Below are 57,671 nucleotides of genomic sequence, written 5' to 3' on the forward strand. Positions count from 1 at the left end.
GGCGGCGGTGGTGGTGGCGGAGAGGTCACGGTCGAACGCAAAAACCAGTCGTTGTCGTTATTGGAATTCGCCGTGACGCCACCGCGAAACAGTTGATATTCGAATACCCCTGCGCCGACCGGCGCGCCGAGCGTGAAGGCCCCGGACGTTGTTGTTGCGCCATTCACCGCATCGACGACCCTGATGCCGTCGGCGATCGTCGGAGCACCAGGACCGTTCACGTTAGTCACGTAGATGGACGTTAAACCGGACGCGGAGGGAGTTGCGATCGCCGATGAGTTCTTCTGGATGACAAGCTGGTCGGACTGGGAGTTGTCGGTGCCGAGATAGGTTTGCAGATTGAGCTTTCCGTTCTGGCCGACATAATCGCCATAGATAACGAACTGATCGGTGAGCGACGTCCCGGCGTTGGTCAGGTCAATGAGGCTTGCGTTATTGACGGTAGCAAGGGCGGTCGGATCATAGGGCCTTACCGTATGAGTACCATTTCCGGCCAGCACGGAGCTTCCGCTTTCGATTGAAAGCGTGCCGGTCCCGGTCCCGCTGTCGCCTAGCGTCAGTGTGCTGAAATTACTGAATGTGAGTTGTGAGCTGGCGGTAAGTCTGATGCTTTCCCAATTCCAGAGCTGCGATACCGAGGTGCCGTTCGCTCCGTTCTGCGAACGGCTGAAAACGAGTTGGTCATTGCCCTGACCGCCGTCGACCGGCAATCCGGGGGTCAGATTGGTTGAAGTGAGATTGGACAACAGTGCTGTGTCATTGCCAGCACCTAGGTTAAAACCGGTGACAATGTTTCCGCCGCCCCAGTAAAGGAAATCGTTTCCAGAGCCCGACTGGATATTCGAGCTGATCGTGCCTGCGAAAGTGAAGGCCTGGTTGGTGCCGTCACCGAGGTTGATCGTGCAGCAGACGGTGCCGCTGACCTGAGCGAAAACGTCATTGCCTCCACCGAAGGTGACGCCTCCGTTCACCGTCGCGCGATTGACGAAGGTGTTATAATTGCCTGCAAGGTTGGTGGGGCCGTTGATCGTTCCGGAGTTGTCGACGTTGTTGCTGGCGGTGCCGCTGCTGGTGATGCCGTTGATGACGCCGCCAGCCCGGTTGTCGATCGTGTTGTCGTAGTTGGGATTGCCGGTGGCGGTGGCGCTGTTGTTGAACTGGAGGCCCTGGTTGAGTACGCCACTGTTATCGATGACGTTTGTCGTCGCGGTGAGATTGAGCTGATTGATCGCCGCACCGGCGCGGTTGATGATTGTGTTTAAGCCCGAAGCTGGATCGGTGGCGGTCAGAGTGACGGTTTGGTTAAGAACGCCGAAATTATCGATCGTATTTTGGGCGCCCGTCATCGTCACGGTATTGATCGAGCGATTGGCCTGGACCGTCAGAGCGTTCGTTCCGGTGCTGGTGGTGGTCAGGTTTCCGCTCAGGATTCCATTCTGATTGAACGTGAAGCTTCCATTGGGCGTGATACCCCCAGCCGTGATATTGCCGCTGATATTGCCGTTATTGTTGAAGATGATCGAATTGAAGGCATCGAGCGTGAACGAGCCCGTCACGCTCGCGCCGTTAGTCACAGCGACGGTGGCGGTCGGTCCGGGTGGAGGAGGCGGAGATACGGTGAACGTACCCGGATCGGTGGGCGGTGTGCAGGTTACGGCACCAGGGTTAATCGCGCAGTCAGCCCAAGCTCTTCCTTGAATGATGAAGAGCACGATGATCGACGCAGCTGTTTCAAGCAAATAGCGTCGGAGGACGGTTTTGCGCCTCTCGTGCGCTGCGAGTTTTTGAAGGACGTGTAATCCCCGATCCCTTAGGGAGGGTGGGTTGAATTCTCGTAAAGCTGAAAGTGATTTCAGCTCAACTGTTATGTTGGCGCGCGACAGTCGCGTTGTCTTTGATGCAGCGCCGCAGCCAGCCGTCAAACGTGCCATGGGCAGCCCTCGCCCTTAGCCCCTCGACTCCCCCTTGCTAACGTGAACAACGCTAGAGGAGAGCGGTCATTCGTCAACTTCAAAAGATATGCGCGGCAAATGAAAACTGACGGTTGTGGATTTTGAGCACCACAAGTTCCCTGTCGCTCGGCACAAGTCAGGTTGGGCGTGGAACATTCCCGGATGCACGTCCAGCGGCGAACCGAAGTGATGCCGCATAACCAAAGCTTATCTCCAACGGGCTAAATTTTCTGAATGGCGCTGGACTGTCAGGATATGTCGCCGAGATGGCGGGTGCGTTCGTCTGCGCTTCACTTGGCATCGTGCCGACCGTGCGCCACGCCGACTATATTGGCTCTTGGCTGGAGGTGCTGCGTGAGGACAACCGCGCCGTCGTACGGGCGGCGAGCGCGGCGTCGAAGGCCGCCGATTTCCTGCTCGGCTTCCAGCAACGGCCGATCGCCTCTGTCGACGAGGGCGACGAGGAGGCCGCGTAGTGCGTCGGCCGGCCGTTTCGGCTTGCCTGCGGGCGGGGGCCTCAGAGAGTGAGAGGACGGGCGGTTGAATTCGTGACGGGTTTGAGGTCGAGAGAGAGTCTTTCGGCCGCCCGTCGCGGAGAATCCGACATGGCTAGCGCCGTTCAGAAGATCAAACTCAGTCCATCCCGAGACATTCCCTTCAACAAACTGGTCTTGAGCCAGTCCAATATTCGCCGGGTCAAGGCCGGCGTCTCGATCGAGCAATTGGCCGAGAGCATTGCGCAACGCACCTTGCTACAAAGCCTCAGCGTCCGTGCCGTCGTCGATGCCGACGGCACGGAGACTGGCATATTCGAGGTTCCTGCGGGCGGGCGGCGGTACCGCGCCCTTGAACTCTTGGTGAAGCAGAAGCGTATGGCGAAGACCCAAGCGGTCCCCTGTGTGGTCAGGGATGGCGGTGTCGCCGAGGACGACTCGCTTGCGGAAAACGACGAGCGCATCGGCCTGCATCCGCTCGATCAATTCCGCGCGTTCCAGATCCTCCGCGATGGCGGTATGAGCGAAGAGGAGATCGCCGCGCGGCATTTCGTGGCGCCGACGATCGTCAAGCAGCGCTTGCGCCTGGCGTCGGTCTCGCCAAAGCTGCACGACGTCTATGCCGATGACGGCATGACGCTGGAGCAGCTCATGGCGTTTGCCGTCACTGGCGATCATGCGCGTCAGGAGCAGGTTTGGGATAATGTGAGCCGCTCCCAGAACGACGAGCCGTACCAGATCCGCCGGATACTTACGGAACACACGGTCCGCGCCTCCGACCGCCGTGCCCAATTCGTCGGGCTCGATGCGTTTGAGCAGGCCGGCGGCATCGTGCTGCGCGACCTGTTTCAGCACGATGACGGCGGTTGGCTGCAGGACGTCGTGTTGCTCGAGCGCCTCGTGACGGAAAGGCTCAAAGCCGAAGCCGAGACGATTGCTGCTGAGGGCTGGAAGTGGATCTCGGTGGCTACGGATTTTCCCTACGGTCACACTCAAGGCCTGCGAGAAATCGAAGGCAAACCTGTCGATCTCTCGCCCGAGGAGCAGGCCACCATCGATGCTCTGAATGCCGAGCAGGCCAAGCTTGAATCCGACTACCAGGATGCCGACGAGTTGCCGGACGAGGTCGATCAACGTCTCGGCGAAATCGAGTCGGCGCTGGCGGCGTTCGAAGATCGGCCGATGCTCTACGGTCCGACCGAGATTGCCCGAGCTGGTGTCTTCATCAGCATCGATTCCGAAGGACGCCTTTCGGTGGACCGGGGCTACGTCCGTCCAGAGGACGAGGCGCCGGCAACTGATCGTGATGTCGGGCAGGGCGCCGATGCGTCGTCGACCGAAGGTCAAGAAGAGAGCCCTTCCGTCCAGCGCACGGTGATCGCCGTTGCGGGTAGTGCTCCTGATGCTGAAGAGGATGATGAGGACGCCGCCAGGCCTCTGCCGGATCGGCTGATCACCGAGTTGACAGCGCATCGCACGCTGGCATTGCGGGATGCGCTGGCAGAAAACCCCGCGATTGCGTTTCAGGCGGTGCTGCACAACTTCGTGCTGACGGCCTTTTACCGGTTCGCATCGTCCGGAAGCTGTCTCGAGATTGGTCTACGCACACCGACCTTTCCCGCTCAAGCTCCGGGGCTGAGGGAAAGCGCCTCCGCTAAGGCCGTCGAGGCGCGACATGAGGCCTGGAAGGCACGGTTGCCGAAGAGCGAGAACGATCTTTGGGATGCGCTGACGGCTCTCGATGGTGGTGCACAGGCATCGCTGTTCGCCCACTGTGCATCATTTGCGGTCAATGCCGTCTATGAGCCGGCCAACCGCTACAATCAGGGTCGCGTCTCAGCCCAGGGCGTCCGCACGCGTCTCGACCAGGCTGATGTGCTGGCGCGGGCGGTCGGGCTCGACATGATTCAGGCAGGGTGGAAGCCCTCCGTCGACAACTATCTCGGCCGGGTCACCAAGCCGCGCATTCTGGAGGCGGTGCGGGAAGCCAGGGGCGAGTCGTCGGCCCAACTGATCGACCACTTGAAGAAGGCCGACATGGCCAAGGAGGCCGAGCGTCTTCTGGATGGCTCGGGCTGGTTGCCGGAGCCGCTGCGTCTCGTCGATCCCGCTGCGGTGCCAGTGGGGCAGGAGGGCGAAGCGGGCCTGCCCGAATTTCTCGCCGACGAGGAGGATCAGGAGAACGTCGGCGACGAGGATGCACAACAGCTGGACGCGGCTGAGTGACGTCATCGTGCGGGATGGCTCCGGCTGTCCTGCGTTGGTCGGGGACCGGTGCACAGCGCCGGTCCCTATTTTTTTGTCGACGTCTGAGAGGGAGAGGCTGGCCGGGAAGGGTTTGAATCGCCGTGGTCCTAAACGAGAGCGCCCGGCGGTTCGACCCGTTCCTGCTCTCCGAAAGAAATCCTGCCATGACCGAATCTTTCCCAGGCGCCGCCGCCGCGCCCCTCTCGATGCGTGCCGCTGCAAGTCTCACCTCGGCCGCCGTCAGGGCCGCGCGACAGCTCTTGACCGATCTGGAACGCGGCCGTCGCATCGATGCCGCCGTCCTGCGTGGTGCCATGGAGGCTGCCTTCGGTGCCTCGGACGCGTCCGGCGCCTGGAACTGGAAGACCGCCTATGACGTCTGCGAAGCGGCAACGGTTCTATTCCTTCGCAAGTTCGGCCCGGCCATGCGCGCCAAGGTTGGCTCGACAGCTGCCATGCTGCCAATGCTGGCGAAAATCGCGAGCTGTCTGCCGACCCATACGCGGCGTTCCGAGAACGGTCAGGCGTTTCAGCAATTCTCGACGCCGATCCCGCTTGGGCTCGCCGCATGCACCGCAGCCGGCATTACGCCAGGCGACCGCGTTCTGGAGCCGTCTGCGGGGACCGGCTTGCTCGCTATCTTTGCCGAGCTCGCCGGTGGCGCTCTGATATTGAACGAGTTGGCCGAAGGCCGCGCAGCGCTGCTCGATCATTTGTTTGCCAACGTTGAAGTCACGCGGTTCGACGCCGCGCAGATCGATGATCGCCTCGCTGCGAGCGTCTTACCGAGCGTCGTCCTGATGAATCCGCCGTTCTCCGCGGTGGCGAATGTCGATCGACGGATGGCGGATGCCGCTTTCCGGCACATCGCTTCGGCGCTCGCGCGTCTTTGCGACGGTGGGCGCCTCGTCGCCATCGCTGGCGAGGGCCTTGCCCCGGAAAACCCGGCGTGGCTGGAGGCCTTTGTTCGTCTCCAGGAGCGCGGGCGGGTCGTGTTCTCTGCCGCGATCGACGGCGCCGTCTACGCCAAGCACGGCACTCAGACCGACGCGAGGCTGCTCGTAATCGACAAGTTGCCCGCTGCCGATCCGAAGGTTTTTGCTGCCTCGCAAGGCATGGCCGGCGATGTCGCCACCTTGCTCAATTGGATAACCCAGCATGTGCCTCCGAGGCTGCCAGTCGCCGCGACGGTCGTAGCCGACGTCAGTCGGCGCCCTGCAATATCCCGATCGGCCGGCACCGTTGTACCAAGCCCATCGTTCACTTCGAGGAGCGCGCCGGAAGGTGTGGAACTTACGTACGAGACCGTCGAATGGTCGCCGCCCGAGGGCGCGCGCCTCACCGATGCGCTCTATGAGGAGTACGGATTGCAGTCGATCCGTATACCAGGGGCGTGCGCGCATCCGACCAAGCTCGTGCAGTCGGCGGCGATGGCGTCCGTTGCGCCACCGAGGCCGTCCTACCGGCCGCACCTGCCTTCGCGTCTGATGGCAGATGGCAATCTGTCGGACGCCCAGCTCGAGAGCGTCATTTATGCCGGCGAAGCGCATTCTGATTTTCTCGGGGGCTCCTGGACGGTCGATGCGACCTTCGATGTTGTGGCCGCCGCGCGCGATGATGCGGAGAACGCCGTCCGCTTTCGTCGCGGCTGGTTCTTGGGTGATGGCACCGGCGCGGGCAAGGGACGGCAGGTCGCCGGCATCCTGCTCGACAACTGGCTCAAGGGCCGCCGCCGGGCGGTCTGGATCAGCAAGTCCGACAAGCTGATCGAGGACGCGCAGCGCGACTGGTCCGCGCTCGGCATGGAGCGGCTGCTCGTGACGCCTCTGTCCCGGTTTCGCCAGGGCACGCCGATCCGGCTTTCGGAAGGCATCCTTTTTGCCACCTACGCCACGCTACGCACCGACGAGCGTGGCGAGAAGCTTTCGCGTGTCCGGCAGATCGTTGAATGGTTGGGCTCCGACTTCGACGGAGTGATCGTCTTCGACGAGAGCCATGCGATGCAGAATGCGGTCGGGGGCAAGGGCGAGCGTGGCGACCAGGCGGCCTCTCAGCAGGGGCGCGCAGGGCTGAGGCTCCAGCACGCCTTGCCCAATGCTCGCGTGGTTTATGTGTCGGCGACCGGCGCCACCACGGTCCACAACCTCGCTTATGCCCAACGCCTCGGCCTTTGGGGCGGTACCGACTTCCCGTTCGCCACACGCGCCGAGTTCGTCGAGGCAATCGAGGAGGGAGGAGTCGCGGCGATGGAGGTGCTGGCGCGCGACCTCAAGGCGCTCGGTCTTTACGCCGCTCGCTCGTTATCCTATGAGGGCGTCGCGTACGAGCTCGTTGAACACCAGCTAACGCCGGAGCAGGTTCGCATCTACGACGCCTATGCTGGTGCGTTCAGCATCATCCATAACAACCTCGACGCGGCGATGCGGGCCGCCAACATCACCGGCGAAACCGGAACGCTGAACGGGCAAGCAAAATCCGCCGCCCGCTCGGCCTTCGAGAGCGCGAAGCAGCGCTTCTTCGGTCACCTCCTGACCTCGATGAAGACGCCGTCGCTCATCCGATCGATCGACCGCGATCTCGACGCCGGCCATGCCGCCGTCATCCAGATTGTTTCAACGGGCGAAGCACTGATGGAGCGCCGGCTCGCCGAGATCCCGACTGAAGACTGGGGCGACGTCCAGGTCGACATTACCCCGCGCGAGTATGTGCTCGACTATCTCGCCCATTCCTTCCCGGTTCAGCTCTACGAGCCCTTCACCGACTCGGAGGGCAACCTCTGCTCCCGCCCTGTCTATCGCGATGGCCAGCCAGTCGAGAGCCGGGAAGCCCTCGCCCGTCGCGAGCGCCTCATCGAGAAACTCGCCTCGCTGCCTCCGGTACCTGGCGCGCTCGATCAAATCGTGCAGCGCTTCGGCACCGACTTGGTCGCCGAAGTGACTGGCCGCTCGCGCCGCATCGTTCGGAAGGGCGACCGGCTGGTGGTCGAAACCCGCGCCGGTTCGGCCAATCTTGCTGAGACATCGGCCTTCATGGATGACGTCAAGCGCATCCTCGTGTTCTCCGATGCTGGTGGTACGGGGAGGAGCTATCACGCCGAGCTGTCGGCCCGGAATCGCCGGTTGCGGGTCCATTACCTGCTCGAGCCCGGCTGGAAGGCAGATGCTGCGATCCAGGGCCTTGGGCGGACCAACCGCACCAACCAGGCGCAGCCGCCGCTGTTTCGGCCCATCTCGACCGACGTGAAGGCCGAAAAGCGCTTTCTCAGCACCATTGCCCGCCGGCTCGACACGTTGGGTGCCATTACGCGGGGCCAGCGCCAGACCGGAGGGCAGGGCCTGTTCAGGCCCGAGGACAATCTCGAAAGCCATTACGGGCGCGATGCCTTGCGTCAACTCTACACGCTGCTGGTGCGAGGCAAGGTGGACGGCTGCTCGCTCGAGAGGTTCGAGGATGCGACCGGCCTGAAGCTGACGGACGCCAATGGGCTCAGGGACGACCTGCCGCCGATCACGACCTTCCTGAACAGGTTGTTGGCGCTCACCATCGATCTGCAGAATGTCCTGTTCACAGCCTTCGAGCAGCTCTTGACCGCTCGGATCGAGGGCGCGGTCGCCTCTAGCACCTACGACCTCGGGCTGGAAACGCTCCGCGCCGAGAGCTTTGTCGTCACCGACCGGCGGACGATCTATGCCCATCCGGGTACTGGCGCCGAGACCCGGCTGCTCACGATCACCCAACGCCAGCGCAATCATCCTGTGAGACTGGATGACGCTCTTGCTCTTCTCTCCGATCGTGGTGCTGTCCTGCTGACTAATGAGCGGTCGGGACGAGCCGCCGTGCAGATCCCAACAGCGAGCGTTATGCTCGACGACGGCGAGATCGAGCGCCGTGTCTGTCTGATCCGGCCTATGGAACAGCACAGGGTCCCCCTGACCATGATGGCGGAGAGCCATTGGGTCGATGTGGATCGTGAACGCTTCGCCGCGGCCTGGCTGGCGGAGCTTGCCCAGGTCCCCGAGTTCACGGAAAGCACGATCCACGTCGTTGCGGGATTGCTGCTGCCGATCTGGAAGCGGCTGCCGAACGAATCGACCCGCGTCTATCGGCTCCAGACCGATGCGGGCGAACGCATCATCGGCCGTAAGGTTTCTGCCGCGTGGGTCGCAAACGCCATTTCGGCGGACGCGCCCACGCTGTCACCGGACGCTGCCTTTGCCGCGGTGATGGAGGGAGGCACCGTCCTCGACCTCGCGGAGGGGCTCCAGCTTCGGCGCGTCCGGGTCATGGGTGCATGGCGCATCGAGCTGTCGGGATTCAACGACACGATGCGCGATCGCCTCCGCGCTTACGGCCTCTTCGGGGAGATCATCTCCTGGAAGCTGCGAATGTTCGTGCCCACCGACGCAAGCGGCGTCGGGATCCTGACAAAGGTGCTCGACACCTATCCGCTTGCGCGCGTCAGTCAACGGGAAGCCGCGTGATGGCTTCCGAAGCCTCCGAACTGGCACGCCGCCTCGCGCGCGAGGCCGAGGCCGTGTGCCGATACTATCTCTCCAATGGCGAGCGGGCGGGGCGGTATTGGGTGGTCGGCGACGTCCACAACACGCCGGGCCGCTCGATGTTCGTGCGGCTCCAGGAATCATCTAAGGGCGCCGCCGGCAAGTGGACTGACGCTGCGACCGGCCAACATGGCGACCTCCTCGACATCATCCGCGAATGCCGCGGTTTGCGCGACTTCAGCGAGGTCATTGAGGAGGCGAGACGGTTTTTGAAGCAGCCTCGTCCTGAGCCGCAGCTGGCCTCGAAACCCGTTCGCTCGGTGGCGCCCGCTGGATCGCAGGAAGCCGCCCGTCGGCTCTTTGCGATATCCGGCCCGATCGAAGGAACGGTGGTCGAAACGTATTTGCAGCGCCGTGGAATAGCCCGCATCCACCATGGCGGGAGCTTGCGCTTCCACCCTCGTTGCTTCTATCGTCCGGATGAGCATTCTGCGACCGAAACCTGGCCGGCGATGATTGCCTGCGTCACGGACCTTCAGGGACGAATCACTGGAGCGCACCGAACCTGGCTCGATCCAGACGGCTTTGATCGCATTCGTCTCGGCAAGGCTCCGATCGACACGCCACGACGGGCCATGGGCGACCTGCTCGGCAACGCCGTTCGCTTCGGCGTAGTGGACGACGTGCTCGCTGCCGGCGAGGGTATCGAGACCATGCTCTCGCTGCGTTACGCGCTGCCGACCATGCCTATGGTCGCGGCGCTCTCGGCCAATCACCTCTCAGCTATGATGCTGCCGTCTGGCCTGCGTCGGCTCTATATCGCCTGCGACGCAGATGCTGCCGGAGATGCCGTGCAGGCAACTCTCACCCAGCGCGCGGAAGACGCCGGCATTGAAGCGATTGCATTGTCACCCCGGCTGGGCGATTTCAACGAAGACCTGCACATCTTCGGCCTTGAGACCCTCCGAGCAGCGTTGCGGCTTCAACTCGTACCAGAGGACGTCGTCCGTTTCCTGCATTCGTCGATGGCAACCGCGGAATAGCCCCGGAGCAATTCGATGGGCGTCGACAGGTCGGTCGCGGTGCGGCCACTGCCGGAAGAGGACGCGACCACGGCCTTCTAGAGGGCGATCGGACGGCAAGCGGCTCGGGCCGGCAATGGCTGCGCCCGGCTATTTTCCGCCGCGCGCCGGCAACGAGAAGACACATTAGCCATCTGGCGAGCGCGCTTTGCATCGCGAAGCAAAATAGCCGGCCTCCGCCATCCTCTGCTGCGCTTCGGCCCTCCGCTCCGCTCCGGGTTCTGGCCCGTTCCGCCTGCCGTCTGAGTGATCGCCACGAAGGCCGCGATGGTCGCGGCCGATCCGGCAAAGGATCACCTCCATGACCGATCACGACGACATCGAACCGCCGCACGCCGCATCTCCGACCGAACACGTTCTTACCGAATTGCAGCTCTTCGGTTACCGCCCCTTCGACGACCAGCCCGATCCACGGCCGCTTCCCGAGGGCAAGAGCGTCACGGGTGCCGTCGCTGACATCTTCGATGCTCTGGTCGCGACGTTGAGTGATACTCGACTCGAGCCCGACCTTGACGATCTGCTCTGGTCGACCGTCAACCTGTTTCACCGAGCCGTTGACCGCGTCGGTCGTCAGCTCGACGATAACGAACAGGCGCAGCAAAAGAGCCAGCGAGAGCAGGACGGCTCCGAAATTCGATCGGTCGAACTCGAGCGCGTGACAGCGGAAGGCATCACATTGATTGAGCGCCGCAACTGCCTGGAGCTCTTCCGTGATCAGGCCATCGAGCGCTTCGAGACTCACACCGGCTCATTCTGGCGCCCTCGATCGGGATCGCTGGTCAACCACCGTACGCTGACCGCAGCGATGATCGACTCCCGCGACTTCATCGCCGCCAAGCACTGCGCCGAGACCGAGGTCATGTTGCCGCCAGGACCGAAGATCGCACTCACCGGAGGGCTCAACTTCAACGACCATCACCTGATCTGGGATCGCCTCGACAAGGTTCACGCCAAGCATCCCGACATGGTCTTGCTCCATGGCGGCTCGCCAAAAGGTGCGGAGCTTATCGCGTCCAAATGGGCGAACAATCGCAAGGTGCCTCAGATCGCCTTCAAGCCCGACTGGACAAAGTACGCCAAGGCGGCCCCATTCAAGCGCAACGACGCCATGCTCGAACTCCTGCCGATCGGCGTCATGCACTTCCCGGGCACGGGAATCCAGGACAACCTGGCGGACAAAGCTAAGCGCCTCGGCATTCCCGTCTGGAGGTTCGGCGGCGCGTGAGCGCCGTCTTCTCGCCTCCAGACAATAGAGCGGGTGCATGCGCCGCAACTCCGCCTCGTTTCGATCCTATGTCCCAGTTGCGCCGTGGTGGTGGTGGAAGGCGCGACTGCCAGATCTATGCACATGGAGCCACCACCATGCTCGCCCTTGGGTTTGTTCTCAACACACTCGGCATCGGCTTGTTCTGCTGGGCGATCTTTGCGCTCGCGGTGAATGCCTTGCCGTTTTTCGTCGCACTGAGTATCGGGATGACCGCGTTTCAAAATGGCGCCGGCGTGCTTGGTGCGCTGCTTATCGGAACGGTCAGTGGCGCGTTGACGCTTGCCGTCGGTCAGGCCGCCGTCGCCATTACCCGGTCCTTGACCTTGCGCATCGCCATCGCGACCGCATTTGCTGTCCCCGCTGCCGTCGCCGGCTATCATGTGGCATTCGCTCTGTCCCAGATCGAGATGCCGTCGCAGGCTTGGCGTAAGGTCTTCGCTTACCTGGGTGCAGTTTGCATTGGCGTTACGTCATGGACGCGCCTGATGGCTTTGGCGGAGACCCGCCCGTTCGAGCCGGGTGGGGCGGTGGAGAACCCGTCCTGACCAGTTCTTACGGCCGCATGGCTCGAAGGATGTCCGTTTACCGCCTTCGTCATCGAACAGGTTCGCGTAGATCGGCGCGTTGAACAGCGGAGATCGAAACTTGAGCGCGCGAGAGGCAGTCCCTCCTCGGAACTCTCGATCAAGCTGCCGGCATTCGGTCTGGCCCACGCAGCCGCGGCAGAGCGATGTTACCTGATCCGTTCTTGGGAGACGATGCCGCCCTTTGCAGGAGATTGTTTCTCTTTCCGCGCTGAATCGTTCCGACCTCTTGTTCATCAAAACCGAGTTAGCCAGGCTTCTCCAGAGATTGTGGTTCAGCACGCGGACGCACGTGGCCTCGTTGATGGCTTGATCTGGCCGAAGACCGGCTTCGCCTCGATCGTCTGAGCCGCAACGCCGTTGATGCGACTTTCTTCCCCTGGGCTTCGCCCATTCCTCGCGAGACAAGAAAGTCGCCACAACGGCGCCCTCCGCTGCGCTTCGGCCGGCGAGCGGGTGCGTCGCCGATCGTCTTCGACCTGCAGATCGCCATCGAGGCCGCGGTGGTCGCGGGCTCGAAACACAACAGGAGAAGTGACATGGCTAACATCGGCTCTTTCAAGAAGGTCGGCAACGAATTCCAGGGCGAGATCGTCACCCTGAGCCTGAAGGCCAAGGGCGTCCGCATCGTCGCCGAGACCAACCGCTCCAATGACAACGCCCCCAGCCACCGCATCTATGTGGGCCGGGCGGAGATCGGCGCAGCCTGGTCGAAGCGTTCCGAGGAAGGCCGCGACTACCTCTCGCTCAAGCTCGACGACCCCTCGTTCAACGCGCCGATCTACGCGAACCTGTTCGACGACGAGGGCGGTGAAGGCTACACCCTGCTCTGGTCGCGGCCGCGCAAGACCGGCGAGTAAGAGCGCCCCACCAGCCCCGTCCGGTCCGCCGGGCGGGGCGCTTTGCGGTCGGCCTGAGGCGGCTCACGATTTGCTAAGCCGCGCAGCCTTTTTGAGCAGGTCCCCCGGTTCGATCCCCAATGCTTCAGCAATTTGCCCGAGCACGGTGACGCTTGCTGATACATCGCCACGCTCGATGGCACCGACGTAACGGGCGCTTAAACCCGCGCGCTCGGCCAGCTCCTCCTGCGTCATTTGTAGATCGTGGCGTTTCCGACGCAGGTTCACAGCCATGATCTCTTTGAGATCCATGGCCGATATGGGAACTGAGCCGGAACGATCGTTCTAGGAACGATCGTTCCTATTCGTGTCCGAACATGCTATGTCTGAGGCGATGCTACGTACGTGGCCGACTTAGGTTGCCGATTTATCGAGCGCATATTCAGGCTTCCAACGCGGCGGAGGTCTGGATTGCGACCAAACCATGGCGTAGCTTGTAGGCGTTCTAAAAGCGGGTGTGATGCAGAAGCCAACCCTAGATCCAGACGTAGCGGACAGTGCGCCGGACGAGCCAACGCTGACGGCCTATGACGAAGAGCATGTGGTCACGTACGTCCGCCTTTTGCAGGCCGAAGGTGAGAGGGCCGACTGGCGCGAAGTGGCTCGAGTGGTCTTGCATATTGACCCCGAGCGAGAGCCGGAGCGTGCGCTGAGCGCATATCAGAGCCACCTTGCGCGTGCCAAATGGGTGACTGAGCAAGGGCGCCTCTTACGAGGCACCGGCTCGAAATAGAAGGAAATCAGCGGCTGGCGACTTGCAGGCAGAACTATTTTCTCTTGCTAATCGGGTGGTCATTCCGGTGCACCACGTGGTGCCAAACTAGGGGCTTCCTACAACCGCTTCGTTCATACCTATTGCGCCGCAATCGTTGTTAGCAGCGTGTAATGGGGCGGAAGCAATGCCTGAATTCGACTGGCGGTCGCCGGAATCCTACAAGAGCCTACAAGACGCCGAAATCACCGACATCGCCTGGGAATGTCTCCGTCGCAACGCGGACTATCGACGCGAATATGAGGCGATGATCGCCAGTAGCCCAGATGGCGAAGTAACCGCAGAATTCAGGAGGAGGTGGGGTCTCTGCTTTCGCCCATGACCCGCAGAGGTCCTTCGACGAACAGACGATCTTTTGGGCGCCTGAGGTTTTAGCGGCGGTCGTTCCGGTCAAGGTGGCAACGGCGGCGGACAGCAGGTCGTCGTCTCAGCCACTGCTCGACCTTACGGCTGGCCAGATGCGCCGCGCTGTCGATGGCTGGCATGCCGTGCTGCGTATTGGCGCGGTAGATCATCGTGTCTGGTCCAAAGAGCCGCCGGTGCTCGGCGCGTCATACACAGCCGAACTGCCGCTCGATAGCGATTTCGACGCACGTGCGTACGCAGCCCGACGGTTGTGGCGCACGATGAATGGACGCGTGCCAGGTCCTGCATTTCACACACTATCAAAACAGCGGCGCGAACGCCTGAGCGCCGCGATCCGCGCGCTCGATGGGCATAGTGCCGGCAGCAGTTATCGCGCTATCGCCGAAGCGCTCTTCGGCAAAAAATGCATCCCCGATCGCGCCTGGAAGACGCATGATCTGCGCAATCGAACCATTCGCCTGGTGCAAGGCGGCCTCGCGTTGATGCGCGGTGGTTACCGCAAACTTCTGCGGCCCGGGCGCAAGGACGAGTAGCGCCGCCCCGGAGGGGTGCCGAAAGCCGCACCCTCCATATTCGGCATCCCCCTCCGAGAACCTGCTCCTCCATGATGACCGCACACACGCCGGCCTAGCCAAACGTAGTGCGCTGTCTTCTTGGAGTTCTCAAATGCCCGATCCGATGGCCGGTCTTCCCCCGCGATTCCTGCGTACACCTGAGGCCGCGCGCTATCTTGGCCTGTCCGGTCGTACGCTGGAAAAGCACCGCACATACGGCACGGGACCGACGTATCGGAAGATTGGCGGACGTGTCGTCTACGCAGTGGATGATCTGAAAGCGTGGGCCGACCGCGGCGCCAAGACGTCGACATCCGATCCCGGCAAGGGGACCGTGCTCCCCGCCAAGAAGCATCCGGCCCTGCGTCCCTACGCAGGTCAGGAACGTCGCTGATAGCCCGCGTGAGAGCCGTGACTATGCGGCGTAAACACCATTCCGAGCGAGATCAGCTTGAGCTTTTTCGGGCGCTGCCGGGCGATCTTGCGCCACGCGACGCGCAGGATCTGATGGCTTATCCGTTCTTCTCGCTTGCAAAAACAAAGCGAACTGTGCCGATCGATTTCCGTGCCGGCGCGATCGCAATTCGTGTCGAGGCTGTTCCGGAACACGGCATGGCGACCATTTGGGATGCAGACGTTCTGATCTGGGCCGCGTCCCAGATCGTCGAAGCACGTGACGCCGGCTTGAAGACGTCGCGCCTGATGGCTGCAACGCCTTATGAAATCCTGACGTTTGTCGGCCGCGGGACTAGCGCGCGAGACTATGACCGGTTGAAGGCTGGTCTCGACAGACTTCAGTCAACGACGGTGATGACTTCGATCCGCCAGCCGACAGAACGGCGGCGGCATCGCTTCTCCTGGATCAACGAGTGGAAGGAGACTGCCGATGCAAACGGTCGTCCATTTGGACTCGAACTGATCCTGCCTGATTGGTTCTATGCCGGCGTCATCGACGACGCGCTCGTGCTGACGATCGATCGCGCTTATTTCGAGCTGACGGGCGGACTTGAACGATGGCTCTACCGGCTCGTGCGCAAGCACGGTGGACGCCAGGACGGCGGCTGGAGCTTTGACCTTGTGCACCTCCATGCCAAGTCCGGCATCCTCTCCCCGCTCAAGCACTTTGCTTACGACATACGCCAGATCGTTCAGCGCCAGACATTGCCCGGCTATCAGCTCGCGCTGACGCGCGATCCGAACGGTACCGAGCGGCTGAACTTCGCCCCTCAGCCTGTTCATCCCTTAACGGCACGCCTGCGGCGGCGCGGTCTCGTTCCAAATTCGGAGGACAACCTGTGAATCAACTCGTGCTATCGGGGACCGCAACCCTCGTGCTTTCGGGGACCCGATCCTCGTGCTATCGGGGACCGGAATCGAACTTAAGAGCTTGCTTCTGCGAGCTTTCCAGCCGCTCTAACTTTACTAACCAGAAATCCTTCGGATTTTTTCTAACGGACCAGACGACCAGCCGCACTAGAGGTGGCTGGCAGCGGGGTGCCGTCAATCCTGATTGCCGGCAGAAGCCAAGCCGGTCCTTCACCGGCCCCAACGCTCACAGCACTTCGTTCCAGCATCAGGGAGCGGTCGCATGAGCGATCTCACCGAAGTGGAGGTGCTGTGGCTCGAGAAGCGCATCGAAAACCGCATTCGGTTCGGTCGTATCGTCAAGGAACGGAAGCTTGATCGCCATCGGCGCGTCCTGTCATTTGCGCCCGGCAGCATCTTTGCTTTCGTCCGTTGGACCTCCAACGACTTTGGGACAATCATTTCGCGGATCGACATCTTGCGCGCGGTCGCTCCGGGACAGCGCTGCTCGACCGTCCCTTATGTGACACCCGGCGGAGAGATTCTGCTGCGCCTGTCCGGCTGGCCGAAGGTCGAGCGAGTGCTGCAGATGATCGATGCCGTTGAGGCGCTCGGCATCGATCCGGCTGACGTCGCGCCTGATCATTGGCGTCACGTTCATAACCGCCTCTCCGTCAACGAAAACCCGCGTCCGTATACGATGGCCCGCCATGCGGCCTGGCTTCACCGCCAAAAGGTGATGCGATGACGGGCCGCCTGAAGATGCTCCTCGCGACGTTTGGGACTGCTGCTGCGCTCGTCGCGACGCTCGTCCTGGAACCGCTTCCGCGTTACATCTGGAACGCGTCCGCGAGCGCGCCGATCGGTCTCTACAGCCTCCGACCGGTGGACCAATTCCAAGTCACTGAATTGGTCGCCGTGCAGCCGCCGGAGCCGCTCGCGACCTTCCTCGACCTTAACGGCTATTTGCCCATGGGCGTCCCCATGTTGAAGCGCGTACTCGCCCTTCCCGGGCAGAGTGTTTGCAGAACCGGCCTCACGATTTCGGTCGACGAGATTGCAATGGGCGAGGCGCGGAACCGCGACGGACGTGGCCGGCCGCTGCCGAAATGGCAGGGCTGCCGCGTCGTCGGCGACGGCGAGCTGTTTCTGATGAACTGGCAGTCTCACGACTCTCTTGATGGCCGATACTTTGGATTCTTGCCGGCGTCGGCAGTGATCGGCCGTGCGCTGCCCGTGTGGACGTGGGAGGAGTGATCGTGCGTGTTCCACGCTCTTACCCCGTCATTCCTCTGTTCGATCGATCGCGGGACCATTCCTCCGTCCCGACCAACGCTTGCAGGGCCGACGCGCGCCGCGGCAGTCCAGGGCGGCCGCATGGCCGGCGCGAAGCGGCTTTACCCAGGACGGGCGCGAGCAAAACGGCATGCTTGACTCGGTCGGGCGTGCGTGTTTGGACTGTCGTGTCGCTGCTGCTTGTTTTCGCTGCGTCGGACGGTGCTGCTCTAGCTGAGAGTGGAAGGGCATTAGGTCAAGCGGTTGCTCAGGCAGGCAACCCGTTTGCAACTGTCGTCGACGAAGCCTCGCAACGTTTTGCGATTCCGATGAACTGGATCGTTTCGGTCATCAACGTCGAAAGCGCTGGAAACCTGCACGCCAAGTCGCCCAGAGGAGCAATGGGCCTGATGCAAATCATGCCGGCGACTTGGGCCGAACTTCGCGAGCGGTACGATCTCGGGAACGATCCCTACGACCCACACGACAACGTTCTGGCCGGGACGGCCTACTTGCGCGAACTGCTTGACCGCTATGGCTCGCCTGGCGTGTTCGCCGCGTACAATGCGGGACCAGCTCGCTACGAAGAGCATCTGGCAGGCACCTCTCTGCCAGACGAGACGCGAGCATACGTCGCAAAGCTTGCAGATCTGCTGACCATCGAACTGCCGCCGAGGTGGGCGTCCAGCGGTCAGTCATCAGCGGCTGCGACGCTATTCGTCACGCGGTCCGATCTCATGAAAACGCGTGATCGGTTGCTGGCGTTTAAGCCGTCGAGCGGTGTCACGGCTGCAATCTCGGCGCCCGATGTTTCGCCCATGGTTCCTCGGCCAATTGGCATGTTCGTCCCTCGATCGGATTCAGGAGCATCGCAATGACCAAGTTTGCGGGTTCGCAAGCCAATGGCGTATGGGCGATGCCTTCGGCCCGCGCTCTACTCGTCGCTTCGCTCCTCACCGAGCCACCCTTCGGGTGTCTCGGCCCTTCGGGTGACGATCGCTATCGCAAGCACTCTGAAGCAGTGGGGGCTTCGCGATCTGGCCGCCAAGTTGCGGCGGCTCTTTCGGGAACCGGCGGCCGGGAGACAGCGACAGCAGGACGGCTCTTCAAATCGGGCTTCGAGAAACCGGTGCACGAGGATAGCCGCCGTGTGGCCGAATCCGGAGCCTGGTGCAACGACTTAGGCGTTCGTTGCCACACAGGAGAGCTCCAATGAAGCTTTACGTTGGGTTGGACGTCGGTCTTGAAGAAACCAGTCTTTGCATCGTCGATGGCGAGGGTCTCACCATTCGCGAGGTCAAGGTTATGACCGATCCAGCGGCGATCCGCTCCGCAGTAGAGGGCTACGCGGATCGCCTCGAGAGAGTAGGAGTCGAGGCGTCATCGCTTGGCATCTGGATGCAGAAGATGCGCACGCTGCTGACCAGCCGGAAGTTGCTCAAGCGCAAACTGATCGATCTCGAGAACCACATTCGTGGTGCCCTGCGGGCCTATGGGCTACTCGTTGGAGGCGTCGCCCGCGGTGCCTTTGAGGCCCGTGTGCGCGAGCTGATCGACCGTAGCGACCCGATCTTCGCAATGACCGTCGAGGCCATGTTGGACGTGCGCCGCGCCATCCTCGAGGGCTACGATCGGCTGCATCGTGTGCTGCTGCAGGTGGTCCAGCATGATGCCGTCTGCCGGCGCTTGATGACGGTTCCAGGCGTCGGCCCGGTAGCGGCCCTGTCGTTCAAAGTAGGCGTGGATGAGCCTCATCGCTTTGCCCGATCGCGAACGGTCGGCGCGCATTTTGGCTTGGCGCCAAGGCGGCACCAGTCCGGCACGTCGATCGACTATGAGGGGCGCATCAGCAAACAGGGCGACGTCGCGGTGCGCGAGGCGCTTTGCGAGGCGGCCGCAAGCTTGCTGCTACGCGTCAGGAAATGGTCGGCACTGCGGGCGTGGGGCCTGCGGATCGCGAAACGGTCGAGCATGCTGTGTGCGATCACCGCGGTCGCGCGCAAGCTCGCGAGCATTCTGCACCGGATGTGGGTCAGCGAGACTGATTTCCACGTCGGGTTCGGCGCGAAGATTACGCAGCGGTTGCGGTTGAAGCCGGCGCGGTAGCGGCGAGGCAGATGACAACGCGTTAGCGCTGGGTTTGCGCCCAGCATGTTGAGGAGGAGCGAAATTAGAGATCCGCGCGCGCGGTGAGCGTCCCCTGGCGGGGCCGCGAAACGGGGAATGTCCGCTATCTCTTGCCTGCTGCCGCCCTTCGGGGACGAGAGCGCCGGACTGCTTGGACAGCCCTGTTTACGAACCTGATGAAGAGCATGCGACGGCCAAAGTGCTGAACGCGAAGGAACGCATGGACCCCGCCTGGTGAATGCACGTCGCGTACGCGGCTGCGGTGAAGTGCGCGTCGTTGAGGCAGGGAGTCGGTAATGGTTGAAGTTCGACGAGTCGAAGAAAAGCGTAGGAATGTGTTGACTTTGGCTTTTGATGGCCCGGAGGCGTGGCAGTGAGCAATGGCGACAGCGATCTGCGGATTCGGCCCGGGCGCATACGCAGCACCCGCGCTCCCAAGCCGAAGAGCTTCATCAATCAGGTGCTGCGGGCCGCGAAGAAAGCCGGACACTCCTCGGCTCACGTTGGTGGCAGGCGTTCTTCCGCGGGCTATGGGCGCTCGACGTTTGGCCGCGGCCGGCTCGCTTTTGGCCGCAGCCGGCTGTTCAGCCCGACACGGCGCGTCGTGGTGAAGGCGCGCGTTGTACGTCACAAGGGACGTTCATTCCGCTCGGCGCCGCTGACCGCTCATCTTTCATACCTGAAGCGCGACGGGGTGACGCGGAGCGGCGAGCGAGCCGAGATGTTCGATGCCGGCAGCGACCGTGCTGATGGCGCGGCCTTCGCGGAACGGTGCCACGACGACCGTCATCATTTCCGGTTCATCGTCTCGCCCGAGGACGCCGGCGACATGACTAACCTCAGGGCCTTCACCCGCGACCTCGCCAAACAGATGGAGACCGATCTTGGCACGCGGCTCGATTGGGTGGCCGTCGATCACTGGAACACGGACAATCCTCACGTCCATCTTCTCGTTCGGGGCGTCGATAAGGAAGGAGCCGATCTCGTGATCTCGCGCGACTACATCAGTCGGGGTCTGCGCTCACGCGCCGAAGAGCTGGCTGCTATCGAGCTGGGTCCGAGACCGGAGCATGAGATTCGAAGTGCACTGGAGAGGGAAGTCACCGCAGAGCGATGGACGCGGCTCGACCGGGAGATTCGGCTGTCAGCCGACGAAACCGGCACTATCGATCTTCGCCCTGAGAATCCGCGCAGCTCAGATCCCGAAATCCGGCGCCTGATGGTCGGCCGCCTTCAGCATCTGGAGAAGATGGGCCTTGCTGCGTCAGCTGCGCCAGGGGAGTGGATGGTCGGGCTTGAGGCTGAACGTCATCTCCGCGACCTCGGCATGCGCGGCGACATCATCAAGACTATGCATCGCGCCTTTACCGAGCGTGGGGAGGCGCGCGGCGTGTCCGACTACGTTATCGAAAGTGAACAGCCAAGCTCCCAGATTATCGGGCGCCTGGTCGATCGAGGATTGCATGACGAGCTCACCGGCGAGGCCTACGCCCTGATCGACGGAACAGACGGTCGCGCGCACCACGTCCGGTTCCGGGGAATCGAAGCTTTCGAACATGCACCATCCGTCGGCGGTATCGTCGAGATCCGGCGCTTCGGTCCGGCCGATGATCCGCGCCCGACATTGGTGCTTGCGGCCCGTTCTGATCTCGATCTTGGCGAGCAGGTGACTGCGAAAGGCGCCACCTGGCTCGACCACCGGCTGGTTGAATCCAACCCCATGCCGCTCGCCATGGGCGGCTTTGGTCGCCAGACGCGCGACGCTCTCCAAGCTCGCACTGAGCATCTGGTTCGGGAAGGTCTGGCGGTACGGCAGGGCCAGCGCGTCACCTTCCAGCGTGATCTCCTGAACACGTTGCGTCGACGCGAATTGGACGAGGTGGCAGCAAGAATCTCGGCGGAGACCGGCCTGCCTCACGTGAAGGGCGCCTCCGGCGAGAACGTGGCGGGCACGTATCGTCAGCGGTTGACGCTCGCCTCCGGGCGTTTCGCCATGATCGACGACGGGCTCGGATTTCAGCTGGTGCCCTGGTCGCGCGAGCTCGAGAAACGGTTCGGCCAGCATGTTGCCGGCACCATGAAGGAGGGCGGCGGGATCGAATGGAGCTTCGGCCGGAAGCGCGACCTCAGCCTGTAGCTATCTTGTCAATTGCTCGAAAGGTGTTCGGGATGTCGGGAACCAAAATCCTGTGGGGACAGGTGATTGTCGTCGGCCTGATCGTCTTGCTGGCGATCTGGGGAGCGACCCAGTGGACGGCCTGGCGGCTCGCCTATCAGGCGGAGCTAGGGCGGCCGTGGTTCGAGTTGTCGGGCTTCAAGATCTATTACCCGCCCGTCTTCTTCTGGTGGTGGTTCGTCTACGACGCCTATGCCCCTCGTGTCTTTGTCGAGGGTGCATTCATCGTGGCCGCAGGGACCTTTGTTTCGATCGCGGTCGCGATCGGGATGTCGGTCTGGCGGGCGCGCGAGGCCAAGAATGTCCAGACCTACGGCTCGGCGCGGTGGGCCGATCCGCGGGAGGTGGAGGCGGCCGGACTTTTGGGTGGGGATGGGGTCGTGCTTGGCAGGTTGGCGGAGGATTACCTGCGCCACAACGGACCCGAGCATGTGCTCTGCTTTGCGCCCACCCGATCCGGCAAGGGCGTCGGCCTTGTTGTTCCTTCCCTCCTCACGTGGCCGCACTCGGCAATCGTGCACGACATCAAGGGCGAGAACTGGCAGCTCACGGCCGGGTTTCGGTCCCGACATGGCCGGGTGTTGCTGTTCGATCCGACCAATCCAAAATCGTCTGCCTACAACCCACTTCTCGAAGTACGCCGCGGCGAATGGGAGGTTCGGGACGTCCAGAATGTTGCGGACGTGCTGGTCGATCCGGAAGGGTCGCTCGACAAGCGGAACCACTGGGAGAAGACCAGCCACTCACTGCTTGTCGGTGCCATCCTGCACGTCCTCTATGCAGAAGCCGACAAGACGCTCGCCGGGGTCGCTGCCTTTTTGTCGGACCCGAAGCGCCCGATCGAGGTTACGCTGAAGGCAATGATGACAAGCTCGCATCTTGGTGAGCAGGGTCCACATCCGGTTGTCGCCTCAACCGCGCGAGAACTGCTGAACAAATCCGAGAACGAACGCTCAGGCGTGCTCTCGACCGCGATGTCGTTCCTTGGACTCTATCGGGATCCAGTGGTGGCGCAGGTGACAAGCCGATGCGACTGGCGGATCTCGGACCTGATTGCCGATGCTCGTCCGACGACGCTCTATCTTGTCGTGCCTCCGTCCGACATCTCCCGGACGAAGCCGCTGATACGTCTCGTGCTCAATCAAATCGGTCGTCGCATCACCGAAGATCTGCAAGCCAAGAACCGGCGCCACCGCGTCCTGATGATGCTGGACGAGTTCCCGGCACTGGGGCGTCTCGACTTTTTCGAATCCGCGCTCGCGTTCATGGCCGGATACGGGATCAAGGCCTTCCTGATCGCGCAGTCGTTGAACCAGATCGAGAAGGCCTACGGCCCCAACAATGCGATTTTGGACAATTGCCATGTCCGCGTGAGCTTCGCAACAAACGACGAGCGAACCGCCAGACGCGTGTCGGACGCGCTTGGGACTGCGACCGAGATGCGAGCCATGAAGAACTATGCCGGCCATCGGCTGAACCCGTGGCTTGGCCATCTGATGGTCTCGCGGCAGGAGACCGCACGCGCCTTGCTCACGCCCGGCGAGGTGATGCAACTTCCTCCCACCGACGAAATCGTGATGGTGGCCGGGACGGCGCCGATCCGAGCCAAGAAAGTGCGCTACTACGAAGACAGACGCCTTACCGAGCGCATTCTCTCACCGCCAGAGCCGGCCAGGCTGGGGCGATCTTCCCGGGAAGATAGTTGGTCCAGCCTCAAGCTCCCCGTGCGGAATGACGCCAGCATCCAGACCGAAGAGTCCGAAGCCGATGCCGCCAACAGCGGTCTGCGCCGGGAACCCGAGCTTCCTGACCACGTCGCCATCGTCAAAGAAACAACCGATGTGACGCCGGCAGAAGAGTTTGCCGTGCTGGACGACGACGATGACGCCGTGCGTCAAGCCCGGCTTCTTCGCCAGCAGATGCGGGGCGTGGCCCGCCAGGCGGCGCTTGACCCGAACGACGGCATCGATCTCTGAGGTCCCATGCGCAACCGCATGAACGTGTATTTCGCCCCGGATCTTCTGAAGCAGATCTCCGACTTGGCCGATCGCAAAAACCTCTCGCGATCGGCCATCGTCGAGGCGGCCGTCATCTCGTTTCTCTCACCCGATGGAGCGGATCGCAGAGAGGCGGCGTTCGCCCGCCGGCTGGACCGGTTGTCCCGCCAAGTGCAGCGACTTGAGCGGGATGTCGGGCTGACGGCCGAGACCTTGGCCCTGTTTGTTCGGTTTTGGCTGACGATCACGCCTCCCTTGCCGAACGAAGCCCAGGCCGCCGCTCAGATCAAAGGACGTGAGCGCTTTGAAGGCTTCGTCGAGACATTGGGCCGCCGCCTGCAAAAGGGCCAAAGCTTCTTGCGGGAGATTCCGGACGATATCGTTCGTGCAGCGCCCGAGGATTCCAGCAACTGATTGCGCCGGGCCTTGTTGGATGCTCCGGCCTTTCTCTTTCTACGCCAGACTACGACGAAGATGATCGCCTGGTTGCAGGAAGGTCGTTGGTGGTTTTTCTAATCATCCCCATCCGAGGGCGCTGTTTTGGCCCTCGATCGATGGGGGCAGGCAGTGGCGATCCATTCTCTTCAGTCGGAGGCGATCTCGCGTGGCGCGCGGATGCTCCGCAGCGCGCTGGGGCTCGCCATCGCGCGCTACCTCGAAGACGATGCGATCGTCGAGGTCATGCTGAACCCTGACGGCCGATTGTGGGTCGACCGGCTCTCCAGCGGACTGACTGACACAGGTGAACAACTCTCCGCCGCCGATGGCGAGCGCATCATTCGCCTGGTGGCGCATCACGTGGGAGCCGAGGTCCACGCCGCCGCGCCCCGTATTTCTGCTGAACTCCCCGAGACCGGAGAGCGGTTTGAAGGCCTGTTGCCGCCTGTCGTCGCGGCACCGGCGTTCGCCATTCGCAAGCCCGCCGTCGCGGTCTTCACGCTCGACGACTACGCCAAGGCGGGCATCATGACGGCCGATCACGCCACGGCACTGCGCCAGGCCGTCGCCTCGCGCAAAAACATCCTGGTCGCTGGCGGCACATCAACGGGCAAGACCACACTCACAAATGCATTGCTTGCCGAGGTCGCGAAGACCAGCGACCGGGTCGTGCTGATCGAGGACACCCGCGAGCTGCAATGCAAAGCACCGAATCTGGTCGCGCTGCGCACCAAGGACGGCGTGGTCTCGCTCTCGGATCTCGTGCGCTCCTCGCTTCGATTGCGTCCAGACCGCATTCCCATTGGCGAGGTGCGGGGCGCTGAGGCGCTTGATCTGCTCAAGGCGTGGGGAACCGGTCACCCCGGAGGAATCGGCACCATCCATGCCGGCACTGCGCTGGGCGCTTTACGCCGGCTCGAGCAGCTCATCCAGGAAGCCGTGATGACCGTGCCGCGCGCCCTGATCGCCGAAACCATCAACGTGGTTGCGGTCCTGTCCGGGCGCGGTGCCGAGCGCCGGCTTGCCGAACTCGCGCGCGTCAACGGCCTCGGAGCGGCCGGGGATTACAGCCTTTCACCAGCAGGAGACTTCACATGAGCAATCGAAACATGAGCAATCGAAACCGAGTTCCGCATTGGAGCGTTTCCATCGCCGCACTGGGTGCGGTCCTGTCTATGAGTCCGCCCGCCTGGGCCGCCGGCTCCAACATGCCCTGGGAGCAGCCACTCAATCAGATCCTGCAGTCTGTTGAAGGACCAGTCGCCAAAATCATCGCCGTCATCATCATCGTGGTCACGGGCCTGACGCTCGCTTTTGGCGATTCCTCGGGCGGCTTTCGGAGGCTGATTCAGATCGTGTTCGGGCTTTCGATTGCGTTTGCAGCCTCGAGCTTCTTCTTGTCGTTTTTCTCATTCGGCGGCGGCGTGGTGGTGTGATGGACGAGGCCGTCGCAGGATTTATCGCGCCGGTGCATCGGGCGCTGACGGAGCCGATCCTGATGGGCGGAGCACCCCGGTCGGTCGCCATCGTTATCGGGACGCTCGCCGCAGCCCTTGGACTCGGATTGCGCTTGTGGATCGCCGGTCTCCTGCTCTGGGCCATTGGGCACGCGGCGGCTGTATGGGCTGCCAAGCGAGACCCCGCATTCGTCGAAGTGGTGCGCCGTCACCTGCGCGCCCCAGCCCATCTCAACATCTAGAGTTCTCCCATGATGAATCTCGCAGAATACCGCCGATCGAGCACACGGCTTGCCGATTTCTTGCCGTGGGCGGCCCTGGTCGACGCGGGCATCGTCCTGAACAAGGACGGCTCGTTTCAGCGAACGGCCAGATTCCGCGGACCGGATCTGGACAGCGCGGTCCCTGCCGAACTCGTGGCCGTGGCCGGTCGTCTCAACAACGCTCTGCGTCGCCTGGGATCCGGCTGGGCCGTCTTCGTGGAGGCGCAGCGCCATTCCGCAGGAGCGTATCCGCCGGACACATTTCCGGACGTCGCATCCGCGCTGGTTGATGCCGAGCGCCGCGCGCAGTTTGAAGAAGAGGGCGCCCATTACGACTCGAGCTATTACCTGACGTTCGCCTACCTGCCGCCGCCGGAGGATGCGGCGAGGGCGGAGCGGCTTCTTTATGAAGGCAGCAGTCGCACGCCAAGTGCCGACGCGCGCGAAGTTCTCAGCGGCTTTGCCGACCGAACCGACCGTGTGCTGCAGCTTGTTGAGGGCTTTATGCCCGAATGCGCCTGGCTCGGCGACGAGGAGACGCTGACCTACCTGCATTCGACGATTTCGACCAAACGGCATCGGGTTCGTGTGCCCGAGATCCCCATGTATCTCGACGCGCTGCTCGCTGACCAGCCCTTGACCGGTGGCCTCGAGCCGATGTTGGGCGCGGCGCACCTGCGTGTTCTCACCATCGTCGGGTTTCCGACAGCGACCACGCCCGGAATTCTCGATGACCTCAATCGTCTCGCTTTCCCGTACCGCTGGTCGACCCGGGCGCTCATGCTCGACAAAACAGATGCCACAAAGCTCCTGACGAAAATCCGGCGCCAGTGGTTCGCCAAACGGAAGTCGATAGCTGCGATCCTGAAGGAGGTGATGACCAACGAGGCCTCCTCGCTTCTCGACACCGATGCCCACAACAAGGCGATGGATGCGGACGCGGCGCTCCTGGAGCTCGGTTCGGACCAGATCGGCGAGACGTTCGTGACGGCGAGCGTTACCGTTTGGGGCAAAGATGCGCGCTCGGCCGACGAGAGATTGCGGCTCGTCGAGAAGGTCATTCAGGGCCGCGACTTCACCTGCATGATCGAGACGGTGAACGCTGTCGAAGCCTGGCTCGGCAGCCTGCCTGGACAGGCGTATGCCAACGTCCGGCAGCCGCCCATCTCGACCCTCAACCTTGCGCACATGATTCCGCTGTCGGCCGTATGGTCCGGAGAGGCGCGGGATCATCATTTCAAGGCTCCGCCCCTGTTCTTTGGCAAGACAGAAGGGTCAACTCCCTTTCGCTTCGCGCTTCACGTCGGGGACGTCGGACACACGCTTGTGGTTGGTCCGACGGGTGCCGGCAAGTCGGTCCTGCTGGCGCTGATGGCGCTCCAGTTCCGCCGGTATCCCCAGTCTCAGGTGTTCGCCTTTGATTTTGGCGGCTCAATCCGGGCGGCAGCCCTCGCCATGGGCGGCGATTGGCATGATCTCGGCGGCGCGCTGTCGCAAGATGCGTCCGAGCCGCTCGCGTTGCAGCCATTGGCCTGGATCGACGATACGGCGGAACGGGCCTGGGCCACGGACTGGGTCGCCTCGATCCTTGCCCGCGAGAAGATCGAGATCACGCCGGAGGCAAAGGATCATCTATGGTCGGCGCTGACTTCCCTTGCTTCAGCGCGCCTCCCGGAGCGGACCCTGACAGGGCTGTCCGTTCTGCTCCAGTCGACGACCCTGAAACGCGCTTTGCAACCGTATTGCCTCGGTGGGCCCTATGGGCGGCTGCTCGATGCAGAATTCGAGCGAATTGGCGAGGCGTCGGTCCAGGCGTTCGAGACCGAAGGACTGATCGGCACGGGCGCGGCACCCGCGGTGCTGGCCTATCTGTTCCACCGCATTGGCGACCGCCTCGACGGCAGGCCGACGCTCATGATCGTCGACGAAGGCTGGCTTGCGCTCGCTGATGCGGATTTTGCTGGCCAACTGCGCGAATGGTTGAAGACGCTGCGCAAGAAGAACGCCTCTGTGGTGTTCGCCACACAGTCTTTGTCGGACATCGATGGATCTGACATCGCTCCTGCCATCATCGAGAGCTGCCCGACTCGATTGCTTCTGCCGAACGAGCGGGCGATCGAGCCTCAGATCACCGCGATCTACCGCCGTTTTGGGCTCAACGATCGCCAGATCGAGCTCCTGAGCCGCGCGACGCCGAAACGGGACTACTACTGCCAATCCCGCCGCGGCAACCGCATGTTCGAGCTCGGGCTCGGTGAAGTCGCGCTCGCCTTTGCGGCTGCATCCTCCAAGACGGATCAGGCCGCAATCGATCGATTGCTCACAGAGCACGGCCGCGAGGCCTTTGTGCCTGCTTGGCTCCAGCACCGCGGAGCTGCTTGGGCCGTGGATCTCATTCCCAATCTTGGCAATCTGGAGAAGTCGCAATGAGCCGTCGTCATATCGGTCTGGCGATCAGCATCGTTGCTGTCTCGCTTCTGGCAACTGCGCCTGGCCGTGCGCAATGGATCGTCTTTGATCCCAATAACTACGTCCAGAATGTCCTGACCGCAGCACGAGAGCTGCAGCAGATCAACAATCAGATCACCTCGTTGCAGAACGAGGCGCAGATGTTGATCAACCAGGCGAAGAACCTGGCAAGCCTGCCATATTCCTCGCTGCAGCAGCTCCAGAGCTCCATTCAGCGCACCCAGCAGCTTCTCAGTCAGGCCCAGCGCATCGCCTACGACGTACAGCAGATCGATCGGGCCTTTGCCACCAGCTACGGACCGGCAACCAGCAGCCAATCCGATTCAGCGTTGTTCGCAGGTGCGCAATCGCGTTGGCAGAATTCGGTCGCGGCCTTTCAGGACGCGCTTCGTGTGCAAGCCGGCGTTGTCGGAAATCTCGACACAAACCGCATTCAGACCTCAGCACTGGTAAGCTCAAGCCAGGGTGCAAGCGGGGCCCTGCAGGCCACCCAAGCCGGCAACCAGATACTGGCACTGCAGGCGCAGCAGCTCGCCGACTTGACTGCGGCCGTAGCGGCGCAGGGCAGGGCTCAATCTCTGGAATCTGCCCGACGCGCCGCTGCTCAGGACCAAGCTCGCGAGCAGCTTCGGCGCTTTCTGACGAGTGGTCAGGGCTATCAATCCTTCAACGTGCAGATGTTTCATTGATGAGCGATCAAAAGGCATTCCAAGCATTGTCGCTCGCTATCACGGTGATTGGCGGAGCGGCACTCATCGTCGCATGCACGATCCAGCTACGCGGTCCGGACAAAATTATGGGTCCGAAGCCATCGAGCGCAATGGCCAGCCGTCCCACGGAATCCGATCTCACCCGCTGCCGTACTGTGACGTCAGAGCATTCTCCGGCGTATCAGGATTGCCAAAGGATCTGGGCGGAGAACCGGCGCCGGTTCTTCGGCCAAGGGGTGAGCTCGATCAGTCCCGCTGTCAACGATCGAGCCAGCACGCCGGTGCTGTCGGCGCCGAAAGATCAGAGCCGAATGCCTCAAGGCGATTCCTTGGTCGCGTCGCCCGAGGGAGGTAATCAATGACGGGCACGGGAATTATCGATCAGTTCCTCGAGACGTTCACCCGCTACATCGACAACGGCTTTGGGCTTCTTGGCGGCGAGGTGGGTTATCTTGCGACAACGCTGGCTGCGATCGACATCACTCTGGCCGCCCTGTTTTGGAGCTGGGGCACGGATGAGGACATCGTCGCGCGGCTCGTCAAGAAAACCCTGTTCGTCGGTGTCTTCGCCTACCTGATCGGCAATTGGAATAATCTCGCCCGTATCGTCTTCGAAAGCTTCGCCGGTCTCGGATTGAAGGCCTCAGGTACAGGCCTTTCGGCAGGCGATTTCGTTCACCCCGGAAAAATCGCACAAGTCGGACTCGATGCCGGCCGGCCGATCCTGGATTCGATCTCAAACCTGATGGGCTACATCAGTTTTTTTGAGAACTTTGTCCAGATCGTGGTCCTGCTGTTCGCCTGGGCCGTCGTCCTGCTCGCCTTCTTCATTCTGGCGATCCAGCTCTTCGTCACACTCATCGAGTTCAAGCTGACGACGCTGGCAGGGTTCGTGCTGCTTCCGTTCGGCCTGTTCGGCAAGACGGCGTTTGCGGCCGAACGCGTCCTTGGCAATGTCGTGTCTACCGGCATCAAGGTGCTGGTGCTGGCCGTGATCGTCGGTATCGGCTCGACCTTGTTTTCCCAGTTCACCTCCGGCTTCAATGGCGGTCAGCCGACGATCGAAGATGCCATGACTCTGGTCTTGGCCGCATTGTCGCTTCTGGGTCTTGGAATCTTTGGGCCCGGAATCGCGAACGGACTGGTATCCGGTGGTCCCCAACTCGGTGCGGGTAGCGCGGTCGGTACGGGACTTGCGGCCGGCGGGATGGCTGCAGCGGGAGCCGGTCTGGCGGCCGGCGGTGTCGGCCTCGCCGGTGGAGCGATCGCAGGTGCGGCGCGGGGCGGCAGCGCGATCGCAAGCGGCGCGGCGGCCGCCTACCGGAGCGGCGGCATTGGTGGTGTTGCCGAGGCTGCTGCTTCAGCTTCTGTCAGTCCGCTCCGCAGAGCCTCCACGGCGATCCATAGCGGCAGCCAGTCCACCAGCACCACCTCTGCCAGCTCGGGCGAAGGTCCGCCGGATTGGGCGCAGCGCATGAAGCGGGCGCAGACAATCAGCCATGGAATTTCGGCGGCAACTCATGCCGTTCGGTCGGGAGACCATGGTGGAAGTGGCAGCTCGATCGATCTGTCTGACGGAGGGCGCTAGATGTCAAAGTGCCCGCGTGCTGAGAAGCCCTGCGAATATGGCCACAGGAGTGATCAGCCAAGTTCAAGCGCGCGCCCTGGTCGGCGCTGGCATGGTCCGGCTTGGCAAGCTCTGGTGCTGGCTTCTCAAGCACTCTCGTTGAGCCTTACGCCCGCGCTTCTCTGGCAGGCTTCGCATGACCAGTCCGCGTCATTGAGAGCGCCACTGCACGAGAGGCAACAAGTGTTCGAGATGTCGGCCATGCAAGATCGGCCGGACGCCTTCCTTACGCTGCCTCTCGTGCATTTGCTGCCTGACCTACGGGGCTTGAGCTCAAGCGTTCGCAGACGGCAGTGCAGGGCCTGCCGTGTCTCGCGCTGCCTTTGCGTGTTCAGACGCGTCGTGCGCGTCGAGCAAGCGACGTGATCGCGTCCCTCCGCACTCGTCGCTTGGCCATCGAGCAAAATGCAACTCTCAATTCCGTTTCTTGGGGAAATGACTGATGTTCAAGAGGTCTTCGGTTCACTACGGGCGAACGCCCGCGCCGGTGACGCCCTATCAGAAGGCGGCGCAAGCGTGGGACGAGCGCATCGGTTCGGCACGCGTGCAGGCCCGAAATTGGCGGCTGATGGCATTCAGCTGCCTGACGCTCTCGTGTGGCCTCGCAGGAGGGCTGGTCTGGCAATCCACGCAAGGAACGATCACGCCGTGGGTCGTCGAAGTCGATCGTCTCGGCCAGGCGCAAAGAGTGGCTCCCGCGACGTCCGATTTCGAACCCAGCGATGCTCAGGTCGCCTATCACTTGGCTCGCTTTATCGAAGACGTCCGCGGCCTGCCGGCAGACGGCATTGTCCTGCGCCAGAACTGGCTACGGGCATACGACTTCACCACCGACCGCGGGGCCGCCGCCCTGAACGAATACGCCAGGAGCAATGATCCCTTCGCAAGGCTCGGAAAGACGCAAGTCTCAGTCGAGGTCTCGAGCGTGATCCGCGCCTCAACGGAAAGCTTCCGCGTCGCCTGGGTCGAGCGTGGCTACGAGAACGGATCGCTTGCTTCAACGGAGCGCTGGACCGCCATTCTGACGATCGTCATTCAGGCCCCTCGCGATGCCGATCGGTTGCGCAAGAATCCGCTCGGCGTCTACGTCAACGCAATCAGCTGGTCGAAGGAGCTCGGGCAATGAAGCCGCAATCCTCTCATGTCGCGACTGGCGTCTCTCCAGGGTCATCGGGCAGGGCGACCGTTTCAGTGCTCGCGGTCCTCGCGTGCATGCTTGGCGCCTGCTCGACCTATATTCCGCCCCAAATCACCTATGACTCCGACGTACCGTCGTTACCGCCAGCGCCAGCCGTAGTCGATGATCGGGGCCGGCCGCTTCACGTCCCGCCCGCCTGGAAGCCGGCGCTTGGCGGCAAATCGGGGGCAAAGGAGGAAGCCGAGCCGGTCGAAAGGGTCGAAGCGGCCAATAGCGCAGCTCGGGTCCAGCCACGCAAACGCGGGTATTTCAACGCCGCGCAGATCTATAGCTTCAGTCCCGGTGCCCTGTACCAGGTCTACGCAGCGCCGGGTCAAATCACGGACATCGCGCTGGAAGAGGGCGAACAGCTGGTCGGGTCCGGTCCGATCGCGGCCGGTGATACGGTGCGTTGGGTCGTCGGTGATACCGAGAACGGAAGCGGGGACACCCGCCGCGTCCATGTCCTGGTGAAGCCGACGCGCGCGTCGATCGAAACGAACCTCGTCATCAACACGGATCGGCGCACCTATCTGATTGAGCTTCGCTCGCGCGAAAAGCCCTACATGCCGTTGGTTGCGTGGTACTACCCGCAAGATCGGCAGGGGAAAAGACAATCAGCACCTTTGACACCTGCTTTGCCCGACATCACGCAGCGCCGGTTCCGTTATCGTATCGAAGGTGACAACGCGCCCTGGCGTCCCATTGCGGCCTATGATGATGGTCGCAAGGTCTACATCGAATTCCCGCAAGGCATCGTACAGGGCGAAATGCCGCCCCTGTTTGCCCTCGGCCCCGACGGCAAGGCCGAGATCGTCAACTATCGGGCCTATGGCAATCTGCTGATTGTCGATCGGCTGTTCGCAGCCGCCGAACTTCGCCTGGGCGGAGAGCACCAGCAGAAGGTCAGAATTGTTCGCACCGACGGGAGCTCGACATGACCGACCGTCAGGATGAAGAACAACCGGCCGGCCCGCAGCAGTCGTCTCAGGAGCAGACAGAGCTGTTTCGGCTTCGGCCAGAATACCCGCGCGTGACCCGCCTTTCGCGCAAGGTCCTGCTGGCCGGCAGCTCCCTCGCAGTATTCCTTGTGGCTGGGGCGACCTTCTGGGCACTGCAGAAAAATCCGGCACATGGTCCCAGGCCAGAAGAGCTCTACAGCACTGATCATCACAACGTTGCGGAGAGTATCAGTGCGCTTCCGCAGGATTACGCGAAGGTGCCACGCCAGGTGCCGCAGTTGGGCCCGCCGCTTCCAGGCGATCTTGGCCGCCCGATCCTCTCTGCTCAGGGGCAGCCAGCCGGTAGCTCGGGAGCCCCGATCGATCAGGAGCGGCAGAGAGAGAACCAGGAGGCAGAGGCTGCGCGCATCAGCCGTTTGTTTGCCACCATGAATGCGCGAGAGGCCTCAAATCCGATAGGCACCGGGCAAGCAGTTGATCGCGCGAACGTGGCTGCGCCCGCGTTCAACAGCGAGGAGGGGTCTGCGCAGAATGCGCAGGACCGGAAGCTTGCGTTCGTCAATGCTGCCGTGGACAGGCGTACCACGAGTCCGGATCGAATCACGAAAGCTGCTTCACCTTATGTCGTGCAGGCAGGAACGGTCATTCCCGGAGCGCTGATCACGGGGGTCCGCTCCGATCTGCCGGGCCAGATCACGGCACAAGTCACCGCGCAGGTGTACGACACGCCGACGGGCCGCTTTCTGCTGATCCCTCAGGGCGCGCGTCTCATAGGTGTCTATGATAGCCAGATCAGCTTCGGCCAGTCACGTGTGTTGCTGGTCTGGACGCGGCTGATCATGCCCAACGGGCGCTCCATCGTCCTCGAGCGGCAACCTGGCACGGACCCCTCAGGGTATGCAGGGCTTGAAGACGAGGTCGACAACCACTGGGGTGAACTCTTCAAGGCAGCCGCACTTTCGACCTTCCTGGCCGTCGGCAGCGAACTGGGAGCTGGTTCCGATACAAACAGCAACGATAGTGCGATCATTCAGGCGTTGCGCCATGGCGCGGCGGATTCGCTCAACCAAACGGGACAGCAAGTGGTTCGGCGCAGTCTCAACATCCAGCCCACACTCACGGTCCGGCCCGGATTTCCCATCCGTGTCAATATCAACCGTGATCTCGTTCTGGAGCCATATAAAGGGTGACGCACATGCCAAAACTCAAAATCGCAGCGATCCCAGATGAAAAGCCCGTCAAGATCAGTCTTGATCTCCCGGCGTCCGTGCATCGAGAGCTTGTTGCCTATGCCGAGACCCTTTCGCGTGAATCGAGCCAATCAGTAGAGCCCGCCAAACTGATTGCGCCGATGCTGGCACGGTTTATGGCCACCGATCGCGGTTTCAGAAAGCTCAGGCGTTCAAGTCACCCCTCTGCCGTCGAAGCCGGTGAGGGATAGCGTTCGGCCAAGAGATCCAGAAAGCGCGTAAGCGCCGGATTCTCATTGTCCTTACGCCAGTACGCATTGAAGCCCATACGGCTTGGTCCAGAACCGTCCTGGATTTCCCGATAGACCACGCCGGTGAAGTTGGCTCCCACGTCAGCTTCAAGGACCAGACTTATTCCAAGCCCCAAGCTGACGAGGCTCTTGATGATGCCTCGGCTGACATCATGCCGCTCGATCTTTGGCCGCCTCTCATTGGCAACCAGCTTTGAAACCAGCAGCTCCTTTATATCGCTTCCCGGATCGCGTTGACTTAGAAGAACCGTCTCGTTGAGAAGATCGGTCCAGTAGATGACGTTGCGGGCGAGCAGAGGATGGTCCTTTGGAAGGACAACGAGAATGCGTTCGCTCCAAATCGGCAGCCTCGTCTGACCGGCGAGCGTACGTCCTCCAGGCACAACGGCGACATCGTCGTGCCAATGCGAACAGCATCCAGCAGGCGCGTGCGGGACTGTTCGGCTGTGGCGAGTGCGACCATGGGAGCTCGCTTTCTGAATTCCGCCAGAGTGGCACGTAGATTGCCGGCAGATATTGAGGTGCAGAAACCCACGGAAAGGTGGCCCGCCTCGCCGCGACCGCTCGAGCGGCCCGTTGCGACCAGAGTGTCGAGCTGCTCAAGGATCATTCGCGACATTTGCAGGATCGTTCGCCCGGCCCGCGTTGGCACGACGCCGCCAGTCGAGCGGTCAAAGAGAGCCACTCCGACGAGGTGCTCGAATTGACTGATGGAGCGACTGAGCACCGAATGCTGCACGGCCAGGAATTCGGCCGCCTGTCGAAAGCTTCCGCAGTCGGCCGCAGCGACCGCGGATCGCAAGTGATGTAGACTGATGTTGTTCGATTGGACAGGGTTGGACATGTCTCTTGAGATAGCGATCGCTAATGGTTGGGAGGTTGAGCAGGCTGAAATGCGGCACCCTCTACGCAGCTTTCAGCGCCGGCTCCCAGAGCACAGGTGAGCGGAGTGTTCCGGTGTCGCGGACCCGGGATAGTGCGGCCGTTGAAATCTCGAGATGGCCCGCAAGTGCCTGGGTGTTTCCCAACGTCCTTGCCTGGCCCACCCGTCGCAGGGGCCACCCGGCGCGTCGCAAAATGCGCTCCATCCGGGCATCGGTCACCGTGATAATTTCTGTCAGCTGTCTCGAAAGGCCGAATTCGATCATGCCAGCGAAGAGCTCATACGTCGCGCTAGTCAGCCCACGCATCGTTCCGCGCGCTCCAGCGTCAACATCTAGCGCGAAACGGCTGCTTTCCCAGATCGAATGATTCGCTTTAAAGGGCTGTCCATCGAGCAGCACAGGGAAGGTGTCTCGCAGCATCGTCGGTCCGGTAGATGGAAGCAGCCGAACACAGCCTTGAACGCTATAATTGCTCGATCGCTGAATCAGGTAGACAGGACCGAGTGCATCGAATTCGTCGATCTCCATGTCCCCGCTGGTCTGAACGTCCCATGCGAGTCGCTCCTTGAAGACCCTGTACCTAAGTCTGTGCATCTCACAAAGGTCTTCAGCAAAGGCTCCATAGAATTCCTGTGTGATGATCTGCATCATGATCGTGCCTCCAAAGCCGCAGGGCGGGTATTGAAGGCGAATCATTGGGGATGCGCAGCCTCCTCAGTTAAGGAGGGTGTGATACCGAAATCCGACGCACGCATCCGGCAACGACCCGGAATAGTAGGACCGAGCCGCGCAAGTATTTTGGTCGGCCTTCGCCCGTAGCGTCGCTGGACATCCTCAGAGCTCTATCGACGAGTCTTTACTGTCGGCCTAGACGAGTCTTCACTGTCGGCCTATAGGGGTGGCTAGGGCTCGGGAACGAGACCTAGAGTCTAAGGGTACATTCTATCGAGGAATGACGCACACTATGCCAGAAATCTCATGGCGACGGGATGGGCTCGATTCTGGCTGGTTCATCGCTGAGGGCATCGGATCAGTCCGAAGCACGGCGAGCTACGGAAGACCAGGAGGTTGGTGGTTCCTCCCTACCTGGTTGCCTGACATTGAAGAGAACGACATCGGACCATTCAGGACAAAAGCCGCAGCATTAAAGGAAGTCGAACGTCTGGCTGCCGCTCAAGAGCAAATCGCTCGGAATTAGTCGCGGTTTGGCTGCTCGGGGATGATGCCGAACATCGTTGACCCTCGTTAGCTCATCTTGGTCGGCGAGCTGATGGGACTCAAGCAGATGGGCGACGCTCTGAGGACGCCAATTCTAAGTCGGGCAGACGGGCCAGTATGTCTGTGAGGGAAGCCTGGGGATCGGCGTTGTTGGGCTTTGCGGACGCGATGAGGTGTAGATGGCCGCGGCGAGCCGACCGCCCGCACCTAGGCCTTTCGACCAGCAGCAACAAAACGCGCGACTGCCTGGATCGTTGATCGAACGCCCAGCTTGGCCTTGGCGTTGTCCAGGTGAAATGCGACCGTATGGTGAGAGATGCCCATGATGCGGCCAATCTCCCAGGAAGACTTACCCTGAGCGGCCCAATTCAAACATTGGATTTCTCGCCGAGAGAGCGTGACACCATCAATCTGATCGCGGGCAAGCAGCTTACGTTGTGCATGTGCATGGAAAGTAGTTGCTATAAAGGGAAGTACACGAGCATGCCGGCGTACGGAACGTCCAAAGGACGCCCCCCGTTCGCTGGCAGCAAACGTGACCGCGGCAACCGCGACGCCGCTCTCGTGAATCGGAACGGTGAAGCCGCAGCGAATGCCAAATCGGGCGGCCTCCTCGAAAAGCTGACGAGCAGGCTCCGAATGTGCTTCTGGCCCCAGACCAAGGCCCCACTCAAAGGCCTTGTCCCGGCGAAGGGACTGAATAATCACGGGATCGAAGCGATGGTACTGCTGCTGGACGTAATGCGAGGTCCAGCTTGATGGATAAGTCGAAATCAGAAGCGGCTGGGTGCCTGGTCTGGAAGGCAAAACCAGGTAGGCGAAACAGCACAGATTGAGCGCGGCAGCAGTTTCAGCCATCCCCAGCCTAAGGTCGTCGACGTCAGTACTTTCAATAAGTTGATCGATGAAAGCTTGGAAAACGTAACGCATTGTCCTTCTCGCTGCAGGCACTCGGAAAATACGCGTTTGACTGCGCCTCAATCAGAATATTCACATAACGGGTTCATACGCTTTGACACCTCGTGGCGCACGGACAACGCCAGTGACGTGTTTCAGGATAATGCGCGAACGCGGCGAATTCTGATCGCTTGCCTCCAATGATGAGATCAAGTCGGTTCAGGTCAAGTAGGGCTCGATATCTTGTGATTGTTTTGATGCGGCGTGCTACCGCCGCGCGACGCAACGGTAAATAGCTTCCGCTCGACACGAGAATTCGCTCCGGTGATCCACCACTTGCGGCGGCTCATCGAGGGGTGCTCGTTCGCTTCTTTGAAATCCTGCGTGATCGCATAAAGAATCGCGGAATTTCAGCGCGACTTGGCTCCACTTTCGTAAGTTTGCACCGCGATTCCCACTAGAAGGGGGCGGTCCAAGAGGAGATTCCAAATGAAGGTCGGTGTTCCCAAGGAGATCAAGACGCACGAATACCGCGTGGGTCTAACTCCTGGGGCTGTCCGCGAATATGTGGCCGCAGGCCACAGCGTTCTGATCGAGACCGCGGCCGGTGCTGGCATCGGCGCAACCGACGACCAGTACCGCAGGGCTGGCGCCACGATTTTGGGGTCCGCTCACGATGTATTCGCATCGAGCGAGATGATCGTAAAGGTCAAGGAGCCCCAGCCTTCGGAATGGACTCAGCTGCGAGAGAACCAGATCCTCTTCACATATCTGCATCTGGCGCCGGACCCGGAGCAGGCTAAGGGCCTCATGAAGTCCGGATGTACCGCCATTGCCTACGAGACGGTGACTGGTCCGGCTGGCGGGCTTCCGCTGCTTGCGCCAATGAGCGAGGTTGCGGGCAGGCTTGCGATCGAAGCAGCGGGTGCGGCGCTGAGGCGCTACTCAGGCGGTCGGGGGCTGTTGATCGGCGGCGTGCCCGGTGTGCAGCCGGCCCGGATCGTTGTGATCGGAGGCGGGGTTGTTGGTGCACATGCCGCACGGATGGCGGTGGGGCTGGGTGCCGAGGTCACGATCCTCGATCGTTCGATTCCCCGGCTTCGCGAACTGGATGAACTATTCGAAGGGCGCGTTCGCACCAGGTTCTCGACCATAGAAGCCGTCGAGGAGGAAGTATTTGCAGCGGACGTTGTAATTGGGGCGGTACTCGTTCCCGGCGCCAGCGCGCCAAAGCTGGTCAGTCGCGGTATGTTGAGCTCAATGCGTAAGGGCTCCGTCATCGTGGACGTCGCCATCGATCAGGGCGGATGCTTCGAGACCTCGCGTGCGACGACCCACGCGGATCCGACCTACGAGGTGGACGGCGTCATCCATTATTGTGTCGCCAATATGCCCGGAGCTGTCCCGCTCACCTCAAGCCAGGCATTGAATAACGCCACGCTGCCCTTTGGTTTGGCTCTCGCCAACAAGGGATTTGCAGCCGTGCTCGAAAATCCGCATCTGCGCGCAGGCCTCAATGTCTATCGGGGCCGGCTAACTTATAAGGCCGTGGCCGAGAGTCTGGGCCTGCCCTTCTCACCCATCGATCAGGCTGCGGCCTGATCCCCAGAGGCTCCTTAGGGGGCGTTTTCCTCCCTGACTTGGGCCACTCCTTCGGAGTGGCCCTTTTTTCGAGCAGAGATGGCGCAACTCCGCGCAAGACAGCGTGACTTGCCCTCGAAGCTGCTATTCACATACTCATCAGCGGTGACGGGCCGCCGCGCGTCGGCATCAGGCCTGAATACCCTTCGCGCCCGAGCGTCACCGGTTGCGACGGGATCGGGCCGCTGCCGAACCGGATCATACCTATCCGGCGATTGCCCAGCGGGCCTCCGTCAGGCGCAAGAAGTTCATAAGCAGCACGTGCCCTTGTTCCGTGAGTATCGATTCCGGATGAAACTGCACGCCAAATGTTGGTTGGAAACGGTGTGCGAGCGCCATGACCTCGCCTTCGTCCGAACGCGCCGTCACCGTGAGATGCGGCGCGCATGCCTCATCGAGCTCAACAACAAGAGAGTGATAGCGCCCAACGCGAAGTGGAGACGGGAGCTCCTTGAATAGCCCTCGACCGTCGTGCGTTACAGTGGAGGACCGACCATGCATAGGGCGACGTGCACGGGCCACGCTGCCGCCGAAAACGCTCCCAATACACTGGTGTCCGAGGCAAATGCCGAGAAGTGGTACGCGACCTGAAAGCTCGCGAACGACGGCGGTGGATATTCCGGCCTCAAGTGGAGTGCAGGGACCGGGCGAGATGACCACTGCGCGCGGCTTCAGGCCAACAAGGTCCGTGACGCTGATCACGTCGTTCCGGACCACCTCCGCCTCCTCACCAAGATTGCGGAAATAGCGGGCAATGTTGAAGACGAAGGAGTCGTAGTTGTCGATGATGACAATCAAGATACACCGGTTCGTTCAGCACGAAACGCATCGAAGATGCGCTCCGCCTTGGCGAGCGTCTCCTCGTATTCGGCCTCGGGGTCCGACATCGCCGTTATCCCGCTGCCTGCATGAAAGACAGCCGCATCGCCGTCGATCGTTACAGTGCGAATCGCAATGTTTGTATCCATCTGGCCGTTAAAGCCGATGAAGCCGATCGCTCCGCAATAGACCTCGCGTGCCACACGCTCGATTTCCGCTATGATTTCCATCGAGCGCACCTTTGGCGCTCCGGTAATGGAGCCGCCGGGAAAGCAAGCGCGAAGCAAGGTAACGGCGTCCTGGTCTCCTGCAAGTTCACCCGTAACGACCGACACGAGGTGGTGCACCGAGGCATAGGATTCGAGGTCGCACAGTGCTGGAACCTCGACCGAAGGCGCAGTGCAGACACGCGACAGATCGTTGCGTAGGAGGTCGACGATCATGACGTTCTCGGCGCGGTCCTTTTCAGACGCAACGAGCATTTCAGCTCGGCGTTTGTCTTCCTTCCAATCAGCGGAACGCGCGATCGTGCCCTTGATGGGGCGCGTTTCGACCCGGCCTCCGCCAAGCTTTAGAAAGCGCTCCGGTGAGCTCGATGCGACTGTCAGCTTGCCATAGCGCAGGAGCGCGCCAAAGGGTGCGGGGTTTGATGATCGTAGCTGGCAGTAGAAGGTGAGGGGGTCGAAGGAAGTCGGCACCCTGGCGCTGAAGCGCTGCGCAATGTTGGCTTGGAAGACGTCTCCGGCCAGAATCAAGCGGATGACGCACTTGACGGCTGCAATATAGTCATCGCGGCTGAAGTTCGAATGCCAGGCGCCCACGGTGCCGGAGGATGCATCCCGCGGCGTCTCTGCGCGGGCAAGCAGAGAGGCCAATTCGTCAGCTCGGCGCTGTGCACGCTCTACGCGACGTATAGGATCCTGCTCCGGCCATCCGGTCGAAGCGATCCAGCATTTATTGTGCCGGTGGTCGTAGCTCACGACTACGTCATAGAAATGCAGGAGCGATTGGGGCAAACCCTGGCCGGGACTTACGGGCGTCGGCAAGTGCTCTAACGTCCTGTTTAGATCGTAAGCAAGGAAGCCGGCCGCGCCTCCCTGGAACGGGGGCAGATCGGAGCGATGCTCTTGCGAATAGTCGGCGAGAAGGGCACGAAGAGCTTCCCACGGGTCGCCCTCAAGTGCCTCTCCGTTCCAACTCGCCTGTCCGTCCGCGACCATAAAGGTACCGAAGGGGTCGCAGCTCAGATATGAATAACGGCCGAGCGATTCATGCGTTGCCGCGCTATCGAGAAACGTAAGCTGCGGTCGATGCGCCAAACGTCGCATCGCCGTGACGGGGGCGATCCACTGCAGCTCGCGGACGTGCACTGGGCTGTCAATCACCGATGAACTTGCGTGCTGTGAGATGTGCTCAGATTGTGATCCCGACGCAACCGAGAGGTGCCCGTCTGGGACCCGGAGACCATCGAGGCCGACTGTCAGGCTAGCCCCTGCCAGTCGGCTCGAGGCGGCGAGCGACTTGACCTGTTGCTGCCATTGAGGCGAAGCGCGCATCCGTTGATACGCTGTAATCGGCCGCAAACCGCAGCTCGCGGAGCGGTCGCACCCGGCTAATCGAGTCCTGATATAGCTCATGAGCCTTGTAGGCTGCGAGTTCCCTCTCGTTGTCGAACTCACCGTAGACCACAACGTCGATATCGTTGCCGAACTGGTCAGTCTTGCGATTGCGACCAACCTCCAGCAGGCGTGCATGTGGGATTGTGGCGAGAATTGACAGGCCTTCGACCATTTCGTCGATCCGGGCCTTATCCTTGGCGGTAAACAAAACGATGTGACGAATCATGAATGGCCCCGGGTTGATATCGCAAGTAGGCGCATAACTATCTTGGCATTGTGCCCACTGCAACATTGCCGCAGCGCGTCGCAATCGCCGCCATGGCTTCGCTGCTGGAGCTTCTGCCCGTGGTCACGCGAGCTCCATCGACGGCGTGTGGCCGCAGTCCAGGCCCAGCGGCCAGCGCGCACGCTTCCGATCGCACGGCGTGAGCCTCCGGCACTCAGGTCATGGTGCCTCCGTGTCAGGATGAAACCGCCCTCAAACCCAGCCACACGCCATCGGTCTTGCAGCTCTCCTTGTTGGGATCTCCGCAGACCATAGGTGCCGCGTGAATTCGTCGTTCGGCCATGCGCTTAGCGGTAGTCACCAACACAACCCGGCTCTCCCGGGGGGCAATAGCCGCTGATGAGGTGCAACCCACATCGGCGTTTTTGGGGCGGTTGATGGTCGCGGCACGTGAGCGCTCCAGTTTTGTAGAGACGAATCGCGATCGGGCGGCCCGGCGTGGGCAGCTCGCTCGCGATGTCGTCCTCGATAGGCCCGGTCGCGCGCAGCCACTCTAGCAGTTGCAGAAACAGCTTTGGGCGACCGATCTGCGATCGGGCTGGGCTGGCGGGATGTCAGCCGATCGTCCCTCTGCGATACGGCCGCTATGCCCGGCCCAAGAGCCGATTTTTACGATGAACTTCTGCGCCAAGTAGGGAAGCGTCGCATGATGTATGCGCTGGCGAGGAGGAGATTGACGAAGTTCTTCTAAAATAAAGAGATAAACTTTGCGCTTATCGACGGTGCCCCGATCGGAAGGGGCGCAGGTCAAGGTCAAGGCAACGAGTGCAGGCGGAAATGGATGCCGAAGCGCGACGCGGGATTGAGCTACGTCGCGCCCCGCCACCCGTCGCGAGCCTGCGCCCTCCAACGCGAATGGGAGATGCAGGAATTGGAGACGGACATGTCCAAAGAACATCAAAAACTTCAGCGCAACACCGTCAAGCGGTGCGCCATTTGCGCCGGAAAGTTTGGCCTTATTCGTTACTACTCTTCGCGAACCGCCCTCTGCTCAAAGAGGTGCGTTGAGCACTTCAAGTCCCGTTGCGAAGCGGACAGCAATTGGTTACGGCGATTACCCGCCGCCTGAGCGGTCACCAGCGGCTCACACAGCCCCGGAACCCCGGAGGACGCGCCTCTACTCCGGCCCGGAGTGCCGCACGTTTACTGCGGCACCGAAATCATTGACGTCGATTAGCGCGCGACAATCTCGCGAACTGCGCACCGATTGCTCCGAAGGCGTGGATATCCCTCATGAAGTTCGTATTGGTCAATCACAGGGCCCCGCTTAACAGGCCGGCCTGCTCCGCGTGCGCGGAAGTTCTCGGCACCGGATACCTGCGGGACGTGTCGACGCAGACGCCCTACTGTGATTACGATTGCTACCTTCGCGATGAAGCCAGGAGCCTGTTCATGCCTTGGCTCAAAACGTCATGTGCCGAGGCAGATTCCTCGAACCTTCCGGCCTCGCCGCTCCAGCTCATGACGTCGTTTGCCGCAGCATCCTGCTTGTATTCGATGTCACTTGCAGCCTTGCGGATGGGGGAGCTCATGGCCGTAGAGCTGTCCAACACTGTGCGCGAGGGAACATGGACGTTTGGTCCGCCCCCGTGGCGGGGTTACGGAGGTGGCCCCAGCCCACCGCAATGAGGTCCGCCGAGCTTGATGCGTCGATACAGATACCAAGAAGCAGCTCCGTTATTGCAAGCTGGTTTCAGGAACAACCAAAATGGCGGAGCATAGCTTCTGGCGCTTCTCGCGAACCTTGCATCGCGCGATCAATGACCGGCATCTTGACGACATCGAAGCCCTCTTGGACGAGGAGGTCGACTGGACCCTCTATGGTCCGATCGACATGTTTCCATTTCTCGGGGCTCGGCATGGCAAGCACGCCGTGCTCGACGTCATCCGGGAGATCTCTGACAATGTCCAGGTCCGCCGTTTCGATCGCGAGACCACAATGCTCGGCATCGATTCCGCAGCCTCTATGCTGCGCTGTTCTCTGACGGTGCGGCAATCCGACAAGTCCATCTCGCTACGCGCGGCGCAGTTCGCTCGGTTCAAAGGCAGCCGGCTCGTCAGCATGCGTGTACTCGTCGATACCTTTGATCTCATCGAGCAGGCACTCGGCCGGCAAATTCATCTCCCGAAGATGACATGAGGCGAGAGGCGCCGGCGGATCTCTCCCTCTCGGGATCGCCGATGGCGCGTGCGCGATGTACACGCGGGTTCCGGCGCCATGTCGACAAGACATTGTCACCCGTGCGCACGCTGCAAACGATCGCTTACGCCCAACGCGACCGCGTCTTGCATCGCCGTTGGCGATGGCGATCGCCGTCAGCGCAGCTCCTGAAGCGTCCTTCGGTCAGGAGGCGGGAAGGGCAAGGCGCTCAATGGTTTGAATGTGGCGCGCGAGCAGGTTGCAGGCTTGATCGACGTTGCGGGATCGCAGTGCTTGCAGAATTAGCCGGTGATCCTGATTTGACCGCGGTTGCCAGCCGGCACTTCGGGCCATTGCGAACACCAACCGCGAATTTGCAAGCTGTAGTCCATCGAGGTTGGCGAGCAGGCGCGGCATCGCGCAGGGCGAAACCAGCGCTTGGTGAAAGGCGCGGTTGGCCATTTCAAAATCCTCAATTGTCTCGGCATTATCTCCTTCAATGAGGGCGAGCTCGATCCGTGCCAAATGGGCCGACGTCAGCTTTGGAGCCGCATTGCGCAATGCGACTACCTCGAGCGCGGCGCGCATTTCGGCGATCTCCTTCACCGACTTGGTGTCGAGAGGAGCAACCCGCACGCCGTGACGGGGCCGAGCGACGACAAGGTGTTGGGCTTCCAGCTGCCGAAAGGCCTCCCGGACCGGAACGTGACTGGAATTGAATTGCCGCGCGACATGATCCTGCCGGAGCGGAGCGTCTGGCTGCAGCGCGCCGGTGATAATGCGCTCACCGATCGAGTCGGCGATGCGGCCGGCAACCGTCGTGTTCTCGTCCATGACCATAGATTATCTACCAGAATAACGAATGCGTTCACTTAGAACATCCTCTAGCATTGGTCGAGGCTCGTTATCATAGATAATCGCTCGCATTATCTATGACTGATCGCAAATGGGGGCAGGCTCTATGGTGGCTGCTGTGGACCTGAAGCGAAGCGACGGAGGCAACAGCGCGCAGCTTCGTAGAAACTGGAAGCGCGCCGAGGCTGAAGCTCTCTATCGCCTGCCGTTTGCCGAGTTGATGTTTCAGGCGCAGAGCGTTCATCGGGCCAACTTCGATCCGAACCACGTCGAAACCGCAAGCCTGCTCAGCATCAAGACCGGCGGCTGTCCGGAGGACTGCGGCTACTGCTCGCAGAGCGCGCATTACGATACCGGGCTGAAAGCCACCCGCCTGATGAATCCCGCGGATGTGGTCGCGACCGCGCAGCGCGCCAAGGATGCTGGAGCGACCCGCTTCTGCATGGCTGCGGCCTGGCGCAGTCCAAAAGACCGCGATCTTGATCAAGTCTGCGACATGGTCAGTGCGGTCAAGGGTCTCGGCATGGAGACCTGCGTCACGCTCGGTATGCTGACGCCGAAGCAGGCGGCGCGGCTCTCAGAGGCCGGTCTCGACTTCTACAATCACAACGTCGACACCTCGGCACAGTTCTACGGCAAGATCATCACCACCCGCACCTTACAGGACCGGATCGACACACTTGCACATGTGCGCGAGGCGGGCATCAAGGTCTGCTGCGGCGGCATTATCGGCCTGGGGGAGCTCGTCGAGGATCGCCTTGCCATGCTCGTCCTGCTTGCCAACCTCCCCAGTCATCCGGAAAGCGTTCCGATCAACCTGTGGAACGAGGTCAAGGGCGTGCCGGTGAATGACACCGCAGAGCGCGCCGATCCCATCGCGCTGGCGCGTCTGGTCGCGGCGACCCGTATCATGATGCCGAAGAGCGTGGTGCGGTTGTCCGCTGGACGTCAATACATGAGCGATGAACTGCAGGCGCTGTGCTTCCTGGCGGGCGCAAATTCGATCTTCATCGGCGATGTACTGTTGACCACCAAAAATAGGAAAGCCGACCGCGACACGAGTTTGCTGGCCCGGCTCGGCATCACGACCGGACGCACTGAACACAGCGGCGCGCATGCTGCGCGCCAACTCCATCGAAGGTGACCAATGCAGATTACGATGATGAAGGGCAAAATCCACCGGGCCTCGGTGACTGAAGCCGATCTGCACTATGAAGGATCGATTTCGATTGACAAGGCGTTGTTGGATGCTGCGGGGTTCTTGATCAACGAACGCGTCGAAATCTACAACATCGACACCGGAGCGCGCTTTGCCACCTATGTGATCGCGGCGCCCCAGGGGTCCGGCATAATAGGGCTGAATGGTGCGGCCGCGCGCCTTGCGATGCCTGGAGATAAGATCATCATTGTTGCGTATGCCTTTTTCGATGAGGCGGAAGCAAAATCGTTCAGGCCAAGCGTCGTGCTGGTCGACCCAGAAAACCGCATCCGGTCAGGTTGAAAACCAAAAGAGCGGTCTTGGAGCCATTGTCCCTAGCGGCCAATGGAAGTGTTGCGCGACTGTTGACGATCCCGAGCGCGAAAAATGAACTCAATCCATGCGGCCAAAGTCGCCGACTATGCCGCGGCCTTGCATGCGCTGAAAAAAGACGACCGTCTGCGCAGCCTCAAGCCGCGCGCAGGCGTCGATTTCGTATCGAACGACTATCTCGCGCTTGCGTCCGCACCGCGCATGAAAAAGGCTGTTTTGGCGGCGCTCGAGGCTGACACACCGATCGGAGCGGGTGGCTCGCGGCTTCTGCGCGGCAATTGCGAGGAGCACGAATGTCTCGAAGCAGAAGCGGCTCAGTTCTTTGGATCCGAGACGGCGCTTTTCTTTAGCGGCGGGTATGTCGCAAATTTTGCGGTCCTGACAACGCTGCCGCAGCGGGGCGACTTGCTCGTGCTCGATTCTCTGGTGCACGCGAGCATTCATGAAGGCGCGCGGGTCGGCCGAGCCGATTTTCGGATGAGCGCCCACAACGACCCCCAATCAGTCGAAGACACAATTCGCCACTGGCGCGCAAAAGGGGGAATCGGCCGGGCCTGGATCGTGGTCGAAAGTCTCTACAGCATGGATGGTGACTTCGCGCCGCTTGAGGAGCTGATCGCGATCGCGAACCAGTACGATGCGTTCTTGATGGTCGATGAGGCCCATGCCACCGGCGTCTACGGCGAGCAGGGTCGTGGGCTTACCGCTCGCTATAAAGGCCGCGAAAACCTCTTGGTTGTGCATACCTGCGGCAAGGCGCTGGGCGCTGCAGGCGCGCTCGTCACGGCAGCCGGCGTGCTGCGCGATTTCCTGGTCAATCGCTGCCGTCCTTTTATCTTCGCAACCGCGCCGTCACCTTTGATGGCTGTCGCTGTGCGGGAAGCGCTCGCAATCCTGCAGCAGGAGCCCGAGCGCCAGCAGCGTCTCGCCGAGCTTGTTGCGTTCACACATCGGCAGATCGGTATCCGCAGTGGCAGAAGTCCGTCGGGCTCGCAGATCGTGCCATTTGTCGTGGGAGACAATGCGCGGGCAATGCGCCTGGCCGCTGCACTGCAGGCTCGCGGCTTCGATATCCGCGGAATCCGGCCGCCAACCGTGCCCACCGGCACGGCCCGTTTGCGAATCTCACTAACACTCAACGTCGTGGAGGATGACGTGCTTGCAATGCTCGATGCGCTGTTCGAGGAAATAAGAGGTTGGTCTCGATGAGTCTGCAGATCGTAGTAACCGGCACAGATACCGGGATCGGAAAAACGGTTGTTTGCGCGGGCCTCGCGAATCTCCTCGGCGCGAACTACTGGAAGCCAATTCAGGCCGGCCTCGAAGGAGAGACCGATGCTGAGGTCGTTACGCGCCTGGGCAGTATCTCAGCCGATCGCATCGTGCCGGAGGTTTACCGCCTGCGGACACCGGCTTCTCCGCACTATTCCGCCGAAATCGACGGAGTTCGCATCGAGGCGGATTCGCTCCACGTGCCAAACACCGGCGAACGACCGCTCGTGATCGAGGGGGCCGGCGGGCTAATGGTGCCACTGAACGGCAACACACTTTATATTGACATCTTCGAGCGCTGGCGCCTCCCCGTCCTGCTTTGCGCCAGCACGCGACTAGGGACGATCAACCACTCGCTGCTCTCGATAGAGGCTCTGCGAAAGCGCCAGATCCATATTCTTGGGATAGCATTCATTGGCGAAAGAAATGCCGAAACTCAGAGTGCAATTCGCGAGATGGGGCGGGTGCGTTGGTTGGGGCGATTACCCTGGCTTTCGCCTCTCACACCAGACACGCTGCAGGCCGCGTTCAAAAGCTCATTTCGTGCTGACGAGTTCAAGCCATGATGCCAACCAAGAAGTCGTCGATCTGGCATCCCTTCACCCAACACGCGCTTCGAGATGAAATGACAAGAGTTGTGCGTGGTGACGGCGCTTATCTTCATACCGGGGATGGCCGTCGAATCATCGATGCAATCTCATCCTGGTGGGTCGTGACCCACGGTCATTGCCATCCGCATATTGTGAGCGCGATTCAGGAACAGGCAAGCAAGCTCAACCAGATCATCTTCGCTGGCTACACCCACGATCCGGCCGAGGAGGTTGCGGCGCAACTTATGAAACTCGCACCCCGTGGTCTCGACCACGTCTTCTTCTCCGACAGTGGCTCGGCGAGCGTGGAAGTAGCCCTAAAAATGGCACTCGGCTATTGGCACAATATCGGCAAGCAGCGAATACGCATCGTGGTGATGCAACACTCCTATCACGGCGACACGGTTGGGGCGATGTCTGTGGGTGCTAGAGGCGTGTTCAACGCGGCATACGGGCCGCTACTATTCGACGTTACAGCAATCCCGTTCCCTGCGAGAGGTCGAGAGCAGGCGACGCTCGATGCGCTCGAGGCTGCATGCCGAAACGAAATTCCGGCCGCCTTTATTGTGGAGCCTCTGATTTTGGGGGTCGGCGGAATGTTGATGTACCCAGCCTGGGTGCTAGGCGAAATGAAGCGCATCTGCGAGGCCTCGGACGTCCTGTTTATTGCCGACGAGGTCATGACAGGCTGGGGCCGTACCGGAACACTATTCGCCTGCGAGCAGGCCAATGTCATCCCGGATATCGCCTGCTATTCGAAAGGCCTCACCGGAGGGGCGCTCCCACTGGCAGTGACGCTCTGCCGTGCGGATATATTCGACGCGCATTACTCGAAAGATCGTACGCGTACGTTCTTTCATTCCAGTTCATATACGGCGAATCCAGTGGCCTGCGCCGCCGCAAAAGCGAGTCTGGATCTGTGGCAAAATCAAGAATCTCGCCAGCGCGTCGCGTCGGTTGCCGCGATGCAAGAGCATGCAATCGACCCATTCCGCGCCGATCCGCGCTTTGCAAACGTCCGTCGGACCGGCACCATCACAGCGCTCGATCTGGAAACGAGCGATCCGGGCTATCTGGCAAACATTGGTCCGAAGCTTCAGGCCTTCTTGGAGGGCCGAAATCTCTTGCTCCGCCCACTCGGCAACACGATCTACGTGATGCCGCCTTATTGCGTCACGGCGGCAGATCTTGATCAAATCTACGCTGGTATCAGGGATGCTGCCGATGCGCTGGCTTGAAGGTGCGGCTCGAGCGCGTCTAACGGAACCCAGCTGCGGCCGTAAGGTGAATGTGCTGGCCGAACCCGAACCTGCCGGAGGCTTTGGCAAGGAGGCCGAGCCGCTGTCGCAGAGATGTCCGACGCTGTACCCCGGCGCAAGCTCGCCAGATGTGCGGAGAGCGGTAGCGTGCCGACGTGGCGGTGCCCGGCGCGTTGCAAAGTCGGTCCGCGTAACGAAATGGTGGCTACAAAGTTTCCGTTTTTGATGATTGCGCAATCATTAGATGTTTCTATCTGTCCGCCGCCGGCTTTGGAAATGTGGTTTTTCGTTTCGCCTGCACCATTGACAGTCTTCTCTCAGCTTCCGTAGGTAGCCCCGAGTCCGGGATGCGGGCAGCGGAGCGGTCGGGATCTAAGATGAGCCACATTTCAGAGCAGCCTGTTGAACGTGTCACGATACCAGTTCTGCAGCAATGCAAGGAGGAGAGGCGTCGTATTGTAATGACCACCGCTTACGACGCGGTCACCGCGCGCATCGCCGATCCCATCGTCGATGTTATCCTGATCGGCGACAGTGTTGGCAATGTCTGCCTCGGATTTGATAACACGCTGCCGGTCAGTATGGCCATGATGAACCATCACTTGGATGCTGTTGCGCGCACAAGAGCGCGTGCCCTGCTCGTAGCCGATATGCCATTTCTCAGCTTTCACCTCGGCATTGAGGAGACGATACGCAACGCCGGAGGCTTTCTGCAGCGTGGCGCGGCAGCGGTTAAGCTCGAAGGGGGCGCGAAGCGCATCGAAATGGTCCGTGCTCTCGTCGATTGCGAAATTCCTGTAATGGGTCATCTCGGTCTCACTCCGCAGAGTGTCAATGTCATGGGTGGATTCAAGGTACAGGGCCGGAAAGCCGACGATGCTCTGCGCCTGCTCGACGACGCCCACCGTCTGCAGGAGGCCGGATGCTTCGCTCTGGTCCTGGAGGGGGTCCCGGCGGAGCTCGCCGCGCGCGCGACCGAATTCCTGACAATACCGACCATTGGAATTGGCGCGGGTCCCAATTGCTCGGGCCAGGTGCTCGTATTCCATGATGTCCTGGGATTGACTGAAGGTCATCGGCCGAAATTCGTTCGCGCCTATGCAGAGGGTTTTCAGCTGCTGCAGGAGGCGCTGTCGCGCTGGGCCGCAGATGTCCGCAGCGGCGTATTCCCGGGACCGAAGGAGTCCTATCGGCTTCCAGAGGGCCTTGCCGAGACGATCGCAACCTGGACCCCCACCTAGCCTGATGTACAGCCAAGAAATGCAGACAATCACGACAGTCGCTGAACTTCGTCGCGCTCTTGCAAACGCCCGCCGGGCCGGTCAACGCGTTGGATTCGTGCCGACTATGGGCTATTTGCACGAAGGTCACCTGGCGCTGGTCGAAGCCAGCCGGGCGCAATCTGACCTCACCGTCCTCAGCATCTTCGTGAACCCCACTCAGTTCGGACCAAACGAGGATCTCAGCACCTATCCGCGCGACTTGACGCGCGATGAGAAACTGTGCCACGGCGCCGATGTTGCCATCGTCTTTGCGCCGGATGCGAGGGAAGTCTATCCGGCACGCTTTGAGACCTTCGTCGAGCCGGGCGACCTGGCAAAGCCGCTCTGCGGAGCGTTCAGGCCCGGACACTTTCGCGGTGTCGCAACCGTAGTCTGCAAACTGTTCAACATGGTGCAGCCGAATGTCGCGTTTTTTGGACAGAAGGATTTTCAGCAATGCGCGGTCGTGCGTCACATGGCACTTGATCTCGATCTACCGATCGAGATCGTTACCGTGCCGACGGTCCGGGAAGCGGATGGGCTCGCGATGAGCAGTCGCAACCGCTATCTCAGCGGGGAAGAACGTCGGCGGGCTGGCGCCATCAGCCGTGGACTGTTCGCCGCAGCGGACAAGTTCCGCTCAGGAGAACGCGACGTCGAAAAGCTGCTTGCAATCGCCAAAGGGCATTTGAACGAGGTCGATCGGCTGCAATACCTTGAACTTGTCGACCATGACACGCTCAAGGCCGCCGAAAGTCCGCTAAGCCACCCGGCCGCACTGTGTACCGCGGCCTACGTAGGCTCGACCCGGCTGATCGACAATGTGATACTGGCGTTACGAACTTCCTAGCACCAGCACGAGCGGATTGAGTGCGGCGAAATCCGTCGGCAACACGTGCGCGAACGCGGAATTTAAGCGTCGTGTTGGGATAAGTTGCATTAATCAACATCGAGATGTCGTTACGATGCAGGGTTAGGCGCAGCCCCGTTTCACGAGCCGACCGTTGCGCGGGGCGGCAACAATGACGTGGTCAAACCCGTCTGACTTCGTCGGCGCGGCATAGGAGCAGGACATGGCTAGCCATTTCTACCGACTCCGCATGGGCGCGTATGCTGAGACATTGTTTCGGTGCAGCAAGCGCGAGAAGCTGCAAATGATCTGGCTGCAGTGCAATGTGATGCGGCTCGGGAGTGAAGTCATGCGATCCGAGCACTGGTCCATCGCGGCGGACCAGCCAGTTCGGCATGAACACGGGGCCGCCCGAACCGATCCCAGCGGTAAGACGACGCCCGGCGACCTCAAACAGATCGCCCGCGAAGCGCCTTCCGAAGCGCCGACCATGTGGAGGCCGGCGTAAACAACAACAAGTCTCTGAAGAGCTGGTGAGCTGTCGCGCTTGGCGAATCCCAACTCCTCTATGTTCTCCGACACAAGCGGGTCCTTGCGCAGATTTCCAAAGCGAGCGACTGCGTAGGCCCGTGCTGCTGGAAGACAAATGTGCGCCTACAAACGCGAATTCAGCATTCTGAAATCAATCTAAATTAGCAAGCCAGTCATCGACGAGCAAGCAGGCCAGCTCCCGTTCTGCTCGATACCGATCACGCACGCCGGACCAGCGGCAACCAGCACTGCACCGCGCGCATAAAATTCATTACGGGGTAAAAATGACCGGAGTAGCGACCAGAATTATCGGGCAGTTGAGGAGTTGCCGGGGCTTCCGCATCGGGTTGCGCGGCCAAATGGCACTGCTCGGGATTTCGGGAGTTCTTGTCACAGGTGCTCTCTGCGCTGCCGCCCTGAACTACGCGAGCTTGGTCCAGAGCAAGGCGAATGACAGTAACAAATTCAAAGGTCATGTCGCTTCGTTGTCACAAAGCTTCCTGGAGTCACGACAAATCGCGAACGACTTCCTGCGCAAGCCCAGCGAAATGGCAATCACGAAGCATGCGAAGAGCCATGAGGAGCAGCTCGAAGACCTGAGCCGGGTTGAAGCATTTGTGTCGGCTCTGCCCGACCACGACCCACGGAAGGAAGCGACCGCGTTGCGGTCCGTGATCAACCTCTATGCGACTCGCTTTCGAAACGTGGTCTCAGCGCAACGCAATCTCGGCTTCAACGAAGATGATGGATTTCAGGGCAAGCTGCGCAAGGCCGTGCACGCCATCGAGCAACGTCTGGCCGACCTGAACCAGCCACGCCTCACGATCCTGATGCTGATGATGCGCCGGCACGAGAAAGACTTCATCCTTCGTGGCGAAGACAAAGATGGGGATCAACTGGCTGACAGGGAGGCGGAATTCGAAACCGCACTTGCTCAGGCGAGCCTACCTCCGGAGACGAGATCCCAACTGCTCGAGCTGATCCGCGCATACAAGTCGAGCTTTGTGTCCTTCATGGTGACGCAGCAGGCGCTGAGCGATCAGGCCAACGATCTCGGGCAAATCTACGACCGCATCAGCCCGGCGCTCGCAAAGATCATGGCCGCCGCTGACATGCGCTCGCGGGCTGCGGAAATGCAAGCTGAACAAATTCAGCGGAAGCTGATTTGGCTGATCGGGTTTGCAACGTTGCTCGTTGGCCTGCTCGCGTTGCTGTTCGGCCGGCGCGTCGCAAAGACCATCGCTTCGATGACGGCGGCCATGCGCCAGCTCGGCGAGGGTCGGTTCGACGTCGTGCTGCCAGGCCTTGGCCGTAAGGATGAACTTGGCGAGATGGCCGCAGCGGTCGAACTGTTCAAGCTGAAAGCGCGCGAGAAGGCGCAAGCCGAAATCGATGTCAAGGCTGAACAGGATCGTACCGCCGCCGAGCAGCGCAAAGCCGATATCGCTCGGCTCGCCGACGAATTCGAAACCGCTGTGGGCAAGGTCATCGATACGGTCTCCTCTGCCTCCTCAGATCTTGAAGCCTCCGCCCGCAGCCTTACCTGCACCGCTGATCACGGCCGGGAACTCTCAGTCGAAGTCGCCAGCTCATCGGAGCAAGCGTCTGCCAATGTTCAGCTTGTCGCGACAGCGACGGGCGAAATGGCGGCAACGATTGCCAACATCGGCCGGCAGGTCGAAGAGGCCGCCGATATCGCGCGCGAAGCGGTTCGCAGGGCCGAACTCAGCGATCAGCGCATGGTCGGTTTGGCGGCTGCGGCGGACCGGATCGGCAGCGTGGTCCAGCTGATCGCCGCGATTGCGCGGCAGACCAATTTGCTCGCGCTGAACGCCGCAATTGAAGCTGCGCGCGCCGGCGATCTCGGCAGAGGTTTCGCGGTTGTCGCAGATGAAGTGAAGTCTCTCGCAACGCAAACGGCGCATGCGACTGCCGAAATCAGCGAGCACATTCACGGCATTCAGACGGCAACGACTGACTCGGTCGGCGCAATTGCCGATATCGGCGTCATTATCGGCCGCATTTCGGAGATCGCCGTGACCGTGGTCAACTCCATCGCGGAGCAGGGGGCAAGGAGCAAGAATATCGCATCCAATTTGCAGGAAGCGGCAGCCAGGACCAGCCAGGTGGCGGCGAGCGCTATTGAAGTGACCAACGGCGCAATGGATACAGGAGGGGCCTCGATGCAGGTGCTGATGTCTGCCGAACTGCTGTCTGGGGAAAGCGCTCGGCTGAGGCGCGAGCTCGGCAGCTTCCTCGGGAGGGTCCAAGCGGCTTAATCTGGCATTTCTACGGCACGAGCCGCCGGAGCCGGAACATCGATGCGTTTTCGAAGAGTGCTCCAGCTGCTTTAAGGCAATGGTGCGGGCGAAAGCGTCTTCACGTGCGCGACCCAAGCCGTCGCATCTCCTGTCCTTCGAGTATCCGCCTGCACAGGAGATGATCGGTAGCTCCTCTCATCGTGATCCATGTTCCATGCTTGATCGCTCTTGCTCCAGAGCTTCCATACCGTTTCGATGCAGCCAAAGAAGAGCCCTCGCGAGCTGACGGAGATCGTTTCGGCTCGCACCAACGGGCAGTCGCCGTGCGCGACGAAGAGCATCCGCAGCTTGCTTCTCCAATCGCGATAAGTCCCGCTCTGTCATCGTCACTTGACCGATCTATACTCAATCGTACAACACGTCGCTGGGCCCAACGGCACTCGTGCCCGGACAGACAGCAGCCTCAGATCTCAAGCATGCCGGCAGCGCAATCTGCGCCCGCGCCATTTTGCAGGCTAGGGCACGTTGACGAGTGGCATGGGCGCGGTCGGTCCCGGCACTAAACCATCCTGGTGCCGGCCATGGACCGCCAGCGCAATTGCAAAGGTCACAAGGAGAATGATGAGTGAACGCATGGCGAAAAGCTTACTCCGGTAGCAGTATCGGATTTATGAAACACCTCGCACGCCGGAGCGTTGAGAATCGGCGTGCACACACCATGACCTTTAAATCAGACGAGCATGTTGGGCCGCAGAGACAGACCGGCTTAGGCTCGTCCTTCTGGATCCTCAACGTCCTCTTCGTTGCAAAGCGGCGCGCGGTCACCTCAGCGCGCTGGAAAAAAGCATGTCTTCCTGACAACAGCAGGAATAGTGCGCGCGATTCGAATAATCATTTATGCGTTCGTCGGTCAAACCGCGAAGGCAGCACGGGGCTCATGTTCTTCGCCGCAACTGAAAGCGATGTATGCCCAACCACGACTTCGTCTCGGGTGGCCTCCTGGCACTGACCGCGGCCGGCGTTGCACTGCTCTGCTCGAGCCTGCTGGCCTTGGCCTTGATCTAAAGCCAGTGCGCTGGTGTGGTTTTGTGCCTTGCGCATGCGCTTCATGATCGGGCGCCTTTCGATGCGAATCTGCCGGTGAACGCGGCCGGTCAGCTGCGAATGACTAACGTCAGAACGGGACAACAAGTTCGTTGGATGCATACGGCGGAGGGAAAATGATCAGGTCGGTGTTTGCAGCGTGTTTGTTGACTTCGTCCCTTAGTGCGGCGCAGGCGCAATACGTCGGTACGGGGTCTAATCCAAACAACCACGGTGTCTCAGGCTACACCCGCAGCAATGGGACTTATGTGCAGCCGTACACGGCGACAAATCCGAATAGCACTCAGCGCGACAATTACAGCACCAGCGGCAACTACAATCCGAGCACTGGCACATTTGGCCATCGCTCGGCGCGGTATTGAAAGTCGCAGCGATGGCCAAGTCAACGCGTAACACCGGCAAGCTTTGGACGGCCAAGGACGTCCGGCAGCTCAAAGAGCTGGCAAAAGGGAACACACCGACGCGCGTTATCGGGCTCAAGCTCGGTCGGACCGAGACCGCAATCTACGGGAAGGCTTCATCGGAAGGCATCTCCCTTAGCCCCACAAACCAAAGCCCTTACAACCGTAAGCAGTGACTGGCTATGCCCGTATGCCAAAGTGAGCGCATAAAGTCGCTAAGCACTTGGGCCGCGCGGTAGTGCCGACGATGCGCCGGCACAAAGCGGCTTCACGACTCACTGGGGCTGCGACGGCGCTGCTTACCGGGATTGCGGTGGCAAACGCGACCGATTGCTCTGGCAAGGATGCGCTTGGAACTTCGCGCGTGCTCGCTGTCGATGCAAAAACCTATCCCCGCGTCGGCTTGAAAAGCTTTCCGCAGACCTTGCCGTTAGACGACCATGAGGTCGTTCTCACTTTCGATGACGGGCCGAGGCCCCCGAACACGCAGAAGGTGCTGGCCGCGCTCGCGCAGGAGTGCGTGCGGGCCACGTTCTTCCTCGTAGGCAGGTCCTCTGCCGAATTCCCCGAACTCGTCCGGCGTATCGCCGCCGAGGGCCACACCGTCGCGCACCACAGCTGGTCGCACCCGGTGATCTCTCAGATCAGCTTCGAACAGGCGAAGGAAGACATCGATCGCGGAATTGCGGCCGATGAGATGGCGCTCAACGGCACGTCGACCAAAACGCCCTCTACGCCGTTCTTTCGCTTCCCGTATTTCGACTCGACGCCTGCGACGCTCGACCTCCTGCAGTCACGTGGCATCCTCGTCATTGGCGCCGATCTCTGGGCGGCCGATTGGGAAAACATCACCCCGGAGCAGGAATTGAAGAAGGTAACCGAGCAACTCGAGATCACCAAAAAGGGAATCATTCTGCTGCACGATCCGCAGGCGCGGACGGCAGCTATGATGCCCGCGTTCCTGCGCTACCTGCACGACCAAAACTATCGGATCGTACACTTGGTACCGGCTGCGGCCCCGGTTCAGACGCACGCCGACGGAGCTCATTGATGGTGCGCGAGCGGCTCTGAGTTCCGCTCCGGACCCTCGGATTCATCAGAGTGGGGCTTGCGTCCCCATGCAAAACGATGATTTCTTCGCATCAGGCGCCATCGAGATCGCCATCGCCCCGCGATAATCGCCAGTCGCACAGGCCAGACGCCGTTCTCAAATTGGGACACTCGCAATTCAAATTGGGACCGAGCCATCTGCCTAGCTGAGTATCTTCCGACGCTCTGATGCAACGACCAGAAAGAGGGGGCCGAGCTTTCCTCCGGAGTGCTTCGGGCGGTTGAGCCCCGCAGGAAGCAACAACGCCGCTCGCTTGAAATGAGTGCGAGCGGCGTCGCTCCAGCCCCGGGAGGATGATGCAAAATCCCGGTAGCCGCTAAACTAGCACAACTTGTGCCAAAATACATGTTCCGAGGCGGAACACGCGCGGCGGCAGATGAGAATGCAATATGTCAAAATCCGCGACCATAGTCCGCGCTCTGCGCCGAGTTTTTCCTCGCGTGACAGGGACGTTTGGAGCGGCATGGGTCCTGATGCGGAAAAGCTATCGTTCCCTCAGTGCACTGGCGAGGCGGGCAACACCGTGCCGGATCTCTCGTGCTTCGAGTGCAGCATAGCCGAAAACAAACCCAGCTCGCCGTTTCGCGCTTCCTCGCCCATTCTCGTATAGTCCGGAAACAGGATAAATTCCGACGCCGTTGTGCCGGGCGTTTTGTGCGATTGCGACTTCCTGCGCCGCATCGAGTTTCTTGAACCAGGCCACCACATGGAGCCCGGCCTCCGCGCCCTGCAGTTCGATAGCCTCACCAAAATGTTCAGCAAGTGCCTCGAGCAAGGCTGAGCGGCGCTGCGCGTTTTTTCGCCGCAGCTTTCTCACGTGCCGCTCGTAGGCGCCCGAGTGTAGGAAATTGGCCAGCGCCGCTTGCTCTAGCGCCGGCGAGTGCCGATCGGTCAAGCGCTTGGCCGTGCGGAATGCGTGGATGAGCTCTGGCGGAACCAC

The 57,671-nt window shown here is 61.3% G+C and carries 50 protein-coding genes and 3 pseudogenes (1 of these 53 running past the window's edge); 42 read left to right on the plus strand and 11 right to left on the minus strand.

The window, feature by feature from the left end; translation table 11 throughout:
• A pseudogene (locus H1B27_RS24015) lies at nt 1-1,931 on the minus strand (hypothetical protein); the annotation flags it as partial.
• A 278-nt stretch (nt 1,932-2,209) separates the two neighbouring features.
• Between H1B27_RS24015 and H1B27_RS24020 the strand changes: the two are divergent.
• The 7 genes and pseudogenes from H1B27_RS24020 to H1B27_RS24050 form a co-directional block, all read left to right on the plus strand.
• Nucleotides 2,210-2,428, plus strand: a pseudogene (locus H1B27_RS24020) (zincin-like metallopeptidase domain-containing protein); the annotation flags it as partial.
• Nucleotides 2,429-2,557: 129 nt separating this feature from the next.
• Nucleotides 2,558-4,672: a ParB/RepB/Spo0J family partition protein gene (locus tag H1B27_RS24025; RefSeq protein ID WP_197967736.1), complete on the plus strand. Its 2,115-nt coding sequence runs from the start codon at nt 2,558-2,560 to the stop codon at nt 4,670-4,672.
• Between the two features lie 185 nt (nt 4,673-4,857).
• A complete protein-coding gene (locus H1B27_RS24030; protein ID WP_197967737.1) occupies nt 4,858-9,174 on the plus strand; it encodes a strawberry notch-like NTP hydrolase domain-containing protein in 4,317 nt (1,438 codons plus the stop codon).
• Nucleotides 9,174-10,235, plus strand: a complete 1,062-nt coding sequence (locus tag H1B27_RS24035; protein WP_197967738.1) for a DUF7146 domain-containing protein — start codon at nt 9,174-9,176, stop codon at nt 10,233-10,235. Before H1B27_RS24030 ends, H1B27_RS24035 begins: the two co-directional genes overlap by 1 nt.
• Nucleotides 10,236-10,575: 340 nt before the next feature.
• Nucleotides 10,576-11,499, plus strand: a complete 924-nt coding sequence (locus H1B27_RS24040) for a DUF2493 domain-containing protein (protein WP_197967739.1) — start codon at nt 10,576-10,578, stop codon at nt 11,497-11,499.
• A 137-nt stretch (nt 11,500-11,636) separates the two neighbouring features.
• Nucleotides 11,637-12,086 carry a hypothetical protein gene (locus H1B27_RS24045; protein WP_197967740.1) on the plus strand — a complete coding sequence of 150 codons (450 nt, stop codon included), beginning with the start codon at nt 11,637-11,639 and terminating at the stop codon, nt 12,084-12,086.
• A gap of 578 nt (nt 12,087-12,664) precedes the next feature.
• Nucleotides 12,665-12,985, plus strand: a complete 321-nt coding sequence (locus H1B27_RS24050) for a DUF736 domain-containing protein (RefSeq protein ID WP_006018714.1) — start codon at nt 12,665-12,667, stop codon at nt 12,983-12,985.
• Between the two features lie 63 nt (nt 12,986-13,048).
• On the opposite strand, the gene H1B27_RS24055 is transcribed toward H1B27_RS24050, so the two are convergent.
• Entirely contained in the window at nt 13,049-13,276 is a 228-nt protein-coding gene (locus H1B27_RS24055) for a helix-turn-helix domain-containing protein (RefSeq protein WP_092295086.1), read from the minus strand.
• 208 nt (nt 13,277-13,484) lie between these two features.
• On the opposite strand from H1B27_RS24055, the gene H1B27_RS40305 reads away from it, so the two are divergent.
• The 23 genes from H1B27_RS40305 to H1B27_RS24160 all read left to right on the plus strand — a co-directional run bounded on the left by H1B27_RS40305 (nt 13,485) and on the right by H1B27_RS24160 (nt 34,140).
• Nucleotides 13,485-13,757, plus strand: coding sequence for a DUF2285 domain-containing protein (locus H1B27_RS40305; protein ID WP_246515661.1), 273 nt, complete (start codon nt 13,485-13,487; stop codon nt 13,755-13,757).
• Nucleotides 13,758-13,923: 166 nt separating this feature from the next.
• The gene (locus tag H1B27_RS40310; protein ID WP_246515662.1) at nt 13,924-14,118 is read left to right on the plus strand and encodes a transcriptional regulator domain-containing protein; all 195 of its coding nucleotides are present in this window, start codon (nt 13,924-13,926) and stop codon (nt 14,116-14,118) included.
• A gap of 136 nt (nt 14,119-14,254) precedes the next feature.
• On the plus strand, nt 14,255-14,695 hold the full coding sequence (locus tag H1B27_RS24060) for a DUF2285 domain-containing protein (RefSeq protein ID WP_197967741.1): 441 nt from the start codon (nt 14,255-14,257) through the stop codon (nt 14,693-14,695).
• Between the two features lie 133 nt (nt 14,696-14,828).
• On the plus strand, nt 14,829-15,110 hold the full coding sequence (locus H1B27_RS24065) for a helix-turn-helix transcriptional regulator (RefSeq protein ID WP_008561544.1): 282 nt from the start codon (nt 14,829-14,831) through the stop codon (nt 15,108-15,110).
• Between the two features lie 23 nt (nt 15,111-15,133).
• On the plus strand, nt 15,134-16,015 hold the full coding sequence (locus tag H1B27_RS24070) for a replication initiator protein A (RefSeq protein WP_197967812.1): 882 nt from the start codon (nt 15,134-15,136) through the stop codon (nt 16,013-16,015).
• A 289-nt stretch (nt 16,016-16,304) separates the two neighbouring features.
• Nucleotides 16,305-16,769: a DUF2840 domain-containing protein gene (locus H1B27_RS24075; RefSeq protein WP_197967742.1), complete on the plus strand. Its 465-nt coding sequence runs from the start codon at nt 16,305-16,307 to the stop codon at nt 16,767-16,769.
• Complete coding sequence (locus H1B27_RS24080) at nt 16,766-17,278, plus strand: S26 family signal peptidase (RefSeq protein ID WP_197967743.1); 513 nt, start codon at nt 16,766-16,768, stop codon at nt 17,276-17,278. Before H1B27_RS24075 ends, H1B27_RS24080 begins: the two co-directional genes overlap by 4 nt.
• A gap of 206 nt (nt 17,279-17,484) precedes the next feature.
• On the plus strand, nt 17,485-18,174 hold the full coding sequence (locus H1B27_RS24085; RefSeq protein ID WP_311976977.1) for a lytic transglycosylase domain-containing protein: 690 nt from the start codon (nt 17,485-17,487) through the stop codon (nt 18,172-18,174).
• A gap of 334 nt (nt 18,175-18,508) precedes the next feature.
• Nucleotides 18,509-19,402, plus strand: coding sequence for an IS110 family RNA-guided transposase (locus tag H1B27_RS24090; RefSeq protein ID WP_197967744.1), 894 nt, complete (start codon nt 18,509-18,511; stop codon nt 19,400-19,402).
• Nucleotides 19,403-19,796: 394 nt separating this feature from the next.
• Nucleotides 19,797-21,560: a relaxase/mobilization nuclease domain-containing protein gene (locus H1B27_RS24095; RefSeq protein WP_197967745.1), complete on the plus strand. Its 1,764-nt coding sequence runs from the start codon at nt 19,797-19,799 to the stop codon at nt 21,558-21,560.
• 32 nt (nt 21,561-21,592) lie between these two features.
• On the plus strand, nt 21,593-23,575 hold the full coding sequence (locus tag H1B27_RS24100) for a conjugal transfer protein TraG (protein ID WP_197967746.1): 1,983 nt from the start codon (nt 21,593-21,595) through the stop codon (nt 23,573-23,575).
• Between the two features lie 6 nt (nt 23,576-23,581).
• Nucleotides 23,582-24,010: a CopG family transcriptional regulator gene (locus H1B27_RS24105; RefSeq protein ID WP_197967747.1), complete on the plus strand. Its 429-nt coding sequence runs from the start codon at nt 23,582-23,584 to the stop codon at nt 24,008-24,010.
• A gap of 201 nt (nt 24,011-24,211) precedes the next feature.
• Entirely contained in the window at nt 24,212-25,132 is a 921-nt protein-coding gene (gene trbB / locus H1B27_RS24110) for a P-type conjugative transfer ATPase TrbB (protein WP_210343477.1), read from the plus strand.
• On the plus strand, nt 25,129-25,470 hold the full coding sequence (locus tag H1B27_RS24115) for a TrbC/VirB2 family type IV secretion system protein (RefSeq protein ID WP_246515664.1): 342 nt from the start codon (nt 25,129-25,131) through the stop codon (nt 25,468-25,470). Before trbB ends, H1B27_RS24115 begins: the two co-directional genes overlap by 4 nt.
• Entirely contained in the window at nt 25,470-25,733 is a 264-nt protein-coding gene (locus H1B27_RS24120; RefSeq protein WP_197967749.1) for a VirB3 family type IV secretion system protein, read from the plus strand. The genes H1B27_RS24115 and H1B27_RS24120 overlap by 1 nt, the downstream gene beginning before the upstream one ends.
• Before the next feature lie 9 nt (nt 25,734-25,742).
• Nucleotides 25,743-28,184 carry a conjugal transfer protein TrbE gene (gene trbE, locus H1B27_RS24125; protein WP_197967750.1) on the plus strand — a complete coding sequence of 814 codons (2,442 nt, stop codon included), beginning with the start codon at nt 25,743-25,745 and terminating at the stop codon, nt 28,182-28,184.
• Nucleotides 28,181-28,912, plus strand: coding sequence for a P-type conjugative transfer protein TrbJ (gene trbJ, locus H1B27_RS24130; RefSeq protein ID WP_197967751.1), 732 nt, complete (start codon nt 28,181-28,183; stop codon nt 28,910-28,912). Before trbE ends, trbJ begins: the two co-directional genes overlap by 4 nt.
• Nucleotides 28,912-29,295: a putative entry exclusion protein TrbK-alt gene (trbK-alt, locus tag H1B27_RS24135; protein ID WP_197967752.1), complete on the plus strand. Its 384-nt coding sequence runs from the start codon at nt 28,912-28,914 to the stop codon at nt 29,293-29,295. Before trbJ ends, trbK-alt begins: the two co-directional genes overlap by 1 nt.
• Nucleotides 29,292-30,521 carry a P-type conjugative transfer protein TrbL gene (gene trbL / locus H1B27_RS24140; protein WP_197967753.1) on the plus strand — a complete coding sequence of 410 codons (1,230 nt, stop codon included), beginning with the start codon at nt 29,292-29,294 and terminating at the stop codon, nt 30,519-30,521. Before trbK-alt ends, trbL begins: the two co-directional genes overlap by 4 nt.
• A gap of 481 nt (nt 30,522-31,002) precedes the next feature.
• Nucleotides 31,003-31,686 (plus strand): conjugal transfer protein TrbF, encoded by a 684-nt coding sequence (gene trbF / locus H1B27_RS24145; RefSeq protein ID WP_197967754.1) that lies wholly within the window; start codon nt 31,003-31,005, stop codon nt 31,684-31,686.
• Nucleotides 31,687-31,772: 86 nt separating this feature from the next.
• Nucleotides 31,773-32,678: a P-type conjugative transfer protein TrbG gene (trbG, locus tag H1B27_RS24150; protein ID WP_376708997.1), complete on the plus strand. Its 906-nt coding sequence runs from the start codon at nt 31,773-31,775 to the stop codon at nt 32,676-32,678.
• Nucleotides 32,675-33,889, plus strand: coding sequence for a TraB/TrbI/VirB10 family type IV secretion system protein (locus tag H1B27_RS24155; protein WP_197967756.1), 1,215 nt, complete (start codon nt 32,675-32,677; stop codon nt 33,887-33,889). Before trbG ends, H1B27_RS24155 begins: the two co-directional genes overlap by 4 nt.
• A gap of 5 nt (nt 33,890-33,894) precedes the next feature.
• Nucleotides 33,895-34,140: a DUF2274 domain-containing protein gene (locus H1B27_RS24160; RefSeq protein WP_197967757.1), complete on the plus strand. Its 246-nt coding sequence runs from the start codon at nt 33,895-33,897 to the stop codon at nt 34,138-34,140.
• Here H1B27_RS24160 and H1B27_RS41060 read toward each other — a convergent pair.
• The 4 genes and pseudogenes from H1B27_RS41060 to H1B27_RS24175 form a co-directional block, all read right to left on the minus strand.
• Nucleotides 34,107-34,583 carry a LysR family substrate-binding domain-containing protein gene (locus tag H1B27_RS41060; RefSeq protein ID WP_311976978.1) on the minus strand — a complete coding sequence of 159 codons (477 nt, stop codon included), beginning with the start codon at nt 34,581-34,583 and terminating at the stop codon, nt 34,107-34,109. The genes H1B27_RS24160 and H1B27_RS41060 overlap by 34 nt on opposite strands.
• A 308-nt stretch (nt 34,584-34,891) precedes the next feature.
• A pseudogene (locus H1B27_RS41065) lies at nt 34,892-35,044 on the minus strand (LysR family transcriptional regulator); the annotation flags it as partial.
• 61 nt (nt 35,045-35,105) lie between these two features.
• Entirely contained in the window at nt 35,106-35,735 is a 630-nt protein-coding gene (locus H1B27_RS24170) for an acyl-homoserine-lactone synthase (protein WP_197967758.1), read from the minus strand.
• A 774-nt stretch (nt 35,736-36,509) separates the two neighbouring features.
• Nucleotides 36,510-37,232, minus strand: a complete 723-nt coding sequence (locus H1B27_RS24175; protein ID WP_197967759.1) for a helix-turn-helix transcriptional regulator — start codon at nt 37,230-37,232, stop codon at nt 36,510-36,512.
• Nucleotides 37,233-37,688: 456 nt separating this feature from the next.
• Here H1B27_RS24175 and ald point away from each other — a divergent pair, with 456 nt between their 5' ends.
• Nucleotides 37,689-38,801, plus strand: a complete 1,113-nt coding sequence (ald, locus tag H1B27_RS24180; RefSeq protein WP_197967760.1) for an alanine dehydrogenase — start codon at nt 37,689-37,691, stop codon at nt 38,799-38,801.
• A gap of 243 nt (nt 38,802-39,044) precedes the next feature.
• Here ald and H1B27_RS24185 read toward each other — a convergent pair whose 3' ends face one another.
• From H1B27_RS24185 to H1B27_RS24195, 3 genes are all read right to left on the minus strand, one after another.
• Nucleotides 39,045-39,638 carry an anthranilate synthase component II gene (locus H1B27_RS24185; protein WP_197967761.1) on the minus strand — a complete coding sequence of 198 codons (594 nt, stop codon included), beginning with the start codon at nt 39,636-39,638 and terminating at the stop codon, nt 39,045-39,047.
• Nucleotides 39,635-41,029 carry an aminodeoxychorismate synthase component I gene (gene pabB, locus H1B27_RS24190; protein ID WP_311976980.1) on the minus strand — a complete coding sequence of 465 codons (1,395 nt, stop codon included), beginning with the start codon at nt 41,027-41,029 and terminating at the stop codon, nt 39,635-39,637. The genes H1B27_RS24185 and pabB overlap by 4 nt, the downstream gene beginning before the upstream one ends.
• A gap of 115 nt (nt 41,030-41,144) precedes the next feature.
• A complete protein-coding gene (locus H1B27_RS24195; RefSeq protein ID WP_197967763.1) occupies nt 41,145-41,504 on the minus strand; it encodes a Dabb family protein in 360 nt (119 codons plus the stop codon).
• A gap of 1,768 nt (nt 41,505-43,272) precedes the next feature.
• Here H1B27_RS24195 and H1B27_RS24200 point away from each other — a divergent pair.
• Nucleotides 43,273-43,704 (plus strand): nuclear transport factor 2 family protein, encoded by a 432-nt coding sequence (locus H1B27_RS24200; RefSeq protein WP_197967764.1) that lies wholly within the window; start codon nt 43,273-43,275, stop codon nt 43,702-43,704.
• 204 nt (nt 43,705-43,908) lie between these two features.
• Here the strand turns inward: H1B27_RS24200 and H1B27_RS24205 are convergent, their stop codons facing one another.
• Complete coding sequence (locus H1B27_RS24205; RefSeq protein WP_197967765.1) at nt 43,909-44,544, minus strand: GntR family transcriptional regulator; 636 nt, start codon at nt 44,542-44,544, stop codon at nt 43,909-43,911.
• Nucleotides 44,545-44,665: 121 nt separating this feature from the next.
• Here H1B27_RS24205 and bioB point away from each other — a divergent pair, with 121 nt between their 5' ends.
• From bioB to H1B27_RS24255, 10 genes are all read left to right on the plus strand, one after another.
• Nucleotides 44,666-45,703, plus strand: coding sequence for a biotin synthase BioB (gene bioB / locus H1B27_RS24210; protein ID WP_197967766.1), 1,038 nt, complete (start codon nt 44,666-44,668; stop codon nt 45,701-45,703).
• A 3-nt stretch (nt 45,704-45,706) separates the two neighbouring features.
• A complete protein-coding gene (panD, locus tag H1B27_RS24215) occupies nt 45,707-46,060 on the plus strand; it encodes an aspartate 1-decarboxylase (protein ID WP_197967767.1) in 354 nt (117 codons plus the stop codon).
• An 84-nt stretch (nt 46,061-46,144) separates the two neighbouring features.
• Nucleotides 46,145-47,299 carry an 8-amino-7-oxononanoate synthase gene (locus H1B27_RS24220; protein ID WP_197967768.1) on the plus strand — a complete coding sequence of 385 codons (1,155 nt, stop codon included), beginning with the start codon at nt 46,145-46,147 and terminating at the stop codon, nt 47,297-47,299.
• Complete coding sequence (bioD, locus tag H1B27_RS24225; protein ID WP_197967769.1) at nt 47,296-47,928, plus strand: dethiobiotin synthase; 633 nt, start codon at nt 47,296-47,298, stop codon at nt 47,926-47,928. The genes H1B27_RS24220 and bioD overlap by 4 nt, the downstream gene beginning before the upstream one ends.
• Complete coding sequence (locus H1B27_RS24230; RefSeq protein WP_197967770.1) at nt 47,925-49,190, plus strand: adenosylmethionine--8-amino-7-oxononanoate transaminase; 1,266 nt, start codon at nt 47,925-47,927, stop codon at nt 49,188-49,190. The genes bioD and H1B27_RS24230 overlap by 4 nt, the downstream gene beginning before the upstream one ends.
• Nucleotides 49,191-49,588: 398 nt before the next feature.
• Nucleotides 49,589-50,452 carry a 3-methyl-2-oxobutanoate hydroxymethyltransferase gene (gene panB, locus H1B27_RS24235; RefSeq protein WP_197967771.1) on the plus strand — a complete coding sequence of 288 codons (864 nt, stop codon included), beginning with the start codon at nt 49,589-49,591 and terminating at the stop codon, nt 50,450-50,452.
• Nucleotides 50,453-50,471: 19 nt separating this feature from the next.
• Nucleotides 50,472-51,323, plus strand: a complete 852-nt coding sequence (panC, locus tag H1B27_RS24240; protein WP_197967815.1) for a pantoate--beta-alanine ligase — start codon at nt 50,472-50,474, stop codon at nt 51,321-51,323.
• 223 nt (nt 51,324-51,546) lie between these two features.
• Nucleotides 51,547-51,831, plus strand: a complete 285-nt coding sequence (locus H1B27_RS24245; protein WP_197967772.1) for a hypothetical protein — start codon at nt 51,547-51,549, stop codon at nt 51,829-51,831.
• A gap of 382 nt (nt 51,832-52,213) precedes the next feature.
• Nucleotides 52,214-54,133 (plus strand): methyl-accepting chemotaxis protein, encoded by a 1,920-nt coding sequence (locus H1B27_RS24250; protein ID WP_246515666.1) that lies wholly within the window; start codon nt 52,214-52,216, stop codon nt 54,131-54,133.
• Between the two features lie 1,734 nt (nt 54,134-55,867).
• On the plus strand, nt 55,868-56,671 hold the full coding sequence (locus H1B27_RS24255; protein ID WP_197967774.1) for a polysaccharide deacetylase family protein: 804 nt from the start codon (nt 55,868-55,870) through the stop codon (nt 56,669-56,671).
• A gap of 544 nt (nt 56,672-57,215) precedes the next feature.
• Here the strand turns inward: H1B27_RS24255 and pdxR are convergent.
• Nucleotides 57,216-57,671, minus strand: the end of a protein-coding gene (pdxR, locus tag H1B27_RS24260; RefSeq protein ID WP_197967816.1) for a MocR-like pyridoxine biosynthesis transcription factor PdxR. The gene runs 1,071 nt beyond the window's last position; 456 of the gene's 1,527 nt are visible here — the last part of the coding sequence; the start codon falls outside the window, past its right edge — the gene reads right to left on this strand; its stop codon occupies nt 57,216-57,218.

Origin of the sequence: Bradyrhizobium diversitatis (assembly GCF_016031635.1) — a bacterium.
In the GTDB taxonomy this organism is placed as follows: Bacteria; Pseudomonadota; Alphaproteobacteria; order Rhizobiales; family Xanthobacteraceae; genus Bradyrhizobium; species Bradyrhizobium diversitatis.

Excerpts from the sequence above, each read along its gene's own strand:
- H1B27_RS24170 (WP_197967758.1), bottom strand. The coding sequence starts at position 35,735 with ATGATGCAGATCATCACACAGGAATTCTATGGAGCCTTTGCTGAAGAC.
- H1B27_RS24090 (WP_197967744.1), top strand. The coding sequence starts at position 18,509 with ATGAAGCTTTACGTTGGGTTGGACGTCGGTCTTGAAGAAACCAGTCTT.
- H1B27_RS24025 (WP_197967736.1), top strand. The coding sequence starts at position 2,558 with ATGGCTAGCGCCGTTCAGAAGATCAAACTCAGTCCATCCCGAGACATT.
- trbF (WP_197967754.1), top strand. The coding sequence starts at position 31,003 with ATGTTCAAGAGGTCTTCGGTTCACTACGGGCGAACGCCCGCGCCGGTG.
- H1B27_RS24120 (WP_197967749.1), top strand. The coding sequence starts at position 25,470 with ATGGACGAGGCCGTCGCAGGATTTATCGCGCCGGTGCATCGGGCGCTG.
- H1B27_RS24105 (WP_197967747.1), top strand. The coding sequence starts at position 23,582 with ATGCGCAACCGCATGAACGTGTATTTCGCCCCGGATCTTCTGAAGCAG.
- H1B27_RS24155 (WP_197967756.1), top strand. The coding sequence starts at position 32,675 with ATGACCGACCGTCAGGATGAAGAACAACCGGCCGGCCCGCAGCAGTCG.
- trbE (WP_197967750.1), top strand. The coding sequence starts at position 25,743 with ATGATGAATCTCGCAGAATACCGCCGATCGAGCACACGGCTTGCCGAT.
- panC (WP_197967815.1), top strand. The coding sequence starts at position 50,472 with ATGCAGACAATCACGACAGTCGCTGAACTTCGTCGCGCTCTTGCAAAC.
- H1B27_RS24220 (WP_197967768.1), top strand. The coding sequence starts at position 46,145 with ATGAACTCAATCCATGCGGCCAAAGTCGCCGACTATGCCGCGGCCTTG.
- H1B27_RS24100 (WP_197967746.1), top strand. The coding sequence starts at position 21,593 with ATGTCGGGAACCAAAATCCTGTGGGGACAGGTGATTGTCGTCGGCCTG.
- H1B27_RS24030 (WP_197967737.1), top strand. The coding sequence starts at position 4,858 with ATGACCGAATCTTTCCCAGGCGCCGCCGCCGCGCCCCTCTCGATGCGT.
- H1B27_RS24195 (WP_197967763.1), bottom strand. The coding sequence starts at position 41,504 with ATGATTCGTCACATCGTTTTGTTTACCGCCAAGGATAAGGCCCGGATC.
- panB (WP_197967771.1), top strand. The coding sequence starts at position 49,589 with ATGAGCCACATTTCAGAGCAGCCTGTTGAACGTGTCACGATACCAGTT.
- H1B27_RS24050 (WP_006018714.1), top strand. The coding sequence starts at position 12,665 with ATGGCTAACATCGGCTCTTTCAAGAAGGTCGGCAACGAATTCCAGGGC.
- H1B27_RS24035 (WP_197967738.1), top strand. The coding sequence starts at position 9,174 with ATGGCTTCCGAAGCCTCCGAACTGGCACGCCGCCTCGCGCGCGAGGCC.
- trbK-alt (WP_197967752.1), top strand. The coding sequence starts at position 28,912 with ATGAGCGATCAAAAGGCATTCCAAGCATTGTCGCTCGCTATCACGGTG.
- panD (WP_197967767.1), top strand. The coding sequence starts at position 45,707 with ATGCAGATTACGATGATGAAGGGCAAAATCCACCGGGCCTCGGTGACT.
- bioD (WP_197967769.1), top strand. The coding sequence starts at position 47,296 with ATGAGTCTGCAGATCGTAGTAACCGGCACAGATACCGGGATCGGAAAA.
- H1B27_RS24065 (WP_008561544.1), top strand. The coding sequence starts at position 14,829 with ATGCCCGATCCGATGGCCGGTCTTCCCCCGCGATTCCTGCGTACACCT.
- H1B27_RS24075 (WP_197967742.1), top strand. The coding sequence starts at position 16,305 with ATGAGCGATCTCACCGAAGTGGAGGTGCTGTGGCTCGAGAAGCGCATC.
- trbG (WP_376708997.1), top strand. The coding sequence starts at position 31,773 with ATGCTTGGCGCCTGCTCGACCTATATTCCGCCCCAAATCACCTATGAC.
- H1B27_RS24175 (WP_197967759.1), bottom strand. The coding sequence starts at position 37,232 with ATGCGTTACGTTTTCCAAGCTTTCATCGATCAACTTATTGAAAGTACT.
- trbB (WP_210343477.1), top strand. The coding sequence starts at position 24,212 with ATGCTCCGCAGCGCGCTGGGGCTCGCCATCGCGCGCTACCTCGAAGAC.
- H1B27_RS24250 (WP_246515666.1), top strand. The coding sequence starts at position 52,214 with ATGGCACTGCTCGGGATTTCGGGAGTTCTTGTCACAGGTGCTCTCTGC.
- H1B27_RS24255 (WP_197967774.1), top strand. The coding sequence starts at position 55,868 with ATGCGCCGGCACAAAGCGGCTTCACGACTCACTGGGGCTGCGACGGCG.
- ald (WP_197967760.1), top strand. The coding sequence starts at position 37,689 with ATGAAGGTCGGTGTTCCCAAGGAGATCAAGACGCACGAATACCGCGTG.
- trbL (WP_197967753.1), top strand. The coding sequence starts at position 29,292 with ATGACGGGCACGGGAATTATCGATCAGTTCCTCGAGACGTTCACCCGC.
- H1B27_RS40305 (WP_246515661.1), top strand. The coding sequence starts at position 13,485 with ATGCAGAAGCCAACCCTAGATCCAGACGTAGCGGACAGTGCGCCGGAC.
- trbJ (WP_197967751.1), top strand. The coding sequence starts at position 28,181 with ATGAGCCGTCGTCATATCGGTCTGGCGATCAGCATCGTTGCTGTCTCG.
- H1B27_RS24230 (WP_197967770.1), top strand. The coding sequence starts at position 47,925 with ATGATGCCAACCAAGAAGTCGTCGATCTGGCATCCCTTCACCCAACAC.
- H1B27_RS24060 (WP_197967741.1), top strand. The coding sequence starts at position 14,255 with ATGCGCCGCGCTGTCGATGGCTGGCATGCCGTGCTGCGTATTGGCGCG.
- H1B27_RS24080 (WP_197967743.1), top strand. The coding sequence starts at position 16,766 with ATGACGGGCCGCCTGAAGATGCTCCTCGCGACGTTTGGGACTGCTGCT.
- H1B27_RS24045 (WP_197967740.1), top strand. The coding sequence starts at position 11,637 with ATGCTCGCCCTTGGGTTTGTTCTCAACACACTCGGCATCGGCTTGTTC.
- H1B27_RS40310 (WP_246515662.1), top strand. The coding sequence starts at position 13,924 with ATGCCTGAATTCGACTGGCGGTCGCCGGAATCCTACAAGAGCCTACAA.
- H1B27_RS24245 (WP_197967772.1), top strand. The coding sequence starts at position 51,547 with ATGGCTAGCCATTTCTACCGACTCCGCATGGGCGCGTATGCTGAGACA.
- H1B27_RS24160 (WP_197967757.1), top strand. The coding sequence starts at position 33,895 with ATGCCAAAACTCAAAATCGCAGCGATCCCAGATGAAAAGCCCGTCAAG.
- H1B27_RS24205 (WP_197967765.1), bottom strand. The coding sequence starts at position 44,544 with ATGGTCATGGACGAGAACACGACGGTTGCCGGCCGCATCGCCGACTCG.
- bioB (WP_197967766.1), top strand. The coding sequence starts at position 44,666 with ATGGTGGCTGCTGTGGACCTGAAGCGAAGCGACGGAGGCAACAGCGCG.
- H1B27_RS24115 (WP_246515664.1), top strand. The coding sequence starts at position 25,129 with ATGAGCAATCGAAACATGAGCAATCGAAACCGAGTTCCGCATTGGAGC.
- H1B27_RS24200 (WP_197967764.1), top strand. The coding sequence starts at position 43,273 with ATGGCGGAGCATAGCTTCTGGCGCTTCTCGCGAACCTTGCATCGCGCG.
- H1B27_RS24055 (WP_092295086.1), bottom strand. The coding sequence starts at position 13,276 with ATGGATCTCAAAGAGATCATGGCTGTGAACCTGCGTCGGAAACGCCAC.
- H1B27_RS24040 (WP_197967739.1), top strand. The coding sequence starts at position 10,576 with ATGACCGATCACGACGACATCGAACCGCCGCACGCCGCATCTCCGACC.
- H1B27_RS24070 (WP_197967812.1), top strand. The coding sequence starts at position 15,134 with ATGCGGCGTAAACACCATTCCGAGCGAGATCAGCTTGAGCTTTTTCGG.